At 63.2% G+C, this 56,952-nt stretch carries 55 protein-coding genes (1 of these 55 only partly in view); 35 read left to right on the top strand and 20 right to left on the bottom strand.

Going from position 1 to position 56,952, the window contains the following annotated elements; translation table 11 throughout:
- From J7I79_RS04595 to J7I79_RS04625, 7 genes are all read right to left on the bottom strand, one after another.
- Positions 1-408 (bottom strand): helix-turn-helix domain-containing protein (locus tag J7I79_RS04595; protein ID WP_285291293.1); only part of this gene is annotated, 408 nt, incomplete at its 3' end.
- Positions 409-417: 9 nt separating this feature from the next.
- A complete protein-coding gene (locus J7I79_RS04600) occupies positions 418-660 on the bottom strand; it encodes a hypothetical protein (protein ID WP_214950887.1) in 243 nt (80 codons plus the stop codon).
- A gap of 596 nt (positions 661-1,256) precedes the next feature.
- Complete coding sequence (locus tag J7I79_RS04605; protein ID WP_214950889.1) at positions 1,257-1,427, bottom strand: hypothetical protein; 171 nt, start codon at positions 1,425-1,427, stop codon at positions 1,257-1,259.
- 270 nt (positions 1,428-1,697) lie between these two features.
- Entirely contained in the window at positions 1,698-3,134 is a 1,437-nt protein-coding gene (locus tag J7I79_RS04610; protein ID WP_214950892.1) for a carboxylesterase family protein, read from the bottom strand.
- A gap of 19 nt (positions 3,135-3,153) precedes the next feature.
- On the bottom strand, positions 3,154-4,497 hold the full coding sequence (locus tag J7I79_RS04615) for a replication-associated recombination protein A (RefSeq protein ID WP_311380518.1): 1,344 nt from the start codon (positions 4,495-4,497) through the stop codon (positions 3,154-3,156).
- Complete coding sequence (locus tag J7I79_RS04620) at positions 4,494-4,853, bottom strand: MmcQ/YjbR family DNA-binding protein (protein ID WP_214950894.1); 360 nt, start codon at positions 4,851-4,853, stop codon at positions 4,494-4,496. The genes J7I79_RS04615 and J7I79_RS04620 overlap by 4 nt, the downstream gene beginning before the upstream one ends.
- Positions 4,850-5,236 (bottom strand): MmcQ/YjbR family DNA-binding protein, encoded by a 387-nt coding sequence (locus J7I79_RS04625; RefSeq protein WP_214950896.1) that lies wholly within the window; start codon positions 5,234-5,236, stop codon positions 4,850-4,852. Before J7I79_RS04625 ends, J7I79_RS04620 begins: the two co-directional genes overlap by 4 nt.
- 164 nt (positions 5,237-5,400) lie before the next feature.
- Here J7I79_RS04625 and J7I79_RS04630 point away from each other — a divergent pair, with 164 nt between their 5' ends.
- Both J7I79_RS04630 and J7I79_RS04635 read left to right on the top strand, forming a co-directional pair.
- Positions 5,401-5,904, top strand: coding sequence for a hypothetical protein (locus J7I79_RS04630; RefSeq protein WP_311380519.1), 504 nt, complete (start codon positions 5,401-5,403; stop codon positions 5,902-5,904).
- Positions 5,897-6,892 carry a zinc-binding dehydrogenase gene (locus J7I79_RS04635; protein ID WP_214950899.1) on the top strand — a complete coding sequence of 332 codons (996 nt, stop codon included), beginning with the start codon at positions 5,897-5,899 and terminating at the stop codon, positions 6,890-6,892. The genes J7I79_RS04630 and J7I79_RS04635 overlap by 8 nt, the downstream gene beginning before the upstream one ends.
- 303 nt (positions 6,893-7,195) lie before the next feature.
- Here the strand turns inward: J7I79_RS04635 and J7I79_RS04640 are convergent, their stop codons facing one another.
- The 3 genes from J7I79_RS04640 to J7I79_RS04650 form a co-directional block, all read right to left on the bottom strand.
- A complete protein-coding gene (locus J7I79_RS04640) occupies positions 7,196-7,516 on the bottom strand; it encodes a hypothetical protein (RefSeq protein WP_214950901.1) in 321 nt (106 codons plus the stop codon).
- Between the two features lie 447 nt (positions 7,517-7,963).
- The gene (locus J7I79_RS04645; RefSeq protein WP_214950903.1) at positions 7,964-8,899 is read right to left on the bottom strand and encodes an alpha/beta fold hydrolase; all 936 of its coding nucleotides are present in this window, start codon (positions 8,897-8,899) and stop codon (positions 7,964-7,966) included.
- 33 nt (positions 8,900-8,932) lie between these two features.
- On the bottom strand, positions 8,933-10,147 hold the full coding sequence (locus J7I79_RS04650; protein ID WP_214950905.1) for an MFS transporter: 1,215 nt from the start codon (positions 10,145-10,147) through the stop codon (positions 8,933-8,935).
- 102 nt (positions 10,148-10,249) lie between these two features.
- Here J7I79_RS04650 and J7I79_RS04655 point away from each other — a divergent pair, with 102 nt between their 5' ends.
- The 6 genes from J7I79_RS04655 to J7I79_RS04685 all read left to right on the top strand — a co-directional run bounded on the left by J7I79_RS04655 (position 10,250) and on the right by J7I79_RS04685 (position 17,077).
- Positions 10,250-10,828 (top strand): TetR/AcrR family transcriptional regulator, encoded by a 579-nt coding sequence (locus J7I79_RS04655; RefSeq protein WP_214950907.1) that lies wholly within the window; start codon positions 10,250-10,252, stop codon positions 10,826-10,828.
- A gap of 192 nt (positions 10,829-11,020) precedes the next feature.
- On the top strand, positions 11,021-11,182 hold the full coding sequence (locus J7I79_RS04660) for a hypothetical protein (protein ID WP_214950909.1): 162 nt from the start codon (positions 11,021-11,023) through the stop codon (positions 11,180-11,182).
- Between the two features lie 549 nt (positions 11,183-11,731).
- Entirely contained in the window at positions 11,732-12,340 is a 609-nt protein-coding gene (locus tag J7I79_RS04665; protein WP_214950911.1) for a recombinase family protein, read from the top strand.
- 1,774 nt (positions 12,341-14,114) lie between these two features.
- Positions 14,115-14,564, top strand: a complete 450-nt coding sequence (locus tag J7I79_RS04675; protein ID WP_214950913.1) for a hypothetical protein — start codon at positions 14,115-14,117, stop codon at positions 14,562-14,564.
- A 138-nt stretch (positions 14,565-14,702) separates the two neighbouring features.
- Positions 14,703-15,497, top strand: a complete 795-nt coding sequence (locus tag J7I79_RS24895; protein WP_214950915.1) for a cutinase family protein — start codon at positions 14,703-14,705, stop codon at positions 15,495-15,497.
- Positions 15,494-17,077, top strand: a complete 1,584-nt coding sequence (locus J7I79_RS04685) for a PxKF domain-containing protein (RefSeq protein ID WP_214950917.1) — start codon at positions 15,494-15,496, stop codon at positions 17,075-17,077. Before J7I79_RS24895 ends, J7I79_RS04685 begins: the two co-directional genes overlap by 4 nt.
- Positions 17,078-17,195: 118 nt before the next feature.
- Here J7I79_RS04685 and J7I79_RS04690 read toward each other — a convergent pair whose 3' ends face one another.
- Positions 17,196-17,489 (bottom strand): hypothetical protein, encoded by a 294-nt coding sequence (locus J7I79_RS04690; RefSeq protein ID WP_214950918.1) that lies wholly within the window; start codon positions 17,487-17,489, stop codon positions 17,196-17,198.
- A 556-nt stretch (positions 17,490-18,045) separates the two neighbouring features.
- Between J7I79_RS04690 and J7I79_RS04695 the strand changes: the two genes are divergently transcribed.
- The 5 genes from J7I79_RS04695 (at position 18,046) to J7I79_RS24900 (ending at position 23,565) form a co-directional block, all read left to right on the top strand.
- Positions 18,046-19,374 (top strand): 3'-5' exonuclease, encoded by a 1,329-nt coding sequence (locus tag J7I79_RS04695; protein WP_214950919.1) that lies wholly within the window; start codon positions 18,046-18,048, stop codon positions 19,372-19,374.
- Between the two features lie 1,569 nt (positions 19,375-20,943).
- A complete protein-coding gene (locus J7I79_RS04700) occupies positions 20,944-21,147 on the top strand; it encodes a hypothetical protein (RefSeq protein WP_214950920.1) in 204 nt (67 codons plus the stop codon).
- A 3-nt stretch (positions 21,148-21,150) separates the two neighbouring features.
- The gene (locus tag J7I79_RS04705) at positions 21,151-22,356 is read left to right on the top strand and encodes a cupin domain-containing protein (protein ID WP_396020164.1); all 1,206 of its coding nucleotides are present in this window, start codon (positions 21,151-21,153) and stop codon (positions 22,354-22,356) included.
- Positions 22,346-23,275 (top strand): sucrase ferredoxin, encoded by a 930-nt coding sequence (locus tag J7I79_RS04710; RefSeq protein ID WP_251042396.1) that lies wholly within the window; start codon positions 22,346-22,348, stop codon positions 23,273-23,275. The genes J7I79_RS04705 and J7I79_RS04710 overlap by 11 nt, the downstream gene beginning before the upstream one ends.
- A 107-nt stretch (positions 23,276-23,382) precedes the next feature.
- Entirely contained in the window at positions 23,383-23,565 is a 183-nt protein-coding gene (locus J7I79_RS24900; protein WP_396020165.1) for a hypothetical protein, read from the top strand.
- Positions 23,566-24,139: 574 nt separating this feature from the next.
- Here the strand turns inward: J7I79_RS24900 and J7I79_RS04720 are convergent.
- Positions 24,140-25,141: an LLM class flavin-dependent oxidoreductase gene (locus J7I79_RS04720; RefSeq protein WP_214950921.1), complete on the bottom strand. Its 1,002-nt coding sequence runs from the start codon at positions 25,139-25,141 to the stop codon at positions 24,140-24,142.
- A 198-nt stretch (positions 25,142-25,339) separates the two neighbouring features.
- On the opposite strand from J7I79_RS04720, the gene J7I79_RS04725 reads away from it, so the two are divergent.
- The 5 genes from J7I79_RS04725 to J7I79_RS24140 all read left to right on the top strand — a co-directional run bounded on the left by J7I79_RS04725 (position 25,340) and on the right by J7I79_RS24140 (position 30,283).
- Entirely contained in the window at positions 25,340-26,092 is a 753-nt protein-coding gene (locus J7I79_RS04725) for an electron transfer flavoprotein subunit beta/FixA family protein (protein ID WP_396020166.1), read from the top strand.
- A gap of 10 nt (positions 26,093-26,102) precedes the next feature.
- Positions 26,103-27,071: an electron transfer flavoprotein subunit alpha/FixB family protein gene (locus J7I79_RS04730; protein ID WP_214950923.1), complete on the top strand. Its 969-nt coding sequence runs from the start codon at positions 26,103-26,105 to the stop codon at positions 27,069-27,071.
- A 145-nt stretch (positions 27,072-27,216) separates the two neighbouring features.
- Positions 27,217-28,017, top strand: coding sequence for a FadR/GntR family transcriptional regulator (locus tag J7I79_RS04735; RefSeq protein WP_214950924.1), 801 nt, complete (start codon positions 27,217-27,219; stop codon positions 28,015-28,017).
- 212 nt (positions 28,018-28,229) lie between these two features.
- Complete coding sequence (locus tag J7I79_RS04740) at positions 28,230-29,699, top strand: NAD-dependent succinate-semialdehyde dehydrogenase (RefSeq protein ID WP_214950925.1); 1,470 nt, start codon at positions 28,230-28,232, stop codon at positions 29,697-29,699.
- Between the two features lie 290 nt (positions 29,700-29,989).
- A complete protein-coding gene (locus J7I79_RS24140) occupies positions 29,990-30,283 on the top strand; it encodes an IS3 family transposase (RefSeq protein WP_214950926.1) in 294 nt (97 codons plus the stop codon).
- Between the two features lie 72 nt (positions 30,284-30,355).
- Here J7I79_RS24140 and J7I79_RS04750 read toward each other — a convergent pair whose 3' ends face one another.
- Entirely contained in the window at positions 30,356-31,993 is a 1,638-nt protein-coding gene (locus J7I79_RS04750; protein WP_214950927.1) for an FAD-dependent oxidoreductase, read from the bottom strand.
- Between the two features lie 180 nt (positions 31,994-32,173).
- Between J7I79_RS04750 and J7I79_RS04755 the strand changes: the two genes are divergently transcribed.
- Genes J7I79_RS04755 through J7I79_RS04765 form a run of 3 tightly spaced genes read left to right on the top strand, consistent with a single transcriptional unit; the run spans position 32,174 to position 35,345 of the window.
- Entirely contained in the window at positions 32,174-33,250 is a 1,077-nt protein-coding gene (locus tag J7I79_RS04755; protein WP_214950928.1) for a cupin domain-containing protein, read from the top strand.
- Positions 33,247-34,125: a fumarylacetoacetate hydrolase family protein gene (locus tag J7I79_RS04760; protein ID WP_214950929.1), complete on the top strand. Its 879-nt coding sequence runs from the start codon at positions 33,247-33,249 to the stop codon at positions 34,123-34,125. The genes J7I79_RS04755 and J7I79_RS04760 overlap by 4 nt, the downstream gene beginning before the upstream one ends.
- A 53-nt stretch (positions 34,126-34,178) precedes the next feature.
- Positions 34,179-35,345 carry a 2-methylaconitate cis-trans isomerase PrpF family protein gene (locus J7I79_RS04765; protein WP_214950930.1) on the top strand — a complete coding sequence of 389 codons (1,167 nt, stop codon included), beginning with the start codon at positions 34,179-34,181 and terminating at the stop codon, positions 35,343-35,345.
- A 226-nt stretch (positions 35,346-35,571) separates the two neighbouring features.
- Here J7I79_RS04765 and J7I79_RS04770 read toward each other — a convergent pair whose 3' ends face one another.
- Both J7I79_RS04770 and J7I79_RS04775 read right to left on the bottom strand, forming a co-directional pair.
- Positions 35,572-36,435: an enoyl-CoA hydratase-related protein gene (locus J7I79_RS04770; RefSeq protein ID WP_214843995.1), complete on the bottom strand. Its 864-nt coding sequence runs from the start codon at positions 36,433-36,435 to the stop codon at positions 35,572-35,574.
- Between the two features lie 54 nt (positions 36,436-36,489).
- Positions 36,490-37,236 (bottom strand): dienelactone hydrolase family protein, encoded by a 747-nt coding sequence (locus J7I79_RS04775; protein WP_214950931.1) that lies wholly within the window; start codon positions 37,234-37,236, stop codon positions 36,490-36,492.
- Between the two features lie 226 nt (positions 37,237-37,462).
- On the opposite strand from J7I79_RS04775, the gene J7I79_RS04780 reads away from it, so the two are divergent.
- The 7 genes from J7I79_RS04780 to prpB are packed head-to-tail and all read left to right on the top strand — an operon-like array spanning position 37,463 to position 45,341.
- Positions 37,463-38,716 (top strand): CaiB/BaiF CoA-transferase family protein, encoded by a 1,254-nt coding sequence (locus J7I79_RS04780; RefSeq protein ID WP_214950932.1) that lies wholly within the window; start codon positions 37,463-37,465, stop codon positions 38,714-38,716.
- Positions 38,717-38,763: 47 nt separating this feature from the next.
- Positions 38,764-40,380: a class I adenylate-forming enzyme family protein gene (locus J7I79_RS04785; protein ID WP_214950934.1), complete on the top strand. Its 1,617-nt coding sequence runs from the start codon at positions 38,764-38,766 to the stop codon at positions 40,378-40,380.
- 24 nt (positions 40,381-40,404) lie between these two features.
- On the top strand, positions 40,405-41,520 hold the full coding sequence (locus J7I79_RS04790) for a CaiB/BaiF CoA-transferase family protein (protein ID WP_214950936.1): 1,116 nt from the start codon (positions 40,405-40,407) through the stop codon (positions 41,518-41,520).
- A 36-nt stretch (positions 41,521-41,556) separates the two neighbouring features.
- Positions 41,557-42,798, top strand: coding sequence for an acyl-CoA dehydrogenase family protein (locus tag J7I79_RS04795; protein WP_214950938.1), 1,242 nt, complete (start codon positions 41,557-41,559; stop codon positions 42,796-42,798).
- Between the two features lie 8 nt (positions 42,799-42,806).
- Positions 42,807-43,640, top strand: a complete 834-nt coding sequence (locus tag J7I79_RS04800; protein ID WP_214950940.1) for an alpha/beta fold hydrolase — start codon at positions 42,807-42,809, stop codon at positions 43,638-43,640.
- Positions 43,637-44,407: an SDR family NAD(P)-dependent oxidoreductase gene (locus J7I79_RS04805; RefSeq protein WP_214950942.1), complete on the top strand. Its 771-nt coding sequence runs from the start codon at positions 43,637-43,639 to the stop codon at positions 44,405-44,407. Before J7I79_RS04800 ends, J7I79_RS04805 begins: the two co-directional genes overlap by 4 nt.
- A 16-nt stretch (positions 44,408-44,423) precedes the next feature.
- Positions 44,424-45,341: a methylisocitrate lyase gene (gene prpB, locus J7I79_RS04810; RefSeq protein ID WP_214950944.1), complete on the top strand. Its 918-nt coding sequence runs from the start codon at positions 44,424-44,426 to the stop codon at positions 45,339-45,341.
- A 191-nt stretch (positions 45,342-45,532) separates the two neighbouring features.
- Here the strand turns inward: prpB and J7I79_RS04815 are convergent, their stop codons facing one another.
- Positions 45,533-46,648 (bottom strand): acyl-CoA dehydrogenase family protein, encoded by a 1,116-nt coding sequence (locus tag J7I79_RS04815; protein WP_214950946.1) that lies wholly within the window; start codon positions 46,646-46,648, stop codon positions 45,533-45,535.
- Positions 46,649-46,804: 156 nt separating this feature from the next.
- Between J7I79_RS04815 and J7I79_RS04820 the strand changes: the two genes are divergently transcribed.
- Positions 46,805-48,022 (top strand): CynX/NimT family MFS transporter, encoded by a 1,218-nt coding sequence (locus J7I79_RS04820; RefSeq protein ID WP_214950948.1) that lies wholly within the window; start codon positions 46,805-46,807, stop codon positions 48,020-48,022.
- Positions 48,023-48,087: 65 nt separating this feature from the next.
- A complete protein-coding gene (locus J7I79_RS04825; RefSeq protein ID WP_214950950.1) occupies positions 48,088-49,143 on the top strand; it encodes an MBL fold metallo-hydrolase in 1,056 nt (351 codons plus the stop codon).
- A gap of 15 nt (positions 49,144-49,158) precedes the next feature.
- Here J7I79_RS04825 and J7I79_RS04830 read toward each other — a convergent pair whose 3' ends face one another.
- The 4 genes from J7I79_RS04830 to J7I79_RS04845 all read right to left on the bottom strand — a co-directional run bounded on the left by J7I79_RS04830 (position 49,159) and on the right by J7I79_RS04845 (position 53,113).
- Complete coding sequence (locus J7I79_RS04830; protein ID WP_214950952.1) at positions 49,159-50,202, bottom strand: alcohol dehydrogenase catalytic domain-containing protein; 1,044 nt, start codon at positions 50,200-50,202, stop codon at positions 49,159-49,161.
- 94 nt (positions 50,203-50,296) lie between these two features.
- Positions 50,297-51,382: an ABC transporter substrate-binding protein gene (locus tag J7I79_RS04835; protein WP_214950954.1), complete on the bottom strand. Its 1,086-nt coding sequence runs from the start codon at positions 51,380-51,382 to the stop codon at positions 50,297-50,299.
- A 61-nt stretch (positions 51,383-51,443) separates the two neighbouring features.
- On the bottom strand, positions 51,444-52,304 hold the full coding sequence (locus J7I79_RS24145) for an ABC transporter permease (protein WP_214950956.1): 861 nt from the start codon (positions 52,302-52,304) through the stop codon (positions 51,444-51,446).
- Complete coding sequence (locus J7I79_RS04845; RefSeq protein ID WP_214950958.1) at positions 52,301-53,113, bottom strand: ABC transporter ATP-binding protein; 813 nt, start codon at positions 53,111-53,113, stop codon at positions 52,301-52,303. Before J7I79_RS04845 ends, J7I79_RS24145 begins: the two co-directional genes overlap by 4 nt.
- Before the next feature lie 242 nt (positions 53,114-53,355).
- On the opposite strand from J7I79_RS04845, the gene J7I79_RS24725 reads away from it, so the two are divergent.
- The 5 genes from J7I79_RS24725 to J7I79_RS04870 all read left to right on the top strand — a co-directional run.
- Positions 53,356-53,964: a PaaI family thioesterase gene (locus J7I79_RS24725; protein WP_214950960.1), complete on the top strand. Its 609-nt coding sequence runs from the start codon at positions 53,356-53,358 to the stop codon at positions 53,962-53,964.
- 104 nt (positions 53,965-54,068) lie between these two features.
- Positions 54,069-55,310 carry an NAD(P)/FAD-dependent oxidoreductase gene (locus J7I79_RS04855; protein WP_214950962.1) on the top strand — a complete coding sequence of 414 codons (1,242 nt, stop codon included), beginning with the start codon at positions 54,069-54,071 and terminating at the stop codon, positions 55,308-55,310.
- A gap of 22 nt (positions 55,311-55,332) precedes the next feature.
- A complete protein-coding gene (locus tag J7I79_RS04860) occupies positions 55,333-55,659 on the top strand; it encodes a 2Fe-2S iron-sulfur cluster-binding protein (RefSeq protein WP_214843963.1) in 327 nt (108 codons plus the stop codon).
- A gap of 137 nt (positions 55,660-55,796) precedes the next feature.
- Positions 55,797-56,342, top strand: a complete 546-nt coding sequence (locus tag J7I79_RS04865; RefSeq protein ID WP_214950964.1) for a MarR family winged helix-turn-helix transcriptional regulator — start codon at positions 55,797-55,799, stop codon at positions 56,340-56,342.
- 79 nt (positions 56,343-56,421) lie between these two features.
- Positions 56,422-56,952, top strand: the 5' portion of a protein-coding gene (locus J7I79_RS04870) for an SDR family NAD(P)-dependent oxidoreductase (RefSeq protein ID WP_214950966.1). 288 nt of this gene lie beyond the right edge of the window; 531 of the gene's 819 nt are visible here — the first part of the coding sequence; it begins with the start codon at positions 56,422-56,424; its stop codon lies beyond the right edge, outside the window.

Raw genomic sequence — 56,952 nt, forward strand, 5'->3', positions numbered from 1 at the left:
TCCCGGGATCCGGTTCTTGCGCTGGCCGGCCTTGCGGCAGGGCTGCCTGATAGCCCGCCCGGTGCGCAGGCACGCGGTCAGATCACGCTTCAGCGCCCCGCGGGACTGAACGTAAAGGGACTGGTAGATCGTCTCGGGTGACACCCTCATCTCCGGCTCATCAGGGAACTCAACCCGGAGTCGTCCTGCGATCTGCTCGGGTGAGTACTTCTTTGTCAGGTCCTCCTCCACCTTCGCACGCAGCACGGTGTTCGTGTGCAGTTTCGCTGGTTTCGGACGCGAGGCCCGCTCATAGGCCAGTGCGTGCGCTGAGGTCGCCCGGTAGGGAAATCCTGCCACCGAGTTGCGCCGCAACTCCCGGGAAACCGTGGAGGCCGATCTGCCGACCACGGCTCCGATCTGCCGCAGTGATTGTCCCTAGGCGCGCAGTATTGCGATCTCCTCGCGCTGGGCGAAGGTCAGGCAACGGCCCTTCAGATCACGGCCCCGCCGGGGCCTGGCGCCGCCCGCCTCAAGCAGGACCCTGCGCCCGGTACGCCGGCTCGTATTGATCGGAGCCACGGCATCAGTGATGAAATCACCCGCCTGCATCCCGGCCCAAAAAACCTGCAAGAGATCAGGCCTCAAATGAATTGAATATCCCGCCATGACAACACCCATCCGCTAAGTGTTGCAATCACCGCAAGAACCCAAGGATCTCTCAGCGTGCAGCTAGGCCAGATCATTGTGTGCGGGCCGGTGTGGCAGCATGTGGTTATGAGGGCGCAACTTGAGGTTCCGCGGCTGGAAGACCTGAGTGATTTCGGGATTGTGGTCGAGCCGTCTAGTCAGCTTGGGGTGGTCTCCCTGGTCGCGTGGGCGAATGACGGGAGTGCCGTCACGCTGACCTGGGACGAGATCGCTGGGTCAGCGAGCGTCCGATGGTCAACGGTGACGAAGTGCGGCTTGTTCTTGAGCGAGAGACCGCGGTGAAGATCTCCGTCCGAGACGAGCGCGGCGTCATTGAGTCCGCGTCTGGTCCTACTGGGAAGGAGTGGGCGACGAATTGATCGTGCAGGTCGGCGAGCACGTGGCGGTGCGAGACGCGCTTCTGCGCACATAGCGACAGCTGGTCCAGAACCTGCCGGGCAGTCATTTCTGACTGACCGTCCTTCACCGGCCGCCGTTCGGACCTCTTTAGCGTGCGTCAGAATTCCTGGCTGTGAACAGCTTCGCTTCGTGTCGTCCTACCGATGGAGGGGTGCGATTTTTGAGCGCTACTTCTTGGAAGCAGCCTTCGCCCGCTGCTTGCGAACGACGCGGCGCCCAGCCTTGTCGCTCAGCACCGGCAGCACGTGTCGGATCGTGATCGCGAGGATGTTCATCGCGAGAGCGAAGCCGACCGCGTACGCGGCGACAGCGGGAATCTCAATCGACAGCTGGGGCATGAAACCTCCACCGTTCGATCTGTCAGCATTCAGGTGACTCTCGGCACGCGCAGGGTGCGCGTGTCGAGGACTATGGGCCTCGGGCTCGAGGCGGAGCTGCCGTTTCCAGAAGCGCGCCGGAGGCGACAGGAGATCTGGGCATAAAAAAACCGACCCGAAGGCCGGCGAATTTTCGCGCTCTATGAACGCAGGTCGATCTTGGCACATGTTCCCGCTCACGGCAAGGCCTCGCCGGGGTGTGAATGAGACAATCCCACCCCGACGAAGCAGCTACGGCCGGTTGACCCCCGAGAACGTCTCGACAACTTCCTCCGCGTGGGCGGTGGCGTCGTAGGGCATGTCGCCGATCCCCTTGACGGCCGGCACCGTGGCGACGGGCTCCCACAGTGCACCGGTGTCCCCGGACGCGAGTGCGAGCAGCGCGTCACGGGCGAAGTTGTCGCGGATGATCTGCGCGTCGCTGGCGCCGGGCCGGGTCTGGCCAACGATGCCGTACATCTCGGTGCCGTGCACGGCGGGCGCCCCCTCGACGGGGCCGACCGACAGCAGGTGCGCTTTTCCGCCGGCGGCGGCGTGCGCGAGGGCGCCGCGGGTCTGCGGCAACGTGAAGGAGAAGTCGGTGAGCAGCGCACCGCGGACCTCGACGGGTGTGCGTCCGTCGACGTCGTAGACGGCGATGATCTGGCGGGCGCGGCTGCGCAGGATGCGGTTCCGGTTGGCGAACTCCGCAACAAGGGCGTCGATGCTTCCGGGGTCGAAGTCTTCGGTCCTGTGGAGGACCCAGTAGTCGGTCTCGTGGGTGGCGCTGCTGAAGAGGATGTCGACGTCCCGGTGCTGACCGGACTCGAGGACGTGCATGGGATGGTCCGTGAGGACACCATTCGGCTGGGACCGGTCATCCACGATGGCGATGACGTCGTTGTCGACCCCGTGCGCGGCACCAGGGTCTGAGGACTGCGACTTGGCCATTGCCTCGACAAGCAGGTTCGCGTCCACGGTGAGGAGCTGCTCGGGGTCGTCCTGCAGGCCGAGTGCGGTGAGGATGGTGTGGGCGCGTTCCTCTGCGCCCCACGCCGGCACCTGGCGTGATGGCATACCGGAGAACGCGGCTAGGCGATGGTAGAGGCCCTCGGCGGATGGGGCGGCGAGGAGGCTGAGGGCGGAGAACGCGCCGGCGCTGTGGCCGGTGACCGTGACGTTGTTCGGGTCGCCGCCGAATTGGGCGATGTTGTCCTGTACCCACTGCAGCGCGGCGATGATGTCCTTCAGGCCCAGGTTGGTCGCTTCTGCGAGTGCGCCGCCGTATTGGGAGAGCGACAGCCACCCGAACGGACCGAGTCGGTAGTTGAGGGAAACGCTGATCGCACGTCCGGTAGCGGCGAGACCCGATGCGTTGGAGGTGGTCTGGGTGTTCGCGCCGAGCATCCACCCACCCCCGAAGATATACACGATGACCGGGAGAGGCTTGTCGCTGGCGTCGACGGGTGCCCAGACGTTGAGGTTCAGGCAGTCCTCGCTAAAGCCATTGTCGGCCTCGAGCCAGCTGGTGTCCCCGGCCTGGAGCGGCGCAGGTCCCTTCTGGTCGTAGGGCAGGTCAGGGTCGAAGGGCCTGACCTTCGGGCTGCGGAAGCGGTCGGCAGTGGCGTACGGGATGCCGAGCCACGAGCGCACTGCTGCGCCCTGTTCGGCGATGTCGGTGTTGGTCATGCGAGAGGGTCCCTTCTGGTCAGACGTCGTCTGCGGCTGTTGAGTCGTCAGCAGTGGTCGAGTCATTGGCGGCCTCGTGGTCGGATCGCAGCTGCGCCCAGTGGCGGAGCCGCTCCGTGATCGCTCGTTCGTAGCCGCCGGTGGTGGGTTCGTAGAACGTTTCCCGGGGCATGCCTTCGGGGAAGTAGTTCGCGCCGGAGAACCCGGTGTCGGTGTCGGGGTCGTATTGGTACCCCTTGCCGTAGCCGAGGTCCTTCATCAGCTGGGTCGGAGCGTTGAGAATGTGCGCTGGCGGCATCAAGGAGCCGGTGCGTCTCGCGGCTGCGTGAGCTTTGTTGAAGCCGCGGTACACGCCGATCGATTTCGGTGCGGTCGCGAGGTAGAGCACCGCCTGCGCAATCGCCAGTTCACCCTCGGGTGAGCCGAGGCGTTCGTACACGTCCCACGCGGCGAGGGCCTGCTGCACAGCTCCTGGGTCTGCCATGCCGATGTCTTCCGTGGCGAACCGGGTGATGCGGCGGGCGATGAACAGCGGGTCCTCGCCACCGTCGAGCATGCGGGCCAACCAGTACAGGGCTGCGTCGGGGTCGGAGCCGCGCATTGACTTATGAAGGGCGGAGATGAGGTTGTAGTGACCCTCCTGTGCCTTGTCGTACAGCGGCGCCCGCTTCTGCACCGCCGCGGCGAGAGCAGCCGAGTCGACGGGCGCGGGCAATGTCTGCACCTGCTCGATCATGTTCAACAGGTACCGCCCATCCCCGTCCGCCATCGCGAGGACAGCCCGGCGGGCGTCGTCGTCAAGGGGTGATGGTGCACCCAGGAGTGTCTCGGCGCGTCCGACGAGCGTGCCGAGAGCCGCGGTGTCGAGGCGATTCAGGACGAACACCTGACAGCGGGACAGCAGGGCGCCGTTGAGCTCGAAGCTGGGATTCTCCGTAGTCGCGCCGACGAGGACGATCGTGCCGTCCTCGACGTATGGCAGGAACGAGTCCTGCTGGGCCCGGTTGAACCGATGGATCTCGTCGACGAACAGCAGCGTGCCCTGCCCGAGCTCTCGACGTCGCTGCGCTACCTGGAAGACCTTGCGGAGGTCTGCGACGCCGGAGAACGTCGCCGACAAGGGCTCGAAGGCGAGGTTGGTTTGCTCGGCGAGGAGCCTTGCGATGGTGGTCTTCCCACAGCCCGGAGGCCCCCAGAGAACCATCGAGACCAGCCGTTGCGCAGCCACCATACGCCCGATCGGAGCGTCTTCTGCGAGCAGGTGGTCTTGCCCGACGACATCAGCAAGTGTGCGGGGACGCAACCGGTCGGCCAAGGGCCGGGAAGCGTCGTCCACCTCGAACAGGGACGGCGGCTCGTTCACGAGTCCGCGTCCGGGTGGTGTCCGTCAGCGAGGTCGTAGGAGCCGTGCACCAGATCTTCGATCAGTCGCTTCGTCACCCCGGGTCCCGGACCGACGGAGATCCAGTGGCGCTTATCGAGGTAGCGACCGGGCGTGATCGAGTCGTGGTCGCGTTGGAGCGCGTCAGCGTGAAGCGGGTCCGCCTTCACGGTGATGATTTGCAGGTCCGGGTCGTCCTCGGTGACGATCAGGAACACTTTTTCCCGCACCTTCCACACCTCCAGGTGTGGCGTGAACGGCCGACTGGTGCTGACGTGCTCGAGCGCTGCGGCCTCATCCTGGGCGGTTTGCTGGATCTGCTCACCGGAGAGGATCACTGGTCGTGCCTGCCGAAAGTCGCCGGGTCCACAGGGCGCTTAGCGTGCGGCAGGCCCTCCACGACGAGGAGATAAGACTCGGTTATCAGGTCGTCGACGAGCTGCTTTCGAAGGTCCCCTCCGGGGTGCAGCGTGATCCAGTGCTGCTTGTTCATGTGATAGCCGGGGGTGATGTCCTTGTGCTGCTCTCGTAGAGCCTTCCCATCCTCCGGTGCCGCTTTGATGATGACGATGGGTTCGCCGGTGACTTCGGTCAGCAGCATGAACACCTTGTCGCGGACCTTGAACACTTCCCACTCTGGGCCGAAGGGATGCTCGAGTCCGGCACCGGGAAGCTCCTGCGCCCGTGCTCGAGCCTGCTCCTGCAGTTTGTCGTCGTTCACGCGGGTTCCTTCCCTGGACTAATCTGGATTCAGTACGTACCAGTGTACGCACTTAGTCAGACATCGGAGGAAGCATGCGCCGCGGGAAACCGAATGACCCAGGACGCCGGTCGCGAATCTTGGAGTCCACCCTCGACGTAATCAAGACCGACGGGATCAGTGCGGTGTCGTATCGGGGTGTTGCCGCGCATGCTGAGGTGCCGCTGGGGTCGATGACGTACTACTTCCCCACCCTCGAGGGCCTCATCTTGAGCGCTTTGGACTCGACCCGCAGCGAGCTCGAGCCCCGGTATGCCGCCCCGCTTCGTGATGCTCGCAGCCCCGCCGACGTCGTCGACGCTCTCGTTGACGCGACGATCGGCTCGACCAGTCCGAGCCTTGCCGACATCCGCCTCTACGAGGAGATTCGTCACTACGGCGCCCGGGACCCGAAAGTGGCTGCCGTGCTCCAGGCAGTCGAGGACGATTCCCTCGTGATGCTCCAGCCCGTCGTTCCCACCAGCATCGCCCTCGCCATCAACGCGCTGCTGTGGGGCTGGTGGAGTCACCGCCTGGCGCACCCCGACACGTCGCTCGACGAGGGAACAGTGCGCAGACCCTACGAGGCGATCGTTGGACTCGCCGCACCCGATCACCCATTCCACACGAAAGAGCAAAACCATGCCTAAGACAATGCGAGCCGTCCGGCTGACCGGTCCCGTCGCTCCCCAGGAGCTCACCGTGACGGAGGTGCCGCTTCCAGCGGTCACCGCGGGACAAGTCCGCATCCGCGTGCGAGCGTTCGGCATCAACGAGTCCGAAGTCACCAGCCGCAAGGGGGAGTCCGGCCCCGACTTCTCCTTCCCCCGCATCCTCGGCATCGAAGCCGTCGGCGTCGTTGATGCTGTCGGCGACGGCGTCAACCTGGTTCCAGGGCAGAAGGTCGCCACGATGATGGGTGGCCTCGGCCGCACCATCGACGGCAGCTACGCCGAATACACCGTCGTCGACGCGGCGAACACGATCCCCTTCGAAACCGACCTCGGGTGGGATATCGTTGGTGCGCTCCCAGAGATGCTGCAAACCGCCCACGGGTCGCTAACAGCCGGCCTCCACCTGCAAGCCGGCCAGCAGGTGCTCATTCACGGCGGCACCTCTAGCGTCGGTCTCGCCGCCATCGCGATCGCCAACCAGCTCGGTGCCTCCGTCATCGCCACCACTCGCAACGCAGCTCGAGCGGACCTGCTGCACCACGTTGGCGCCGCCCATGTCGTGACCGATGATGACACCCTCCCGGGCGCTGTTCGCGCGATCGCGACGGAAGGTCTAGACGCCGTCCTCGAGTTCGTCAGTGCGGCGGCGCTCCCGGACATGCTGACCCTGGCGCGTTCCGGCGGCGTCGTCTGCTTCGTCGGCGCTCTCAGCAGTGAATGGACCATCCCGGACTTCTCACCGTTCACGATCCCCAACGGCGTCCACCTCACCAGCTACGCAGGTGAAGCAGCCGACCTCTCCGCTGACGCTCTGAGCAGGTACGTCGGCGCCATCGAAGCCGACACCATGCGCATCATCATCTCCGACACTTACACCGGACTCGACCAAGTCGCTGCAGCCCATCAAGACTTCGACGCGACCCACCGCGTCGGCAAACGAGTCGTCGTCATCCCGGGACGGTGAACCCACCACAAGCATTCGCGAGCCGCTGTTCTCGAGCGTGGCGTGCGACGTCACGTCCTACGCGTCGGAACCAACCCGTCAGCGTCCTGACGACACGCAGCGAGGCCAAAGGCGACACCGAACGGCGCTGCTCACAGCTGGGCTGAGCTGGGCTTCCAGCCGAGCACCGGCTAACAGAACCCAATTTGGCGCCCGTTAGCCGGTCCTCCGCCGGCCAGGTCAGGCCTCCAGGGCGCCGTTGCCGTTCTAGCCTGTAATTCACCGCGGTATTTGGCGTATATTTCGCGGCGTTATTTGGCGCGGTCAGGTGCCGATGAGCAGGGTTTCCCGGGCTGCTTCGACGACTTCTTTAGTGATGCTGTTGAGTTGGTTGATGTCTCGGATTCGCACGATCTGGGCGAAGAGCCGTTGGATGAGCCGGAAGTTGCCGTTGGTGATGCGCGCGACGGCAGCGATAGCTTCAGCGTCAGTGAAGTCGTTCGGGTCAATGCTCAAGCCGAGTTCCAGCCAGCGGTTCGTCAGGACGAAGGTGAGTTCCTCGTTGCTGAGGGTCCGGTAATGGTGGGCGAAGCCGATACGGCTGTAGAGCTGTGGGTACGTCCTGCACCACGCCGGGATGACCATGCACCGGAAAGAAGATTAACTTGCCGAATCGAGCGCCAGCCGACTCCAAAGGGATCGGCTGGCGCTCGTGCATATACCCGACCGCAAATTACCAACCGTGTCGTCGCTGTTAGCCGGCCCGCCCCGGCCGCTGATCGTGCGGTCCGAAGCGTCTCGTCAGACAAGGCCGGCTGCGATACAACGCAGGGCAAAACGGCGCCAACGCTGGGCACAGGCCGCAGACCAGGTTCCGGACATGATGAACCGTGTTGAATCCATGCCATGCCCGGGATCATTCAGCTGTGGCTTTAGGTTCTAAATGGCGGCGTTCTGTCGCTGTTCAGTGGCGGGTGTCCGTTGGCGTGACCACGCCGCACACTGAACAACTCGGCAGTTTTTGGTTGAGCGGCGAGTGCGGTTTAGCGTGACGTCTGCCGCTGGCCGCTCTGGCCGGCTGCGTACTTTCCTTCAACACGGTAGGTCTTTTGACCGGAAGTTCAGGACTGCTTCGATCATCGCTTTGGGGTTTTCCTCGGCTGGGTAGTGACCTGCGTTTTCAATAATGACGGTCGTGACTTCGGTGCCAGCGAGTCGCATCGTGGTTCCCACGCCTTCGCCGAGCCCTTTCGCTCCGCCGATGGCAAGAACAGGGATCGTGATGGGAGAGAGCTGCCGTTCTTTGTTCTGCTCCATGGTCGTTTCAAGTGCCCGGTAGAACTCGAAGCTGGTGTGCAGGCCGGCGGAGTCGCGGGTGATTGCGTCGACGTATTCGCGGATCGCGTGCTCGGGCAGAGCGTCTGGGCTCGCGGATTTCGTGCGGAACTGCTCAGAGAAGAACTCGTACTCGTGCCCCCGGACGAGCAGCTCGTTCAGAGCGGGGAGCCGGTTGAAACCGAAGTGCCAGAGCTTTGAGTTAACGAGGCCGTTGCTGAAAATCGGGGCAGACGGGGTGAGACCGGGGATAGCGGCCTCAGCGACGATGATCCGCTGGAGGGCGTTGGGGTGGTCGGCGGCGAGAGCGTAGGCCGTCCACATGCCGATGTCGTGACCGACCATCGTGAATCGGTCGTGCCCAAGGGTTGCCATGAGTTCCACCATGTCGCGGGCGAGGGTGCCGGTGTCGTAGCCGTCGTCCGGCTTCTCGGAGAGCCCGACGCCGCGGGGCTCGGCGGCGATGACGGTGAAGTGCTCGGCGAGGGCAGGCATGACGTGGCGCCAGGCGTACCAGGTCTGCGGCCAACCGGCGAGAAGGAGCAGTGCCGGGCCAGTGCCGCCGGTGACGACGTGCAACCGGACTCGTCCGGTGTCGACGAGGGAACTGGTGAAGCGGTCAGTGAACCCGGCCGGGAGGCGCGGGACTGCGGTAACGCTGCCTGGGCCGCTGATGATGGTGGAGGAAGTCATGGTCATGACCTTTCGTGTGAGTCTGCGTGGGGGCTAGGAACGAGAAGTGCGTCTTGCGGTGAGGGCAGTGCTGATGATGGTGACGCCGACGATTACGCCGAAAAGGATGAGGGTTGACCCTGTGGTGCCGAGGGTTTGATTGAGGACACCGAGACCCAGGGTGGGCATTGTCGAACCGAGGTAGGCCGCGAGGAAGTACGTCGCGACCAGGTCGGCTCGGCGTTCGGGGTCTGCGAGGTGTTGCGTGATGCCGATCCCGCGGCCGAACACGAGACCAACACCCGCCCCGGCGATCACCGTGCCAAGGATGAACTCGAGCAGGGATCCGGCGAGCAGGCCCGCTTCGAAGACCACCGACCCGATGACGAGGACCGTCGGCCCGGCGAATGGCCCGTTCAGCCATTGTGGTCGCGGCATGACCTGAGCCAGGAGCGCTGCGAAAAAGACGATGCTGACCAGCGCTGACGAGGCCAGCGAGTCTTCGATGTGGAGTTGGTTTTGCACGAAGGAGGGCACGAGGGAGGAAAAGACCCCGTTGACAGTGAAGGCGGCGAGCACCAAGCCGAGCACCCCGAGGAACATCCGCCGATCGGCACCTTCCGGCAGCGACGGCCGGCGCACATCGAGGCGGAATCCAGCCTGCCGGGTCACCGTCTCCGGCACCACGACGACGGCAAGGACTGCGATTCCGAGCGCGATGAGGTACCACCAGAAGACCTCGTGCGTGGGGTCACCGAAGAACCGGGCGACGGCTCCCGCTGCGATGCTCCCGAGACCAAGCCCTCCCATGTTCGCCACCGTCGACATCACCGGAGCAGCCTGCGGCCGATCGGGACGGGCTAGCTCGGCCAGGGCTGCATTCGCGGTGGCCGTCACCACGCCCGCGGCCAGACCGAACACGAACCGCGCCACGAGAAGCCCCGTGAGCGTGCTCGCCCCTAAAAACAGCACGGTACTGATGCCAAGGACGACGAGGGCACCGATGAGCACGGGGCGGCGTCCGAGCTGGTCGGACAGCGACGCAAAGACAAGAAGCGACACCAGCACACCGAACGCGTAGACCGCGAAGATCGCCGTCGTCCCCAACGCTCCGAAGTGCATCGCCTGGGCCCAGAACCGGTAGAGCGGGATCGGTAGTGTCCCACCCATCATCACAATCCCATAGGTGCCGGCGATCAGCCAGAACCCGACGTTGGCCCGTCGGATCCTCCCGTGACTTTGTTGCGCCAGGAGTGGACTACTCGTCATGGCATCTGCCCTTCTCGACCCGAATATCATGTTGGTCCGATCAGTCCAACATAGTTGGACCGATTGGTCAAGCTTGTGTACAGTGGATTGAGGGAGGCCGTCATGGCAGGACGAAAGCAGTTCGACGTCGACAAGGCGCTGGATCAGGTGATGACCCTGTTCTGGCAGCGTGGTTATGCAGAGACCTCTCTTGACCACATCGTCTCGGCGACGGGTCTTGGCAAGGGGTCGCTCTACGGCACGTTCGGGGGCAAGCCCGAGTTGTTCCGCCGCTCCCTTGACCGGTACGCCGGCACCTACGGTCTCCAGTACGAAGCAGCGCTGAGTGGGCGCGCCACTCCGGCGCTGGCCATTCAGGCGTTCTTTGATGTCGTGCTGGCTCGTATCGCCGACCCGATACTCCCGGGCGGGTGTCTGATTGCTTTGTCGGCGATGGCTGCCCCGACTCTTGATGAAGCGAGCCGTGATCATGTGCGCAGCCTGCTCGATCGTCAACGGCAGCGTGTGCAAGCCGCGTTGGAGGGCTCCACCCCGGATGCTGCCGGGTTGGCGTTGTTCGTTGTAAGCACTAACCAGGCTCTCGCCGTCATGGACCGGGCCGGAGCACGAGCAGACGAACTGGCCGGGATCGCATCGGTGGCGGTGAGGGCTGTTAAGGCGTCGACACCCAGTACCGACTGAATTTAGGAGGCCGCCACGTGTTGTACGAATTCGTTCGTATTCGCTACACGCAATGGAGGTCCTAAGGCCGAGCCGAGCCGAGCTGACGGGTGTGAGGTGCAGCGCTTGGTGGCCGAGTTCTCGCAGCGATAAGTGGGTGATTGTCTAGGCGTCGGGCGACTTGCGAATTCGCGAAAAGAACCCTAGCTAAGCATGCTGGCCGTCTCACTCGCCCTCGGGCTGCGCCCGCTGGATGTCGGCGGCCTGAAAATGGCGCACTGGCTGGAAGGAGTGGGTGTGGTCACGGTAGGCCTCGCCGGCAACGGGGTTGGACACTGGGACTTCGCCCTCGGTGCCAACGAATTCACCGGCTGAGCCCCGGGGCCCCCGGGGCCGAGCGGCCCGCGGGCAGCGCGCCGCGCGCGGCTGTTATAGGTCCGCTGATACAGCCGCAGGCGGTCATCGCGGGTTTGCCCGTGGACGGGCGGCTGCGCATTGTCGGCCGGTCCACCGTTCTCTCCACCCGGGTAGGGCGTGAGCTGGGCCGCCAGCTCACGCCCATCGCAGGCCGGGTATCCATGGCCCGAAGAGATCAGCGAGACCTCACTGAACAGATTCAGCGAGGACAAAGGCCCCATCCATCTGACCCTGGTTGATCCGCTCGTGATCGAAGCGGCGGCCGACGTAGCCTGGTCCGGTGAGTCCTTCCGCCTGGACGGGGCGACAGGTTCATCTTTCATGATTGCTTCAGTCCACTCTGGAGCGTGTCTTGGAAATCTACAGCTTTTCAAGACACACCTCCGGAGCTCGGATGAGCTGGTCGAGTGGGTGGGAAGTCCGGGCTCCTGTTGTCTCGGAAACGCGTCTCACCATGCATCGTCTCGCCGGGGGTGCCTCCTGAACTTTTCGAGTCAGAATGGCCTGGTGAAACAACTGGGTTACACATGCGTCAGTACTTCCAGCCAGGATGCCCAGCTGCAACTGGACGCGCTGGTTGCCGCCGGCGTGCAGAAACGCGACGTCTTCGCCGACGTGACGTCGGGAAGCAAGACGGCCATGGAGCGGCCTGGAATGAAAAGGCTTCTCGAGTACGCCGAAGATGGCGACACGGTTGTTGTGTGGCATGTAGACCGGTTAAGCCGGTCCCAGATCGGCGTGTTCAACACCTTGACCCTGCTGCGCGACCGCGGCGTCCATGTCCGATCTATCTCGGATGGCATCGATCCGGCGACCTCGACGGGACGGCTGATGCTGAATATGCTCGCCACCCTCGCCGAGTATGAGCGTGAGCTGATCGTCGAGCGGGTCAACGCCGGCATCGCGGCCGCCAGGCAGAATGGCACACGCTTCGGTCGGCCTGTGTCCGCTCCGACCGTCATCGCGGACAAACTGGCGATTGCCGAAGACGCCCGCGCGAAGGGTCGCACCGCGGAAGGCGCCGCCCGCCTGGTCGGCTGGACCCAGCGCAGCGCGGACGCTGCACAACAGATTTCCTTTTTGCAGAGGGGTACAAGAAAGAGCTGGCGCGCTTGAACCGCACCCCCGAAAACTAGACTCTAGATTTCAAGTTCAACTTTCGGGGGTGCGGTTCTATCGCACGTACGTCGTGGAACTGCCGCGCCAGGCGGGGTCGCAGCAGTCGTGTTGGAGCGGCAGGGAACTGGGCAAAAGGAGGGTGTGCACAATGTGACACCCTGGGTGTCGGATCGGGCCGTACATTGGCCGGACTGGGCCGGATTGGAGATGTTTTCTAGAGTTCCCAGTGTTTGCAGGGGCTGGAGTCCGGTTCGAGTCCCACCTCGGGCACGCATGACCCCTCGTCAGAGGTAATTTTGCTTTGACGTGTTGACAAAGCTTGCGGTCGCGCCATCTGACGGGTTGGGTCGCGGGCTGTAGCCTGGCCGCCCGGTGGCCTATTCAGGTGTATGGGTAGCGCATCAAGACCCTGGCTGGTGGGCCCCCGCCTGCTCTGTACTGGGGTTATGCGGTTCCTCGTTCCGGATCTGTCGGTTGGGCGTGTTTGTCCAACACCAGTTCATGGTCCGGGGAAACGGGCACAACATGACCTTGGAGAAGTTCGCTGTCGGAGGTTCTGGGAAGCGATCGCAAGACCGCCCCGAAAGCCCTAAGCCGGTGTTTGTCCTGCCAAACAGCGTGTGGACAGTGTCACAGTTGCCTCTACTTTGTTGAAGGCTAAGGGCGACGTCCACCGTCACGTTTGCATCAAGCTTCCTAATGATGGCGTCAGAAGACGAGAATCGGAGCCCAACCGGACAATATCTGAACCACGGTCTGACGTTTAGGTTTTGGTGTACTCATAACTCGCTCACCAGAGAGCGCCCCCGGGGGTCGCCAGCTTGACGTAGCGGTCAGACGGCCGCCTATTATTTGATCTGCGTGTGTGCCGCAATGAATCCTTGAGCATCCACTTGAGCAAGCGACTTTGTCGATCGTCGATGTCCCGGCCAACGATTTTCTTAGGCTAGGCGGCAGCAAATCTTTGCTGGTATCCATTGGATGTCTCATTTGTGGCGGGTGTCGTGATCTGCACTGCCGTGACCGGGTCATCGGTAATTGTCAGGGTTACGTCTTGGTGGGAGGGAGTGGAGCCGTACCAACCTCTCGCCGAGTACTCTCCGTCCCTGTAGCCGAGGCTAGTTTCGGCTGCTGGGGTTGGTGTCATCGGTGTCTGCTGGTCAGACGTTGCTACGTCCGTTTCGGTGACGGGAGTCGTTCGCTGTGTCGAATGGCAGGCGGCAATGCTGAGAGCGAGCAGGACGGTTCCGCCAAGGCGATGCCCATCGCTGACATGCCTTTGGGCCACCCCGCGTAAAGGGTGACGTGGGTGAGGGCCTCGATGAGCTCCCCCGGGTCAACCCGTTGTCGAGTCCCCGGCCAAGGTGTGAGCTCAATTGCTCGGTGTTTCCGCCGGCGGTGAGCACGGCCACGGTGATGAGGCTGCGGTCTCGGGCTTTCTAGTCTTCTTCAACGAAGTCCAGGATCACGAATTTAGGGAGCGAACGGGCCGCTACTGGGATTGAAGGCACCCGCTGTCAGGGCTCCATAGCTCCAAGCTGACCAGGGCAGGCACATACGACTTGCCAACTCGCCGGCGGCAAATAGTTCGAAAACGAATATGCACCGTTGCCAGTAAAGAGGTTGATAGTCCACGAAGTCATTTTTCTGCGAATTTACCGGTCTTCATTTGGGCGCTGACACGGCGGGCCCATGCAGGTACGATGCGATTCAGCACTGAGGGTTACCGCCCGGAGATCGGTGCACACACTGATCGTGTTGGGGGAACACAGTGAAGCGAATTATCGGAATTATCCTCGCAGCGGTTCTTGTCGTGGGACTTGGCGCGTTCTTTGTGGTCCGGTCCGCGGAGGACAAGGTGACTGCGGACATGCTTTCCCGCGCCGGGCGGTTCGCCATTCCGGCTAACTGGAAGCTGACCGACGAAATCGTCCGCCCCGAGCAGTTCCTCTGCATCAGTACGAACCCGTGCCCCAGCCTCTACCGGCAATGGGACACAGGGAAAGAGCTGACCGAAAACGATGTCACAGCCGTCGTCTCGGGAGTCGGCTTCGAGATGAAGACCGACCGTCCATGCCAGCGGCAATCGAACGCCATCGGCGTCGCCACTATCTGCAGCTCCTCCGGTACCGACGGCGACTACAACTACATGCTCAACGTAGCCAGCCCTGACCCGAATGAACCTCAGACCGTCACCCTTATCGTCAGACCAGTCGACTAAACCTTGGGAAATCTTGAGGATAATTTCTCTGGCGACTGGATAAACACGCCGGTACTCTAAGACCATTCAGGCCGCGTCCGCTGCCTTGAGCCGCAGAACAAGGCGGCAATTCCGTTCAGTAACCGTGGGGGTAATGCTGTGCGCGCAAAATCACCGTTCCAACTAACTGCCATAGGCCTGGCAACTATCCTGGCCACCTGCGCTCTAACAATCCCGCCCGCAGCCGCAGCCGACTCTGTCGCCGCTGCCTGCGCAACCGTAGAAAGCATCTTCGCCAGGGGCTCGGGGCAAGGGCCACGCGACAGCGAAGCGGAACGCTTCGAAAGCCAAATCCGAAACCGGCTCACCAGCCCGTCGACCCTCCATCATTACAATCTCGGCTCAGAGACGGTCGACGGGTACTCCTACCCTGCTGTTCCTGTCGGCATGCAAACCGGATTGGAGTCATTGTGGAACACCGTCCAGGCGGGGATTAGCGGTGGCGAAGGTTACACCTATGGCACCAGCGTCAACGAAGGTGTTGACGAGCTGAATGCCTACCTGACCAAGCGCGCTGCCGCCTGCCCGGAAGCCCTCTTCGTGCTCGGCGGATACTCCCAGGGCGCCCAAGTCGTGGGCGAAGCGTACAACGACAAGCTCAGCGACAGCCTGCGCCGCCGGGTCGTCTACCAAGCACTTTTGGCGACCCCAAGCTCTTTCTCCCCGAGGGTAACAGCTATCTACCTGGCGCAGCCCCACTTGCCTGCCTTGATGAGGCGTCAAACTCTGAGTGGCGCTTCGACGTTCCGAACTGCGAGGTCTTCCAGGGCTCCCTCGGCTCTCGGATCCCGTATCTTCCCGAAGGCTTCACTTCAACCACGGGACTGTCCTGCGCATTGCAGGACTTCGTATGCGGATCGAGCCGAGTGTTCTGGGACAACAAGGGCCATATGAACTACTGGGGCGACAATCAGAGCATCGATAAAGCTGCGGTCCAGATCGCAAAGCGGATCAAGCCGCTTCTACCCGCCAGCCAGGTCAACGACACCGTCACACTGCCGGCTTCAGGAGCCACCGGCCTGGACGTAGTCTTCCTGATTGACTCTACAGGCTCGATGTGGGGACAGATTGACGCCACCAAGGCCTTCGCCGCCGACATGGCCAATACCATCAAGGCAAACCGTGGCCGCGTTGCCCTGGTCGAATATAAGGATGCAGGGGACGAATTTTCTGCCCGGATCCTCAGCGAGTTCCAGGAAGATACCCAGGAGTTCTCCACCCAGCTTTCCACGATCTATGCGTCCGGAGGAGGTGACCGTCCGGAAGCTGCACTCCACGCCCTGATGACCGCCTTCAACGGACTGGAATGGAGGGACGGTGCGACCAAGGCCGCCATCGTTCTGACGGACGCCGACTATCACGACCCCGACCTCGTTGACGGCAGCACCCTCGATGCAGTGGTCAAGCGGTCGCTGGAGATTGACCCTGTCAACGTGTACCCGGTTGTTCCCTCCTACTTCAGCAACTTTTACTCCGCCCTGGCAGGGCGGACCACCGGACAGGTCATTGTCGATGGCGGGGACACGAAGGCGGCGCTCACCACGGCGCTCACCAGGATTCAGGACCGGCCGGTGCCACTGTTGGCCCACCCCGAGTACTACGCCATCCCCGGTCAGGAAGTGTCGTTCGACGCCTCGTCCTCGTACTCTCTGTCCTCCAGCATCGTGAAGTACGACTGGGACTACGACGGCGACGGCACCTTTGAGGAGACCACCACCGCACCTGTCGGCCGGCATATCTACACCTCAGCAATGGAAGGCATCATGCAGGTCAGACTCACCGATGCCAACGGCCTGGTTGCCAACGCTTCGGCGCTTCTTCACATCGGCAAGTCTCCCCTTGATGGTTACCCCACCGCTCCCGTGAACGTCACTGCCATGCCGGTCTCTGACGCTGGCGACGTCAGCAGCGTCCAAGTGACGTGGCAATCCTCCGACCCGCTGGTGTACCGGTGGGCCCTCACCGTCGATGGCATCCCTGCGGGGCTGGTAGACGCGGGGACCCGCACGGCAACCATGACGGATGTGCACCGGGGCAAGGATGTCGAGATCGGAGTCGTCGGATTCACCGAGGGCGGCGGCATGGGATTGCCGGCGAGGGTGACTCTTCCCGCCAGGAGCGGATTTGCCTTCAGCGGGTTCATGGCACCGGTCGACCCCGCACCGGCACTGAATGTCATGACGGCCGGGCGGTCGGTGCCGATGAAGTTCAGCCTGGGCGGAGATTTTGGGCTGAACATCCTTCAGGCAGGCTCCCCGACCTCCGTTCCGATCACCTGTGACACGGGGGCGCCGCTTGCGGAGGTTGAAACGACCACGACGGCCGGTTCGAGCAGTCTGTCCTACGATGCGGCAAGCGGGACGTACACCTACGTCTGGAAAACAGATAAGGCGTGGGTTAACTCCTGCCGAATGTTCCAGATGACGCTGACGGATGGGTCAAAGCACACGGCTGTCTTCAAATACCGCAGCTGAACCCTAGCGAATAGGCGCCCTGTGCCTTTCTGGTGCGGGGCGCCTTTGGGCCCAATTCCCTGCCCGGAAAGAGCCCCCGCGTCGCCGCTTCAGACCAGACCTTCCAGGCTTGCCGGGGTCAGCCCGCGACTTCTGCCAGCAGCGCCGCAGCCACCTGCGGGGCGACGACGTTGGCGGCCTGCAGGAACTGGCGGGAGCGGCTGCCGGTCCACGGGAAGTCGTCCGGGAAGCCGTTGAGGACGCCGGCCTGGGAGCTGGCCAGGCGGGCGCCGTCGGACTCCCGGGTCCAGGTGCGGGCCTTCTCTGTCAGGCACCAGGCAGGGTTGTCGGTGCTGAACAGGTTGCCGCCGCCCGGCTTGCGGTTGGCCCGGGTGTTGGCGCCGATCCACACGTCGTTGCCGATGACGACCACCAGGCTTTCCCTTGGCCAGAAGCCAAGGGTGTGCCCGATGAAGCTGAGGACATCCGGTGGGGTTTTGATGGTGAGCTTTTCCAGGATCCAGCTTCCTGCACCCTTGCGTTGCGTGGTTCTTCTGCGGTTGTTGCTGGTGGGCGTCGTTCTGGTAGGGGACCACCCGCTGGGATGAGGGGCCGGAGTGCAACTTGGGGGACCGGCAACGGGGCCGAAAACTTCATCCGCCGGCACTGCTTCTACTGCGGGTGTGGAGAAGTTTTCGGTTCGGGGGCCGGCGCGGTAGCGCCCTGGTTGCGCGGAGGACCCGCCCAGCGATGATGGGACATATCAGAATGACAAGCAGCGATACAGCTTCCATCTGTTCATGGGAGGAAGCAGATCAAGCAGCATGACTCCTGCATGAGAGTCAGGCTGCAATTAGTGGGCCCTGCGCGTCAGTCTGCAAAAGGGGATGGAGTTACCCTGTGCGCCTTTACATTCCAACACCTTCTGGGGCGCATCCGCTCGGATTTGGGGTGATAACATCGGGCTCTTGTCGTGATGAAGGATGCCCATGGAAGCCGTATTTGGTTTTTTGTTAGTAGTCGTCTTTTTGTGGTGGTTGGCACGTAGAAAGAAGCAGCGAGCACTAAAGGTATTGGCCTCTTTGCAGAAGAAGGCTCAGAAACCGGAAGTGCGTGAACCGCTGACCTATACGAGGCCCCGCTCGGTTCCAGAGCCTGCCCCGGCAGAGCGTGTGTCCATGCGGTTCGCTGAGCCTGGCCGTGTTGGTGAGCTGTTCAGCTACGGCGGGCCCTCATCGGGAAAGGGCTACATTCATGATGGTTCTTTTGCAGTGATCGATGTCGAAACTACCGGGTTTTCACCAGGAAAAGGCGATCGTGTTATCGAATTGGCCATTGCCCGAGTCGACAAGAACGGCCGCATCGAAGACGAATATGCAACACTGCTGAACCCGGAAGGACGCGACACAGGTGCCGTATTTGTTCACGGCATCAGCAACGACGCAGTGCGGAATGCCCCATTATTTTCCGACGTTGTCGCGGACGTCTTGGCGCGGTTGGACGGCGCAGTCGTTGTGGCGCACAACGCAAGATTCGAAGAACGCTTCATGGCGGCGGAGTTTGCACGGGCTGGCGTGAGGACGCCGCCAATGCCAGCGCTTTGTTCTCTTTGGCTGGGGCAGCAAACGTTCGACACACCAAATCACAAGCTCGGCACGCTCGCGCAACATGCAGGAATACCCCTCGTGGACGCTCATGCCGCCCTGGGTGATGTTAGGGCGACAGCGGCATTGCTTCCCTTGATGCTCGACAGATACCGGCCAGGGATTGAGTTCGGACACGACCCAGCACGCGGTCTTTTTGATCCATACCGCTTGGGCTCAGTGAGCCCGATGACGCGGGCCAGTTCATTGCGGAAGGGTGCGGATGGTTGGATGCACTCCCTGCTGTCCCGTCTGCCGATCAGTACAGGCGACGTTAGCGACGCCGCCGCCTCAGAGTATCTTGAAGCCCTTGCCGTCGCGTTGGAAGACGGCAAGATCATTGGGGATGAAGCCAAAGCTCTGGCCAAAGTCGCCGGTAGAGGAGGCATGGGAGCTGAACAAGTTCGCGGCCTCAATGAACGGTTCTTGGAACTGATACGCGAAGCCGCATTCGCAGACGATGTCTTGACTGCAGAGGAGCTCACCGACTTGAAGCGCGCCGCAGACGCCCTGGCAGCTCCCGGTTATTTCGACGATCTGCAGGCGACCGTCACGGATGCCAGCGGGCAGGCGAGGGAAAAACTGAACCCCTCACCAACAGCACCTAAACCCCGGAAATGCGGTCACTGCCGGACGCCTGGCCACTACCGTTCGAAGTGCCCCGAACTGAACTAGAAGGGGTGTGGACAATGTCCACACGTGCCGCCTCGGACCGGGCCGTACAGCCTTCCGACTCGACCGGATTCCGCATGATTCCGCGGATTCCCAACGTTTGCAAGGGTCAGAATGTAGTTCGAGTCCCACCTTGGGCACAGCATGACCCCTCGTCAGAGGGGTTTTTGCTTTAATGTGTGGACATTCACCCTCGAGGGTCCCTCTGACGCTTTCCGCGGTCTGTGCCTGGCGCCGCGGTGGCCTGTGAAGTTATGTGGGTAGCGGGGTCATGGCCGTGGCCTGTAGGCCTCCAGCCTGCCGGAATCCAGGGCAATGCGCCGTCCTTTCTTGCTGTTTCCGGTAGCCAGTTGTGGCCGTCACTCATTCATGGGCAGGAGTTGTGGTGACGACATGACCAAGCCGAATTTTCTTCGAGGATCGTCCTCGGGTAGCTGCTTTCTGCGAACCCGGCAGAGTGCGCTCATCGCGTGTTTGTCCGGCCAAAGGGGTGTACGCATTGTGCACACTTTTGTGCACGGGCGGCTTTTGGACCTTCATTTTGGTCCCTATCCTCCTGGTTCCTCCGTTACCACTTCATGAAGTTCTCTGTTTCAGGCGACGTGATTTTGCGCCTGGATCGTCGGCGTCGTTGGACGTTCCTGTCAGCGGGAACCTCTATCCGTGGCCGGCATGCGAGCCGTCGACAGCGTGAAGGTATGTGGGATCCGGCCTCTTCTTCCGGGGGGAGGTCCTGGTTTGGTTGAGTCGTAAGACCTGTCCATAGTTGGATGCGCGTCTATCGTTTTCCTCCCATGCATAGGGTCAGTGCCGTCCCCGCTAAGAAAGGCGTCCCGAGCAGACTTGCGGTAGACGAGGCGGCTGTCGCGCCTCTCAGAGTGACGGGCCCGTCACTGACGGTCATTCCGCTGAACACAGCGACGATCACGTTGGCGGCACTGGCGTCGTGGACGAGGTAGTCGGCCGCTGGCGGAACCTGTGTCTGTCAGATTTCGGCGTCGTTCTGATAGCGGAGTCACCGCTAGGTTCGAGGGTCCGGAGTGCAACTTTGGATCGTGAGCGGCGCATGGCGCCCTGGTTGCGCGAAGGACCCGCCCAGCGATGATGGGGATTAGAATGACAAACAGCGAAGTTGCTTCTAGTTGTTCGTGGAAAGCAAAGTCCGTTGGCATCTGAATCAAAGACTTCTGCCCGTTCCGGTCCAACAAATGAAGGTTCTAGGGTTGTGACTCCAAATTTGACGTCGTTACCGCATACCTGGGACAAGAACGTGTATAACCACCGGCTCCCCTCAGCACAGTTCGCTTGTTTGCACCAGCCTTTCAACGGCCGACGTGACGACGTTTTAGCTGATGCCGATGGCAAGGGTGGACCGACCTTTGACTCCGCGCCGGCCGGCCGAATAGGACTGTCCCAGTTCTGAATCTACCTGAGTTGTAGAAAAGGGTTGTTCCCAGAGCTGGCCCGTGCCGTTAAGGTGATCACGGGCGGTGCCGATGAAGGACCGCCCGGTTGCGTGATCAGGTGCCAGTAATGGAGCTGATCCTAGCGATTCGATTCTCGGGAGGAAGCATGACCAATCCAGAGCAGGATCCAAGCCAGCAGGAAGGCCCCGCGGACGGTGGCGCGGCCGGCGTCCCCGGCATGCATGATGGGGGTGCCGACGGGGGAGCTGACAGCGGTGCCGACGGGGGAGCTGACAGCGGTGCCGACAGCGGTGCCGACAGCGGTGCCGATGGAGGAGCTGACGGAGGAGCCGCAGAACGGGGCATCTAAATTTTGAGCACCACCCGCACGGACTTTCAGGACCCCGACGCCTTGGAAAGCGGCGGGGTCCTGGAGACACGCCTGATTAAGATTGGCCGTGAGAGGTTCGCCGACGACGTCTGGGGGCGCACGGCGCTGCTCACGCGTGGCGCAAGCGACTTCTCCGATCTGTTCTCCGCCGAGGCCGTCGACGAACTGATCTCGCGCCGTGGACTGCGCACACCTTTTCTCCGCGTTGCCAAGGGCGGCTCTACATTTCCCGACTCGTCATTCACCTCTCCCGCCGGCGTCGGCGCCACCATCTCTGACCAGCTCGACGACACAGCGCTTTGGCGCAAATTCGCGGACGGTGCCACGCTCGTGCTGCAGGCACTGCACCGCACATGGGAGCCTGTCACGGACTTCAGCAGCAGGCTAAGCACCGAGCTCGGACATCCGGTGCAGGCCAATGCCTACATCACGCCGCCTCAGAACCGTGGGTTCGACGATCACTACGACGTGCACGACGTCTTCGTCCTGCAGATCGAGGGGACAAAGCGCTGGATCATCCATGAGCCGGTTCACACGGACCCGTTGCGTGATCAACCCTGGACCGATCGCCGCTCCACCGTGGCCGAGGCCGCGAAAGGCGAGGCCCACATCAACACGGTGCTCGAGCCAGGGGATGTCCTTTACCTGCCGCGTGGCTGGTTGCATGCCGCCCAGGCGCAGGGCGAGGTCTCCATCCACCTCACGCTTGGAATCCACAGTTGGACCCGCTACGCATTGGCCGAACAGCTCGCCCAGGCCGCGCTCGCAGCGCTGTGCGACGATCCCGAGATGCGCCATACATTGCCATTGGGCGTCGACGGACCAAACGGGGAGATCGACGTCGTCCGTGAGCGCCTCGCCGCTGCTGTCGTTGAGGCTGAAACCAGTTCTTTGTTCCACCGCACCCGGCGAGGACAGGGCCGCCCGGCACCGCTGGGACCGCTGGCCCAGCTCGCGGCTGTCGACGGCCTAAGCCCCGAGTCTGTGGTCCGGCTTCGCGATGCACTGGAAGCACGGCTAGAGGGATTGCGCCTTACCACGCGCGTGGGTTGGCTCGACTTCCCAGCGACCGACCTGCCTTCTGTCACGCGCCTGCTCGACGGGGAGATTCACACCGCGAGTGATCTCGGCGTCGAACTCGTTGAAAGACTGTTGCGCGCGGGGGTCCTCGTTCCCGTTGAACAGTGATCTAGGCAGTGACTTCGCCACAGTGGCGGCCACGGAGCGCTTCTTCTGCTCTGAAGGCGCCCGGTTGCGCGGCGACCCGATTGCAGGCACAGCGTCGCACGGCGTCGTCTGGGTCCTCATCGAGTACCGGGGCGGGTGGCCTCTCAATGGCTTCGAAGGGCTTGGTCTCGAGCCTGAGACCAAAGCACTCGTGCTCTCCGCCGCGAAGGCGGCGCGGGCGCGGGTGCTGCTGGTGAGACGGCCCGGCCCCCGCCGCCGTGAGGGTCAGAGCCATTGGGCAGTACTGCACCATGAGGATACGGGCGCCTATCGTCAGCAATGGGGAACGTGGGGCAAGGATGAGGATCTGGCGGAGATTGCCAGAGCCCTCAGCCTCCCCGGAACGCTCGGCTATCCACCCGTCATCCTGGTATGCACTCACAGTCGACATGACCAATGCTGTGCCGTGTGGGGACGGCCCGTGGGACGTGCGCTGAGTGAGCGGTGGTCGGAGCTGGTGTGGGAATGTTCGCATGTAGGCGGTGACAGGTTCGCAGCCAACGTCGTGGTTGCACCCGACGGCGTCTATTACGGGAATCTGGACGTGGAGTCGTCCGTCGCCACGATCAAAGAGCACCTCGCCGACCGTATCCACGCGGAATATTTGCGCGGATACACGGATCTCTTCCCAGCACAGCAGACCGCTGTCGCGGCCACGCTCAGACGTTTCGGCCCGGCCGGCCGGAATGACTACAGGGTGGTCGAGACCTCCCGCGACGGCGATTACTGGCGGATCCGCCTCACCGGCCGCCCGCCTCACCCGGCGCGTGTCGACGTCGAACTGCAGGCCCGGCGCGCTACGCCATGCCAACTGACCTGCCGCGGGCCGGCGATGAGCTCCGCCCTGGTCTACGAGCTCATTTCGATCCGCGCAGCCTAAAGGACGGGTTTACCGAAGGCAGTACCTTTGTCGGTGAGCCGACGAAGGTTCCAATCGACCCGGCGACCCAGGCCTCGAGCACCGCAGATTTTGAATCCGCCGACACGGTGCGCCGCCAGCACACCATCGGCATCCGCTTCGGCCAGGCAGGAATCGGAACACTCTCCGCCAGCCGCTACTCCACTTGGCACAAGGCTGAGACGTCTGAGCGTGGCACTGCGGACCCGCAGCGGCTGGCAGCGCTGACCGAAAGCGCGTTCGGCACAACAGAGAACTGCCGCGCCCCCTAAACGGAGGGCACGGCAGTCGCTTGGAGTCGCTCCAAATTCTGTCAGAAAGGCGGTGTGGACAATGTCCACACTTTTGGCTTCGGACTGGGCCGTACATCGCCCGGACTGGCTCGGATTGCTTATGTTTTCTGGGCTTCCCAACGTTTGCTAGGGTCAGAATGTAGTTCGAGTCCCACCTCGGGCACATGTTTTCCCTGTTCAGGGGCTTGTGGGCCGCTGACTGTGGACAAAACTGCTTTTGATGGGCCCTTCGGGGCCTATTTTGTTGGTGGCCGGTTGTGTGGCCGGGTGGCTCTCCTCATGTTCGGGGAAGGGTCTGGCTTGTACTCCTTCATGGTCATTCAGGGGCTGGGCAGCATGACCTGATTGGGCTGGGGGAGAAGGACTGGCTCCGGCCCATTTCCTGTCGCCTACTTTGTGGACTTCAGGGTGTGGTTGGGGGTCTGCTGCCAGTCACCGCGTAAGGGGTTTTGATGGTGAGCGGCAGCGCACGCTATCCCCGACAAGGTGAGCGTGGCGGCCCGGACGGAGCCGTATGAGAGGTTGCCGTCCAGTCAGGCGGCAAGCGCCGCTCTCAGAACCAGTTTTCGGCCAGCAGTTGCATTGAACGAGACTTGCCGGCGGGGTCGTGGGCGTATGTCATGGTGATCAGTTCATCAGCGTGGGTCGCCTCGGCGAAGGCCTCCAGCGCTTTGCAAGCAGCGGCTGGGGAGCCCACTGCCTTGATTCCTAGCATCGATTCGGCGTACGCCCTCTCGGCAACTGTTCCCATGATGCCGGGGGCAACCGGCGGCTGGAGTTTGCGCCGGTTGCCGCTACGAACATCGAGGATCATTCGCTGCGCAGTCGTCCACATCCGCTGCGCTTCCTCATCCGTGGGCGCGATGGCAACGTTGATGGCCGCCATGACGTATGGCCGGTCAACCTGTGCCGTCGGCGCCTGAGGACTAAATGTCTGTCGGTAAACCTGCAGTGCTGAAAACGTCTCAGCCGGGGAGAAGTGAGACGCAACGCAGAATGGCAACCCCAGGTAACCGGCAGCTGCGGCGCCACTACTACTGGAACCCAGAACCCAGATGGGAACTTTCGTCCCGGTGGCCACGCCGCCGGTAATTGGCAGGCTTTCGGCCATTCCCTCGTCACTGAACCAGCCATTGAGGTCCCGGATATTGCCGCCGAGCGAGATCAGATCCGCCCCGGTTCTGCGCAGAGCCTGCGCTGCCACCGGATCTGTTCCAGGTGCCCGCCCGACGCCGAGGTCGATTCTGCCTGGAAAGAGCTGGGAGAGGGTTCCGAAGTCCTCTGCAACCCTCAAGGGTGCGTGGTTGGGCAGCATGACGCCCCCGGAACCGACGCGGATCCTTTTGGTAAGGGAGGCCGCGCGGCCAATCAGTACCGATGTCGCACTGGCGCCGAGGAACGGTGTGTTGTGATGCTCCGCAAACCAGAGCCTGCTGTACCCGAGCTCGTCCGCCAACTGCGCACCGGCCATTGAGTGGGCGATGGCCTCCGCCATCGTGCCGCCCTCTGTGACGTGCACAAGATCAAGGATGCTCAGGGGTACGCGTGCTGACATGCCGGGTTGTCCTATCGTAAATGGTCAATCCATTGAATCACAGTGACGCGTGCAAATATCTACCACCGATCCCTAGCCGAATACGTCCACATCGACTTATAGTTGAATGGTTCGACCAATAGCCTATTTTCTATTTCCGGAACTGGAGACTACAGAGTCCCGATCCGGCGGAGGGTAAAAGATATGAGATCCGTCGTCATGATTAAGCAGGTGCCGGACACCTACGGACCCGTAGAGCTCGACTCCCTGACCGGCCTTCTTGACCGATCTTCCGGGGAGCAGGTTTCCGACGAAACAACTGAGCGCGCCCTTGAAGTTGCGCTGCAGCAAAAGGAAATTCATGGCGGCGAAGTTGTGGTTCTAACCATGGGTCCCGCCCAGGCAATCGACGCGCTCCGCAAGGCGCTTGCCATGGGGGCGGATAGTGGCGTGCACATTCTCGACGACGACCTGGCCGGGTCCGACGCCGCCCGCACGTCGGAGATTCTCGCTGCTGCCCTGCGCCGGATCGGCTTCGATTTGGCCTTGGCAGGCGACCGATCCACTGATGGGCAGGGTGGAGTGATTCCCGCCATGGTCGCGGAGCGCCTTGGTGTCGCCCAGGCGACTTACCTCGCCTCGCTGAGCATTGACGGCCTGTCCCTGACCGGGGAACGAGTCACTGAATCCGGCGTTCAAACGCTCCGTGCGGCATTGCCGTCGGTGGTTTCCGTGACGGAGAAGATTGCCGAACCCCGGTACCCCAACTTCCGCGGCATCATGAAGGCGAAGAAGAAACCCGTTGACGTATGGAGTGTTGCGGACCTGGGCGTGCAGGGCGTCGCCCCGGCGGGTTCCAGAATCGGAAGCGTCGCGGAACGCCCTGCCCGGCAGGCGGGCGTCCGCATCGTTGATGACGGCACCGCAGGCCGCCAATTGGCACAGTTCTTGTCCACGTCCGGGCTTGTCTAGAGGAGGCACCATGGCTGCAGTACTGGTTTATGTAGAGATGAATGAACACGGCCCGGCGAAGTCCGCCCGAGATCTGCTGGCATTCGGTGCCGGGCTGGGCGAGCCGGTGGCCGTGGTGGTTGCCGCCGACAGTCCTTCGCCCGAGTCCGTGGCGGAACTCGGGTCCTGGGGAGCCGGGCGGGTCATGCTAACCACGACGCCGGACGCGGGCCGGGTCCTGGTGACGCCGGCGGTGGACGCACTCGAGGCGGCCTGCGCGTCCGCGGCTGATGTAGCTGCTGTCCTGACTGCGGACACCGCTGACGGCCGCGAAGTGGCCGCCAGGCTGGCGGTCAGATGCGGCCTCCCGTATCTCGGTGACGTCGTCAATGCCGAGTTGCGTGGTGGGGACCTATTCGTGGAGAAGTCGGTTTTTGGCGGAAATTACGCGGTGCAGTCTGTCGTTTCGGGGGTGGCTGTATTGGCCGTCCGGGCAGGCGTCAACTGCGGCAGTCCGGCTCCGCGGGAGGCCTCCGTTGATCCGCTCGATGTGGGACCATCCGTTGCTGAGCGGACGGCGATACTGGATTCGCGGCCGCCGACCGGGACCGGCGGCCGGCCCGGCCTGTCCGAGGCCGAGGTTGTAGTCTCCGGCGGCCGAGGTTTGGGTTCCCGCGAGCAGTTCGCGCTCGTCGAAGCCCTGGCTGATGCATTTGGCGGTGCTGTGGGCGCCTCGCGCGCCGCTGTTGACGCCGACTACTGCGATCCCTTACTCCAAGTGGGGCAGACTGGAGCTACGGTCTCGCCCATGCTGTACATTGCGCTCGGCATCTCCGGGGCAACGCAGCATAAGGCGGGCATGCAGGCAGCCAAGACCATCGTGGCTATAAACCAAGATGCGGAAGCGCCAATTTTCGACATAGCGGACTTCGGTGTGGTGGGGGACGTTCTGGAAGTTGTGCCCCAGCTGCTGAATGAACTGGCAGCCGTAAGGCGCTGACGGTAGGGTCACCAAGCGGTGGCGGCGTGGTCAAAACTTTATGGTCAAACGGTTGGACCGTCCGCCGCAGAAGCGGGTAACATAGGCATGCTTGGCAATACAACCAGCCGAGCCCCGGAGCCGTAACAATCAGGAGGAATCACCGATGGCTGAAGTCGACTTGATCCCCGCCCCGGATGGTGCGGGGCCGTTCGCTGCCAAGGAGACGGTGGGGGAGCAGCCCATGTTCACAAAAGTACGGCCCCGGAGAGGGTTTGAGTACGTTTCTGAGCAGATCCGCGATGCATTGGCGGATGGGCGGCTCAAGCCCGGCGGCCGCCTTCCGGCGGAGCGTGAGATGGCGCTCATCTTCGGCGTGAGCCGGCAGGGCGTGCGGGAGGCCTTGCGCGGACTTGAGATGAGCGGGCTCGTGGAATCCAAGCCCGGCGTCAACGGCGGCGTGTTCATCCTGCCCGGAGACCCGGGTGTGGTGACCCGGGCAGTCAGCGACCTTGCCTCCCTTGGCGCACTTTCACCTGAAAGTCTGCTCGAGGCGCGCATCCTGCTGACCTCGGACGTTATTCGTCTGGCGTGTGAGCGGGCAACCGCGGAGGATTTCCAGCGGCTGGACGACGACATCACGAAGGTGGAGCAGTTCGAGGACTCCATTGATGAAGTCGGGGCCGTCCGCACGATTCGGGTGACTCACTTCTACACCCTGCTGGCTGAGGCAACACACAATGAAGTCCTGGTGATGCTGATGAACTCCCTGACGGACGTTGTGCAGATGCGGTTGAACCGGGTCGGCCCGCGACCGCTGACCGACGTCGGCGCGGTGCGGAGAAAGTTGCTTAAGCACCTTCGCAAGGGTGAGGCCGACGCTGCGGTTGCGGAGCTGACCGCTCACCTCAAGCGTCTGGAGGGCCGGCTTGAGGAGCGCGAGAACCAGATGTCCTCCGCAAGCTAGCACTCCGACGCATTGAAGGGGCTGGAACCGGTACACCACCGGAGCCGGCCCCTTCGGCATTTCCGCAGATATGGACGGATCCCCCCAAAATGATTGCTTCTTCACCGTCGGGCGACTAAATTAAACCTATAGGTCCGACCATTGGCATATTTGCTGATGAGGCTGAGGCAACCGCCTGAACGGACGAAGCACAAGACAAAGGATGTCAGCAGATGACTGTGGCCATGCACAACGATGTGAAAGCACTGGCAGCCGTACCCAAGGAACTCCTGATCGGCGGCGAGTGGCGACCAGCCGCTGACGGATCATCTTTCGATGTGGTGGATCCCGCCACCGGTGAACCGCTGTGCCAGGTGGCCGACGCCTCGGTGGCGGACGGGCTGGCTGCCATAGAGGCAGCAGTGGCTGCGCAGGCGTCTTTCGCTGCCACCACGCCCCGGCAGCGGGCGCAGATGCTGCGCCGCACCTGGGAGCTGCTGGGGGAACGCAAGGAGGATCTGGCCGTCCTGATGACGCTCGAGGCAGGGAAGCCAGTAGATGAGTCGCGAATGGAAATCGAGCTGGCCCGCGAATTTGTTCTGCATTTCGCCGAGGAAGCCGTAAGGATCTCCGGAAACTATCAGGAGAACCCCAACGGGGGCGGCCGAATGCTGGTGACGCGCCAGCCGGTCGGCCCGACCATTCTCATCACGCCGTGGAATTTCCCGATGTCCATGGGGTGCCGGAAGGTGGCGCCGGCCATTGCGGCGGGGTGCACCGTCGTCGTAAAGCCGGCAAAGGAAACCCCCCTGACAATGCTCGCCCTCGCGGAGATCTTCCGGGAGGCAGGCGTTCCCGCCGGGGCCGTTAACGTGGTGACCACAAGTTCGTCGTCGGCTGTCATTGAACCCATGATCGCCTCCGGCAAGGCACGCAAACTCTCTTTCACCGGCTCCACCGGCGTGGGGAAAAAGCTCATGGTTCAGGCTGCCGAGCAGGTCATGAAGACGTCCATGGAGCTGGGCGGCAATGCGCCGTTCATCGTATTCGAGGACGCGGACCTGGAGAACGCGCTCAACGGTCTGATGCTGACGAAAATGCGCAATGCCGGCGAGACGTGCACGGCCGCGAACCGCGTGTTTGTGCACAGTTCCCGCATCGACGACTTTTCAGCACGCCTTGCGGAGCGGATGGCTGGCTTCACCATGGGGCATGGCCTTGACGACGGCGTCACTCTGGGCCCGCTGATCAACGCCCGCCAGCAGCAGTCGGTGGACTCCCTGGTTCAGGACGCGGTGGAGAGGGGAGCAGAGGTAGTGGTGGGAGGCCACAAGGTTGACCGGCCAGGCTTCTTCTTCGAACCAACGGTCCTTAAGAACGTCCCGGCCGGTGCCCGCATCCTCAAGGAGGAGATCTTCGGTCCGGTGGCGCCTCTCGTTCCGTTCGACACTGAGGATGAAGTGGTGGCCCTGGCCAATGACACGGAGTACGGACTGGTTTCCTACATCTTCACCGAGAACCTGCGCCGTGCCATCCGAGTGGCCGAGGCCATGGAATCAGGCATGGTGGGCCTCAACCAAGGCAGCGTCTCGAACGCGGCGGCTCCCTTCGGCGGCACCAAGCATTCGGGCCTGGGACGCGAAGGCGGCCCGCAGGGCATTGACGAGTTCCTTGAGACAAAGTTCATTGCGATGCAGCTTTAGATCGGCAACTGCAGGATCACAAGCACATAGGAGGGGCGGAAACCACTGAACTGCTCCCCGGAAGTTGGACTGAGAATTCAGTTCTGACTTTCGGGGAGCAGTTCATTTATGCGGGCAGTTTGTTGTCGGAGGAACAACGCGAGGCTGCGGTAGCGTTGTTTTATGCCGGTTGGGCCGCTGCGGCCGTAGCGACGAGGCTCGGAGTGCGCACGAATGCGATCGGCAGGTTATACGATCGGTGGCGAGTGCGCGAGGCCTTGACGACGCTCGAGGGCGGGCAGAACCCGCCCGTGCATTCGGATCAGGGCTTCCAGTACCAGCACGCGTCGTGGCGGCTTCTCCTGAAGAGCGGCGGCGCGGTTCAACGGATGTCCCGCAAGGGCAACCGTGATGACCGCGCGGTGATGGAAAACTTCTTTGGCGACCTCAAGGAGGAGCTCTTCCGCCACGTCCGGTTCCTCAGCACCGACGCCCTGGCTGCGCAGCTGACGGAATGCATCCACTGGTACAACACTGAGAGGATCTCGACAAAGCTCGAGGGTCTGAGCCCGGTGCAATACCGTGCTCCGACCCTCGCGGCCTAGACCCTTACTTGGCCAGGCCAACTTCCGCGGAGCAGTTCACTGGTTCCGCCCCCTTTGTTCTTGTGATGTCGGTCAGCCCACCGGAGCGGCGGCGAGCATACCTGTAACGCGACGGATAAGCGTTGAAGGGTTACCAGCGGGCTCGTCGCCGCGCCAGACCACCTGACCATCGGGCCGCACCAGCACAAGCTTGGCCCCGTAGAGCTCGTGGGCTTCGGCGTTATCTACGTCCACCACGCGCAGGGGAACCCGGCACTCCTGGGCGGCTGCAACCAGGGCCTCCGCATCCAGCCGCGGGTCGAACCGCACCAGGACGAAGTCACTGCCGAACTCATCCAGGATGGAGCGGTCCGTGTCCAGCCACACGTGCGGTGCACGGGAGCCGGGGCGGGCGTTGGGGGCGTAGCTGGAGACGGTAAGCGGCGGAAGCGCCGTGCCGTCCGGGGAGACGACCGGAGACCCTTCGTAGACATATCCGAGGTGGATGCCGATACTGAACCATTCGCGTTTCATGGCCTCAGTGTAGGCATCGCCGTATTCACGCCTCGCAGCATCGGATTCCGGGCTGCCGTCATGGAACACCTCTGCCCGTGGCTGGGCCACGCGCGGGCCCAGCATGCGCTTGAGGTTATCGCCGGCCTCCGTAACGTTGCGGATGGCAACGGGCCGCTGTTCAAACTCGTAGCTGTCCAGAAGCGTTTCACCGCCCCAGCCTTCGAGGCTTGCCGCGAGCTTCCAGGAAAGGTTCACCGCGTCCAGGACGCCGGTGTTCATGCCGAATCCACCGGTGGGGGACGTGAGGTGGGCAGCATCGCCTGCCAGGAACACGCGACCCTGCCGGTATTTGTCGGCAACCAGCTGCCGGCGGACCCAGGGCAGCATCGAGAGGATCTCGAAATCGAAGTCTCGTCCGACAGCGCGAAGAATTGCCGCCCGCATCTCCTCCGCGGTGACCTCGTGCTGCGTCTCGTCGCCAATGAGCGAGAAGCGCCACTGGTCGCGGCCGTTGATGGCCACCAGGGTGGCCCAGGTGCCCTCGGGCCCGATGAAGATGTACCGATACGCGGGAGCGGTGGTGTGCAGCTCTTCCAGGCTGTCACAGCGGAAGATCGCATTCGAGGTATACGTGAGGGCTCCTTCGCCGCTCATGTCAACGTCCAGAATCTCCCGTACCTTGCTCTGGCCACCATCGGAACCTACGAGGAAGTCAGCCTCCACCTGGTACTCCGTGCCGTCCTCCTTGTTGCGGAGCGTGGCAGTGACGTAGTCGCCATGGTCAACGAACGAGGCAAGTTCGGTGAAGTAGCGGACCTCGGATTTTCCAGTGGATGCCGCGAACTTGGTCAATACAGGATCGAAGAAGTTCTGCGGGCAGCGCTCGCGGTGCTGCGGACTTTGGGGCGGGGTCTTTTCGTCCTGCGGCGGTGCGAACTTTTCCCTGCCGAACTCGTAGCCCGTCAGCGTGGTAACCCAGGCGCAGTCCTGGATGTAGCCCCGGTTGTAGCCGGCTGCCTCGACATCCGCCGTGATGCCCCACCGGCGGCAGAATTCCATGGTGCGGATGCCCACCATGTCCATCTTCGGTTGGGAGACTCGTCCGCTGCGCGCTTCAACAAGCAGGGACTGGACACCCCTCCAGCCGAGGTCGCCGGCCAGCGCCAGTCCCACGGGACCTCCACCGACGATGAGTACGGGAACTCTTTCCACCATGGTCTTCACCTTTCCTTTAGGATTCCATTCATCTTATGGTCAAACCATTAGACCTTGTCAATAGATCCCCGAAGCCTGCGGGGATTTTAGGCCTTGCTCTTGACCGCCGGAAACCATCAGACTAGTCTCATTCTAAATGGTTCGACCATTGAATCGATCACCCAAGGAGAGGAGCAGACAATGTCTGAGATCACTATGGAGAGCGACGTCGAGACCCGCCGGGAGTTGCGGGAACGGCTGGGCAGGGACGGGCTGAAGATCGCACAGCCGGACGAACCGCCGCTGTTCACGCGTTCTCCCGAGTCCCCGATGGTCCCCATGCACTGGCGCTGGGCTGACCTGCACGCCTACCTCGAGGAACTGGGACGGGTTCTCAACCTGGAGCCCGGCGGGGACCGCCGCACGCTGCGTCTGGCCAATCCCGGACTGGAGTACGGCACCACGCCGACGTTCTGGGCCTCGATCCAGTACATCAACCCGGGTGAGGTTGCGACCGCCCACCGCCACACGCCCGACGCCTTCCGGTTCATCATGCACGGCAACGGCTGCACCACCAATGTCGAAGGCGAGAAGTACGACATGAACGAGGGAGACCTCGTCCTGACCCCCAACTGGATGTGGCACGACCACGTCCACGAGGGCGCCGAGCCGATGATCTGGCTGGACGTGCTGGACGTGTCCGTCATGAAGAAGCTTCACAACATTTACTTCGATCCGTACGAAAAGGGGACGCAGCCGGTCAACGAGTACCCGGAAACCTCCTACCGCGAGTTTGGGTCGGGCCTGATGCGCCCGGTAGGTCCCGCGCCCCGCCAGGATCGCAACCCGCTGCTGGTCTACACAAAGGCACAAAGCGACGCCGCCATGGAACTGGCGAAAGGGCTCCGCCCCGACCCGCTCGACGACGTCATCCTTGAGTACCAGAACCCAGCCGGCGGTGGTTCCGCGTTGCCCTCGATGTCGATGAAGATGCAAATCATCCGGCCCGGTTTCCAGGGCAAGGCTCATCGCCACAGTGGCAGCAAGGTCTACCATGTCCTCGAGGGATCAGGCACCACGATCGTGAACGGCCGCCGCTTCGAATGGAACAAAGGCGATTTCATGTCCATCCCGCCATGGGCCACACACCGCCACCTTAATGAAGGCGCCTCCGAGGCCCGCCTGTTCCGGGTGGATGACAGCCCCATCCTCAGGTACCTGAACGCCTATCACGAGGAAGTTTTGGAAGACGCGAGCGAAGCCGAGATGCTGCGATGAGGCTCGCTGTTTTTGATGACTTCCGCATCGGCGTCGTCGAGGGGGAAACCGTGCGGGATGTCACCGACGTGGTCCCCGCCGAGTTCAACGATTGGCCGGAGCAACGCGTCAACTGGATCATTCGCCACTGGGCGACGGTCAGGGGGCAGCTTGCCTCGGCCGGTGGAACAGTCAGGCCGTTGGCCGAGGTCTCGCTTCGGGCAGTCAACCCTGCGCCGCCCCAGGTATTCGCTATCCCGGCCAACTACCGTGCCCATCTGGGCGAAATAGGAGCCCGGTCGATCACCAAGGGGGGCCGGACAGCCCGCGAAGTGGGCTTCTTCCTCAAAGCAGCCGGCTCGGTTTCCGGACCGGCCGACGGCATTGAGCTGCCCGCAGGTTCAACACGCCGCTTCGACCATGAGTGCGAACTCGCTGTTGTTATGGGTTCCGGCGGCCGCAACATCAGCCGCGAAGATGCCATGGAGCATGTCTTCGGCTATTCCTGCCTGGTTGACCTCACGATGCGGATCGAACCGGGGGAGCATGAGGAGGACCGGTCACTGCGGAAGTCCTTCGCCACGTTTACCCCGGTCGGCCCCTGGCTCGTGACCGCTGACGAAATCGGAGACGTTGACGCACTCCAGTCCCGTCTTTCGGTCAACGGCGAGGTACGGCAGAAGGCCGTCATCGCGGACATGATCGTGGGAATAGCCGAGGCTATTGAGCTAATCTCATCGGTGGTCGAGATTAAGCCCGGTGACGTGATTGCGTCCGGCACACCGAAGGGCGTGGGACCCGTGGTCCCCGGCGACGTGCTGGAGATCGAAATCGACGGCATCGGTGCCATGAAATTGGAGATCAAGGAAGCAACCCCCGCGCCGCGGCCCTTCTAGCCGGAGCTACCAATACCGCCAGGTCGGGCTCCGCAAACTCACTAAGGACAGTAATGGGTCAAAAAATCAGGGCAGCGTTTATTCGGGGCGGAACCAGCAAGGCGCTCGTTTTTCACTGTACTGACCTGCCGGATGACCGCACCTCCTGGGACGATATCTTCCTCCAGGCCATGGGCAGCCCCGATCCCTATGGGCGCCAGCTCAATGGCATGGGCGGTGGTATCTCCTCCCTCTCCAAGGTTTGCGTGGTGGGTCCACCGACGCATCCTGAGGCGGACGTCGACTATCTCTTCGCCCAGGTCCAAGTGGACCGTGCTTCCGTCGACTATGGGGGCAACTGCGGAAACATGTCCGCTGCCATAGGGCCCTTTGCCGTCGACGAAGGTTTGGTGGCAGTGCCGGATGGTGCTGCGCGCGTGCGGATTCACAACGTCAACACGGGCAAGATCATCGCTGCCACGTTCGAGGTCCAGGGGGGGCGCAGCGTCGAGAAGGGTGACTACGTCATCAAGGGGGTGGCCGGGACCGGCGCCCCCGTCCGCCTCGACTTCCTGGATCCCGGCGGAGCCGTCACGGGGACGTTGCTGCCCACCGGCGCCGTCATGGACAAAATTGAGGGCGGAATCGCGGACGGAGGGGAACCCAAACCGGCCCTCCGCGTATCCATGGTGGACGCTGCGAACCCCTGTGCCTTCTTCCTCGCGGAGGATTTCGGGCTCACAGGCGCTGAGCTCCCCGAGGCGCTGGAGGCCGATCTGGGCCTCCTTCTTCGCCTGGAAGACGCCCGCCGTCAGGCGTCCGTGGCCATGGGGATCACGGGCTCGGTGGAAGACGCGGGGGAGAACCGCCTGGTGCCATTTATTGCCCTGGTGGGGCGCCCGGCGCCGTACCTTACGCTTTCCGGTGAGCGGGTAGAGGCGGACGACGTCGATATCCTCGTGCGCTTTCTGTCCAGCGGACGGCCGCACCGCGCGGTCCCTGTTACAGGCGGCCTCTGCACGGCGATCGCTGCACGGATGGTAGGAACCACCGTCCATTCCATAGCCAGGCACGGGGAGGCAGATCAGCCTGTCCGTCTCGGCACGCCGTCGGGCGTCCTGGACGCCAACGCATCGGTAAATCCGACGGCGGACAGCGCCAATAGCGGCTATGTTGCCGAGTATGCCTCGACGTACCGCACCACGCGCAGGCTCTTCGACGGATACGCCTACCTCCCGTAGGCGTCCTCGCCGTGGCTTCGACGGCGCTTAGGCGCGGCCGGCGGCGTATTTGAACTGCACCTCCGAAAGCTGGACTTCCACTTGAGAGTCTGGCCTTCAGGGGTGCAGTTCTTTTGCCCGTTCGAACAGCAAGGAAGGCTCCGTCCGAACCGGACGAAGCCTTCCCGAAGGATGCCGTGCTAACGAACCAGCCGTGGCTATAAGCGCCGGTTCAGTGTGATCCGGCTCAGGCGAGTGCGGTCGCCGGCCGGGCGATGACCGGATCGGCGAACTTCGGCTGGCGGCGTTCGTTGTAGGCAGCTATCCCTTCCTGGAAATCGGGCTCACGCATGAACTTGCCGATGATTTCTTTCGAGGCGTCAACCGCCCGCCCGGGGTGCATGTCGAGCAATTCGCCGTACATCTGGCGCTTGGCGGAAGTGACGGAGGCGGGGGAGACCTGCGTGGCGATCATACGGGCCACTTTGTAGACCTCGTCCATGAACGTCTCCCGCGGGAACAGGCCGTTGAGGTAACCCATGCCCTTCAGCTCCTCGGAATACACAATGCGGCCGGTGAACAGGATGTCCGCGGCATGGGTGGTGCCGACGATGCGCGGGAGGATCCAGGACAGGCCGTATTCAGCCGGCAGGCCCAGCCGCGGCGTGGAGGTGGTGAATTTGATGCCCTCCGCTGCATAACGCAGGTCGCAGAAGCTCGCAATGGCGGCGGCGATTCCCGCGCAGGCGCCATTGATCGCCGCAATAACGGGAACGCGAAGGCCCCAGTGCCAGACGATGTCGGTTTCGAACTCGGGGTTCACGCCTGTGCCGGGCTGGGCGGCTGCGCTGGCGTCCACTGTGTCCGCATAGTTCTCGTCAGTCTTGGTGTAGAAGTTCAGTGCCTTTGTATCCGCGCCGACGCAGAACTGGTTGCCTGTTCCGGTGAGCACCACTACGCGGACTTTGGGATCGTTGTCCAAGGTGTCCATGATCCAGCGGTATTCAGTGTTCATCAGGTTGGTCCAGGAATTGCCGCGGCCGGGGCGGTGGAACCAGACTGTTGCGACGCCGTCGTCGTCAATTTCGTACTTGGTGACTTTCAGTTCCATTGGGATTTCCTCCGGATCGGGCCCGCCATCAGGGGCAGGTATGTTGGAGCGCCTTTAGGGCGCTGTGGTGGCTGAAGCTGTTGTTGCGGAGATGAAGGCCAGCGCCTGGGGCCAGGAGAGCTGGAACGCAGTGGCGTTCACTTCCTCGTTGTGACGCCTCTTGTCGCTGAAGCCATGCTTGGCCTGCGGGTAGAGATGGATGATGCTGGGCGCGTCGGCCCGGTTCTGCAGAGCCTCCTGCAGCCGCAGGAAGTTCTCGCGCGGAACGATTGAATCCTTGCCCGGGTAGGCCATGAAAGCCGGCGCCTTCATGGCAGCGGCAAGATCCACCACATCGTAGGTGTGCGTCGGCGCGGGTTCGCCGGGAACTGTGGGGTGGAATCCGAGGACGTTGACGAGGTCGTGATCCAGCCCGCCCAGGATGAAAGCAAAGCGGCCGCCAAGGCACCAGCCGATAACGCCGATCCGCTCAAGGCCCAAGTCCTCGCGCATGTGGGTGAGCAGCGTCTGCTGTTCGGCGATGGCAATTTCGTCCTTGAGCTCGTCAAGCAGGCCGTGGAGGACGTCGAAGTCAGCGTCGTCTGAACTCACGCCGTGCCACGGATCCCAGCTCAAGGCAACGGCGCCTGTCTGGGCGGCTATCGTGTCCGCAAACTCCCGGACCTGGGCGCCTATGCCCGTAATCATTGGCAGCAGGAGCATTCCTGTCTTTTGCGCGTTGCCGTCTTCAGGCCTGGGCGTGGCGACGTAGGCCCGCAAGCCTTCAATCGTGACGTACTCGGAGTCGGTGGCATATGGCACTGGTGGGGCTCCTTATCTTCTCGGCCGAAGGATTGTCGGTTGGGGCAGGCACGATCTGCGCCGTGCTGCGTGGTAGGTCTCACAGTAAGCCAATCTTTGAGAATTTGGAAGGTCAAACCATTTGAAAATTTGTGATTGCAGCTCCGGCGACCATTGACAACGGGGTCTACCCCATAGTCAAATGGTTAGACCGATAGCAATGAAGCAGGTATGTAGAGGGGTTGGCATGACAACGACAGCAGGTTCCAGCGAGACGTCCGCAGGCGAGATCCTCCCGCTCAGCGGGGTCAAAATCGTTGACCTATCCCAGATTGGTGCCGGCCCGTACGGCACGTCCATGTTGGGCGATCTTGGCGCTGACGTCATCAAGGTGGAGCCTCTACAGGGAGACAGCTTCCGTTACGTGGACAATGCCTACGCGCCGGGCGAGAGCGCGTACTTCTACGGTGTCAACCGCAGCAAGCGCTCCATAGCCTTGAATCTCAAGGACCCGGCAGGCTACGAGGTGTTGATGCGCCTGATCAGGGAAGCGGACGTTTTCGTCGTCGCCTTCCGGCCGGACGCCGTGGAGCGGATGGGGATAGATTACGCGACGCTCTGCAAGGTAAACCCCCGCATGGTCTACGCCTCGATCACCGCATTCGGTGAAGAGGGCCCACGTTCGCATCAGCCCGGCATGGACATCCTTGCCCAGGCCTTGAGCGGAATGATGGGCGTGACCGGCGAAGTGGGTGGCGGCCCTGTCAAGGTCGGTGTACCAATTGCTGACTTCGTGGGGTCGTTCTTCCTCGGCTTCGGCGTCTGCGCAGCATTGCGCCAGCGGGACCAGACCGGCCAGGGCGACAAGATCAGCATCAACCTCCTGGACGGCCAAGTGGCCGCTTTCGCCAACTACATCACCGCCTACGACAAGACACGCGTGGCCTTCCGCCCCCAGGGCGGCGGACACCCGCAGCTGGTGCCGTACCAGCCCTTCCTGGGGTCGGATGACAAGTACTTCATCCTGGCCTGCCTCAATGACCGGTTCTGGATTGAGCTTGTGCCGTTCCTCGCCGAGTTCGATGACTTCAGCGATCCCCGGTTCGCCACCAATACGGACCGCATCGCCCACCGCGAGGAGCTCTGCGGCAGGCTGCAGGATCTTTTCTCGACACAGCCTGCCGACTTCTGGCTTCAGAAACTGGAACAGGCCGGGATCCCCTGCAGTCCCATCCACCGCATGGAGGAAGCACTCGAAGACCCGCAGGTTGTACACAACCAGTCCGTGGTGGAACTGGAGCACCCGCGTTTCGGCGCCTACAAGGTGCCCAACAACCCGATCCGCTTCCAGAAGGCAGGCACCGGTCCTCGCGGCTACGCGCCCGGCCTCGGCGAGCACACCGAAGAAATTTTGTCCGAAGCGGGGCTGAATCCTGAGGAGATCCAAAGCCTGAGGGCCGCAGGGATCATCAACAGTACATTCACCCGCCAAACTGCCTAGCTGCGGAGATGCAGCAACTACAGCCAGAAAGCAAGAAGGAGCCCGAATTGACCACGAGCGCAGAGCTGACTACTGAGCAGCCCACCCCGGTCCGCTGGGGCCGGGACATTATCGAGGCAACCGTCAACGGCTACCCTGTCCGCGTGTACAAGGACCGGCCACGCTCCGTTGGTGAACTGCTGTTGGACGCCCGCCGCTGGGGTGAGCGGGAATTCCTCGTTCAGGGGGACCGCCGCCTCAGTTACAAGGACCACGAACAGGCAGTAGCGGCGGTTTCGAACCGCCTGGCTGCCTACGGGATTGCACCGGGAGATCGTGTCCTCCTCCTGGGATTTAACAGCATCGAATGGTTCGTGAGCTTCTGGGCAATCCAAAGCCTTGGGGGAGTGGCAGTTTTGGGCAACCCCTGGTGGGGTGCCCACGAACTCGAGGTGATCCTGGGCAGGGTGCAGCCGAAACTCGCGATATCCGATGTTGAAATGCGTCAGGTCTCACGCGTGTCTGTCGCCGAAATCCGGCAGATAGTGGATGCCGGCGAGCCTGCCGTTCTCCGACTCGCCGACGTGGACGAAGACGACCCTGCACTGATCATGTTCAGCTCCGGCACGTCCGGAATCCCCAAGGGAATCCTCGTTTCCCAGCGTTCGGTGTGCGGCAACCTGCAGAATCTGCTGAGCATGACCAGGCGCCTTCCCACCGAGCTGGACGATTCCCGCCCCGGGACGGCCAGCCTGCAGACCGTGCCGCTGTTCCATCTCGCCGGGGTCCAGGTGAGCTGCGGAACCATCCTGCAGGGCGGAAAGCTCGTCATGTTGAACGGAAAGTTCGATCCGGCCGAGGTCTTGCGGCTCATCGAAGCGGAGAAAGTGACATCCTGGGGTGCCATCCCCACCATGGTCTCCCGTGTCCTTGACCATCCGGACCTTGCATCACGCGATGTATCCACTCTTGGTTCCATTCCACTGGGGGGTGCAGCCGTCCCCGATGAGTTGCGCGCCCGCATCGCGGCCACCTTCCCGAAGGTGAGTAAACGCGTGGGCAGCCTCTACGGCCTCACCGAAACCGGGGGCCTGCTGGCCGCAGCCGCCGGCAAGGAGATCAATGGCCATCCTGGCCGCGTGGGCAAACCCCTCCCCGTCGTCGACATCAAAATCGTGGGTGCCGGTACCGACGGCATCGGCGAAATCCACGGGCGCACCCCCAACGTCCCCTTGGAAATTGTCGGAGAGGGTCCCGTTGCCGACGCTGAAGGATGGGTAGCCACCGGAGACCTGGGCCGGATCGATGATGAGGGCTACCTGTATGTCACCGGCCGGGCCAAGGAGATCATCATCCGCGGCGGTGAAAACATCGCTGCTGCCCACATCGAAAACACCCTGCAGCGTCACCCCGACCTGGCAGACGCCGGAGTGATCGCCCTGCCTGACGCGGATCTGGGCGAGATCGTCGGCGCCGTCATCGTGCTCGCTCCGGGAGCCGTTTTCAACCACGACAGCCTACTGGCGCTCTGCCACGAGTACCTCGGGAGATTTGAGATCCCCGAACGCTGGTGGGTCCGCAGCGACAAGCTCCCCATGACCGCGATCGGAAAACTGGACAAGAAGCTCCTCAAAGCGGAGTGGCTTGAGCGCGGGGCCGGGGACCTCGACGACACCGCGCCCTAGGGCGCGGCGAACGGGACGGAACTGATGACTGGAGTACTTGAAGGACTGAAGATCGTGGAAGTCGCCGGGCTGGGCCCGGCGCCCTTCTGCTGCATGCTGCTTGCGGACATGGGTGCGGAAGTGATTCGGATCGAAAGGCCTCAGCCGACTGAATACCTCGAGCAGGCCGCTGCCCGTGACACGTTCGGCCGGGGCCGGACCTCGGTAGTCGCCGACCTGAAGGACGAGGAGGGCAAACGGCTTGCCGCTGCCATTGCCCGTCAGGCAGACGTCCTGGTGGAGAGCTTCCGCCCCGGCGTCATGGAGCGGCTCGGCCTAGGGCCCGAGGATCTGATGACGGAGAACCCCGGCCTGGTTTATGCGCGAATGACCGGTTGGGGCCAGGAGGGCCCGCTGTCCGCGGCTGCCGGCCACGACATCAATTACATCGCCCAGGCAGGCGCGCTCGAACCAATTGGCAGGGCGGGACAGCCACCCGTAGTCCCACTTACCCTGGTGGGCGACTTCGGCGGCGGCAGCATGTTCTTGGCGGTGGGCATCCTGTCAGCACTCTTTGAACGCTCCCGCTCCGGCCAGGGACAGGTGGTGGACGCTTCCTGCGTGGACGGCGCGTCCATGCTCATGTCAGTGGTCCATCACATGAAGTCCCTGGGGCAATGGAAGGACGAACGCGCGTCCAACCTCTTCGACACGGGGGCACCCTATTATGACGTCTACGAAACGGCTGACGGGCGCTTCATTTCGTTCGGTGCGATCGAACGGAAATTCTACGAGGCGCTGGTCAGCACACTGGAGCTGGATCCCCAGGACATGAATCCGCAAAACGACCGGAATGCCTGGCCCCGGCGCCATGACCTGATCGCCGCGAAGGTCCGCACGCGGACCCGTGCGGAATGGGAAGACGTCTTCGACGGCGTGGAGGCCTGCTTCGCACCGGTCCTCTCACCGGCCGAAGCGCCGGACGCCGCATTGCACCGCGCCCGGGATGCCTTCATTACCGTCGATGGTTTTCCGGAACCGGCCCCCACCCCGCGATTTAGCCGCACGCCGTCGTCCGCGAAGCCGCGGCCCCGGCCGGGAGAACATACGGCCCAAATTCTTGATCGGCTCGGCCTGGCCGAGCCGCTTACCCGCAACTGATACCCAGGAGGGATGAACATGGTGGAGACTGCCTACATGAGCGAGACCACAAAGCCCCAGGCCGGCGAGAGCCCGGAGAGTCTCGAGGAGTTCGTGGCCCGGGCAACCGCATTCTTGGATGCCAACGCCGAGCCAAGTCCTGCCCGCACTGCATTCCAGTGGGGTGTCGGCGAGGACGCCGGCGTCAAGCTGTGGGAGGAACCGGACTCGGCAGAGGAACGAGTACGCCTCACTGAAGCACGCGTATGGCGTCACAAGCGCTTCGATGCCGGCTTCGGCTGGCTGGACGGACCCACGGAGTCCGGTGGCCGCAGCCTGCCGCGCGCCTACGTCCGCGCGTACCAGCGGCTGGAAGCGAAGTACCAGACGCCCAGCGAAACATACTTCAAGCTCGATCACGTCCTGGGCCCCGTACTGCTCAGCCGAGGAACAACGGAAGTCAAGGAAAGCATCCCCAGGGCCCTCCAGCGAGGCGAGTTGGTGGCCTGCGAACTGTTCAGCGAACCAGACGCGGGATCCGACCTGTTCTCCGTCCGAACCCGCGCCACACGGACCGAAGGCGGCTGGCTCTTGAGCGGGCAAAAGGTGTGGACCTCAGATGCCCACCTCGCCGACATTGGCGTCATCTTCTGCCGCACCTCTAACGAGCCCGGAAAACGGGCCTTCTCCGCCTTTGTCCTGGACATGCACCAGCAAGGTGTCAAGGTTGTACCGCTCCGCCAGATGACCGGGGGAGCGGCGTTCAACGAGGTCTACCTCGACGACGCCTATGTGCCGGATTCCTATCTGCTCGGCGAAGTCGGCCAGGGCTGGGACGTGACCGGCGAGATCCTGGCCCGGGAACGCGCCGGAATCGGCGCCGGCCTGAGCCGCTCCGGCTCCGGCCTGGCCAACGGCAGCCGCCTCATCGCCCTGGTCCGGGCGATGGACCAAGCCGAGGATCCGCTGGTGCGCCAGGCCCTGGTCAAAACCATAACGGGCTTCTGGGCCACCAAGCAGCTCACCCGGAACGGCACCGACCGCGCCGGAGCAACCGGCTACAAGTCCGATCCGACACCGCTGGTGAGCAAGCTCGCCCTGAGCTTCAACCTTCGCCGCGCCTCGCAGCTCGCAGGTCAGGTCCTGGGCCCCAGGCTCACAGCGGACGGCGGCGAATGGGGAACCTTCTCCTGGAACTCCCTGGTCCTCGGCGAACCGGGGGTGCATATCTTCGCAGGTACGGACGAGATCGTCCGGAACTCACTCGCGGAGAAGGTCCTCGGACTTCCGCGGGATTAGGCGAGCGCATGAACACGACCAGTGCCGACATGTCCGGCCTCGCTGTCCGCGAAATACGCGGACCAAAGAATACCCCTGATACCCCGCGGGTCGTCCTGGTCCACGGCGCCATGGATACGGGAGCCAGTTTTTCACGGCTGATCGGGCACCTGGGGGGACTCGACGTGGTCTCGTACGACCGCCGGGGGTACGGTGAATCGCGTCTCGCTGAGCAGCCGCCGGCACGCCTTGCCGACCATGTCGGCGACCTGCTGGCACTGCTGGACGGCCACCGCTCCATGGTGCTGGCGCACAGCCTGGGTGGGGTGATCGCCTTGGCAGCGGCCGAAAGGGCACCGCACCTGGTGCAGGGCATCCTCGTTTACGAGGCGCCGATGCCATGGGAATCATGGTGGCCGCCGCTCGTGCTTCCCGAAAACGCCTCCCATGACGCCGAGGTCCGTGCTGCCGCTGAGCAGTTCCTGAGGCGGCACCTCGGAGACGCACGATGGGAAGCGCTCGACGACGACAGGCGCGAGGGTTTTCTGCGGCACGGTCCGGCGTGGGCCGCAGAGCTTGTGGACGCGCGCGACGGCGGCCCCGCCTATCTGCCGGAGGCGATCGAAGTTCCCGTTTTGGCCGTCTATGGAACCGCCACGGACAGCAGGCACGAGCGGGCAACGCAGGAACTTGCCCGGCGTGCCCCGCAGGGAAGGCTGGCGACGATCGGCGGCGCGAATCACCTCGGCCACCGGACGGAACCTGGCCGCCTCGCTGAACTGCTGATCGGCCATATGGCCGCCACGGAAGGAACCTCATGCCCGACACCAGATCCCACGCTGACCAGAAACACGGACGTATGAGAGGGACCGGCGGCGGGCAGCTGCAGGGAAAACGCATCATTGTGACCGGAGGCGCCCAGGGAATGGGCGCCTCCAGTGTCCGGGCGTTTGCCCGGGAAGGCGCGACAGTCGTTGCCATGGACCTTCAGGCGCAGCAGGGGACAGCAGCCGCGGAGCGAATCGCCAAGGAGACCGGCGGCGACGTCGCCTTCCTGGCCGCCGATGTCTCCGACAGGGCACAGGTCTTTGACGCCGTGTCCGAGGCCGCGCAGCGCATGGGCGGCCTCGATGTCCTGGTGAATGTGGCCGGGGTGCAGCGCGCCAAGCCGGCGGAGGACCTGACCGAAGAAGACTTCGATTTCCTCCTGAACATCAACCTCCGCGGGACGTTCTATACGAATCAGGCGGCCTTTGTGGCCATGAAGCCGGCCGGCTCCGGTGCCATAATCAACTTCGGTTCCGACTCCGGCATGACCGCGATCCGTGGCCTGGGCGGATACTCGGCAACCAAAGGCGGCGTCCACGCCTGGACCCGGACCGTGGCCCTCGAATTCGCCGCCCACGGCGTCCGGGTGAACACCGTTGTCCCGGCCATGAAAACACCGATGACCGAGTCCGGTCAGGCGGACGGACGCGGCAACGTGTACGCGAAGACGCCGCTCGGCGGTGCCCTCGGCGACCCCGACCGGGACCTTGCCCCGGTAATGGTCTTCCTCGCCGGGGACGGCTCCCGGTTCATCACGGGACAAACAATTTCAGTCAATGGCGGGCTAGGAATGGTGCGCTAGCCCCGAAAGGAAACTCATGCTCTACTCGAAAGTTACCCCGGAACAGAAGCGAATCCGCCTCCGCGAACTCCTGACAGACGGGTCAATTCATCAGTTCCCCGGAACATTCAACCCGCTCTCGGCCCGCCTTATCGAGGAGAAGGGCTTCTCCGGCGTTTACATTTCCGGAGCGGTGCTGGCCAACGACCTTGGTTTGCCGGACATCGGCCTGACCACTCTGACCGAAGTAGCAACCCGCGCCGGGCAGATCGCACGCATGACAGACCTGCCGGCACTTGTTGATGCGGACACCGGTTTCGGCGAACCGATGAACGCTGCCCGTACAGTCCAGGAACTCGAAAATGCGGGGCTGGCAGGGTGCCACATCGAGGATCAAATCAATCCAAAGCGGTGCGGCCACCTGGACGGTAAAGGCGTGGTGGACGTGGACGTTGCCACCCGTCGGATCCGTGCGGCAGCTGATGCACGCCGAGACCCGAACTTCCTCATCATGGCACGGACTGATGTCCGCGCCGCAGATGGCATCCGTGCCGCACAGGACCGGGCACGGGCACTCGTTGACGCGGGGGCCGACGCGATCTTCCCGGAGGCCATGAAGGACCTGGCAGAGTTCGCCGCCATTCGGGAAGCCGTTGACGTTCCGATCCTGGCCAACATGACCGAGTTCGGAAAATCCAGGCTGTTCACGGTCCGCGAGCTGGAGAGCGTCGGCGTCAATATGGTCATTTACCCGGTGACCCTCCTGCGCATGGCCATGGGCGCGGCGGAACGCGCCCTGGAGACAATCCGGGAATCGGGCACCCAGGAGGCAAGTGTTCCCGCGATGCTGACACGAGCACGCCTCTATGAACTGGTCGACTATGAGGGCTACAACCAGTTCGACACCGGAGTCTTCAACTTCTCAGTCCCGACCGTGTTCAGCCAGCCTGTCTAACGGATGACAGGCTGGCCGGCGGCCTAACGTCGGTGGGGCACCGGGCAGTCACACGGACTGCCACCAATCGCAACGAAACGGTGCCTCACCGCGACACTGCATTACCCACATCGGCCTCACAAGTTAGCCGGCACCCAGATGACGAAGAAGGCGCCCCGTTCCCGGGGCGCCTTCCTTCGTATGTTTCTGACCTAGATACCGAGGTGCTGGGCCGCAAGCTCGCGATGGTGGTCGGGGGTGCCGAACAGCAGTTCATTGCTCTTGGCCCGGCGGAAGTAGAGGTGGGCCGGATGTTCCCACGTGAACCCGATGCCGCCGTGAACCTGGATGGCATCGTAGCCAGCCTTGACGAAGGTCTCAGCTGTCAGGGCATGAGCCATCGCAGCTTCGGCAGGAAGCGCAGGGTCCTCTTCCGACGCCGCCCGAGCCACGCGGTGAGCAGCCGCACGGGCGAGCTCCACATCCATCAGTACGTCCGCCAGCTTCTGCTTGATCGCCTGGTAGCCGCCGATCACTTTGCCGAACTGCTCGCGGGTGCGTGCGTACTCAGCCGCCAGTTCGAGGAGCTTCAGCGCTCCACCGGCGTTCTCCGAGGCAAGCGCCACTGAGGCGGCCCGGAGCATCTGCGCCACCGCCGCCCAGCCAGTGCCCTCGGTACCGACCAGTTCGGCGGGCGCCTTGTCCAACACCACGATCGCCTGGCGGCGGGTCAGGTCCAGCGTGTCGACGCCATCGGCGCGAACCCCTGTGCCGTGGGCGTCCACGCGGAACACGGAGACTCCCAGCGGCGTGCGTGCCAGAACCAGCAGGAGGTCGGCCGTTTGGCCGTCAATCACGTTGGTCTTGATCCCGCTCAATGCCCAACCGTCGCCGGAACGATCAGCGCTGCACTGAATGCCTTCTTCGTCCCAGCGCTGCGATGGTTCGAGGAAGGCTACGGCCGCGCGAGTTTCTCCGGCGGAGATGCCCTCGAGGATTTCCTCCTTGGCGGCCGCATCGTCAGTGGCCAGCATCAGGTTGCCCGCAAGCACTACCGTCGAAAGGAACGGCGTCGGTGCCAGTGACCGGCCCAGTTCTTCCATCACGATGGCTTGCTCTGCCAGTGAGAATCCAGCGCCGCCGAATTCCTCCGGGATGGCCAGGGACTGCAGCCCGAGTTGCTGGGCCATCTGTTGCCACACGGCGGGGTCGAAGCCCAGCTCCGAATCGACAAGACGCCGAACGGCTGGTTCGGGGAACTTCTCCTCGCAGAATCGCCGCACCGTCTGGCGCAGCTCGGTTTGTTCCTCAGTGAATACCGGTGCCATGCCGCTCCCTTGCGTCTGCTAAACCTAAATGTCTATTGGTATGACCGTACTATCCTACGGAGCCAGCCGTGGAGCCGTCAAGACCCTTGACGTTCTAAAATAGGCAGATATACATTGGTCAAACCAATTGGCACAATATAGGACCGGAGATTGTCAATGAAGACAAGCAGCCGGCTCCGGTCATTGCCCGGCGCCACGGCGGTTGTAAAGACCGTTGCCCTGACTTCCGTGACCGTGTCGCCGACCTTTCTCATGGGCTCGCTGGTGGTACAAATGCGGCATGACATAGCGCTGGCGCCTGCGGCCATAGGGCTCGGGGCCGCAATCATGTTCGGAACCGGTGGAGTCTTGGCGCCCTTGTGCGGCCGTCTTGTCCAGCGGATCGGTCCCAAGCGCGGAATGCTCTTTGCTGCCTCGACCTCAGCATTTGCCCTCGCCGGGATAGCGGCGGCGCCGAATTTCCTCTGGCTGGCACTGTGCCTCGTGGTGGCGGGAACCGGCAACGCTCTGGGGCAACCTGCCTCCAACATGGCCCTGTCCGAATCCGTCCCCTTTCGGCGCTTGGGCGTCGCCATGGGGGTGAAACAGGCCTCCATCCCCACGGCCTCCCTCCTCGGAGGCCTGGCTGTGCCGGCCGTGGCCCTGGTGTTTGGCTGGAGATGGGCATTCGTCCTGGCGGCGGTATTAGCCCTGCTCGTTGCGGCCTGGGGAGTTGGCGACAGAATCCAACAGCCGACCGGTCCCCGCACGCCCGCCGCCATTGATCCGCCTTCCTCACGGAGGGCAATGGCCCTACTCACTGCTGGTGGCGCCGTGGCGGCGGCTTCCGCCACCAGCCTGGGGATCTTCCTTGTGGATTCTGCAGTCAGCTCCGGAATCAGCCCGAGCCATGCCGGAGTTCTCTTCGCCGGAGCTGCCCTCATGGGGCTGGTATCCCGGATTGGAGCGGGCTTCTTCCTCGATCGCCGGCCGTACTACAGCCCCTATTCCCTGGCTTGCCAGTTTCTCCTGGTCGGATCGGTCGGATTCCTGGTGCTCGCCGTAGGTCAGCCCTGGGCAGTGATGGCCGGTGCGGTGTTTGCATACGGTGCGGGCTGGGCCTGGCCGGGGGTGTTGACCTACGGAGTGATGCGGGATCGCCTGAGCTCCGTGGGGACCTCGACCGGCACCTTGCAAGTAGGTCTTTCTCTTGGCGCCGCGGCGGGACCGCTGGCGTTTGGAATCCTGGCGCAGGTTTCGTCGTACCGAATTTCGTGGCTTGTTGCCGGACTGGGACTGGCCGCATCGGCCGCCATCATCAGTCGGGGTCACGCGGCGGAGAGCAGGATCAGAAAACGTCGGCCCGTGGCTGACCTGGACTCAATATCTGAATGAACGCGGGCACCGCCATCCCATCGGCCGCGTCCCGGCCTAGAGCAAGCACAACGAAAGGACAGCCAGTGAGTGGTTCCTCGATTACAGTGACCGGCCATGACCAGAAGGCGGCCTGGCGGGACAAAGTCCTGCCGGCCGTGGAGCAGATACGTGAAGGTGTCTGGTCCATCCCGGTCCCTTTCCCAAACCATCCGATGCGGTACACCCTCAGCTACCTGCTGCTTGGGGCGAACGATGCCGTGCTCGTCGACCCGGGCTGGGCCAGCGACGTGGGCTGGCGGCACCTCGCGGCCGGCCTGGCCCGGGCAGACGTGGGCTTTGCGGAACTGACCGGCGTCGTCGTCACTCACCGGCATGCCGACCATTTGGGCCTGGCAGCCCGGGTACGGGACGCCTCGGGCGCGTGGGTGGCACTGGGCGAACATGAAACACTCGGTGTGCCCACCGGCGGCGACGATGACGCGTGGATTGCTGCTGACCGCAGCCTGCTCAGGCTCTGGGGCGTGCCCGCGGACCGGCTCGACGAAGTTGTCGTGGACCGGAAGCGCCTGACTGCACGGGGGCTGGCAGAGCCGGATCTCAGGTTCGCCGGCGGCACTCTCGTGCCCGCCGCGGGACTGCGCCTGCGCGTTGTCGCCACACCCGGCCACACACCCGGCCACATCTGCCTCGTGGACGAGGCACGGGGCCTGATCTTCAGCGGCGACCACGTCCTGCCCCGCATTACCCCGAACATTCCCTTCGAGATCCCGGGGCCCGTCAATCCGCTGGAGGACTACTACGAGTCGCTCGACCTGATCGGGTTCGAGGACGAGATGGAAGTTTGCCCTGCCCACGAGTACAGGTTCAGCGGGATGCGCCGCCGGGTCGACGAGCTGCAGGCAGACAACCGTGCCCGTTCGGCGGAGGTGGTCAAAATCCTCGCTGGCGGCAGCGCACATTCGATCTGGGAGATCGCGCGGTTGCTCACCTGGTCCCGCGGCTGGCATTCGCTCCAAGGACCGGTGCTCCGGCTGGCCCTGGGGGAGACTGCCAGCCACGTAGTGTATCTGGCGTCACAAGGACATCACGTACAGGTCCCGGTCCGGGACGCGATGCCGGCCGGGGACGCTTCCTGGTAGAGCCGTCCGGGCGGCCTACTCCATCACCACCACGGCGCGTCCGGTGATGCGGCCCGCCTCGAGGTCGTCAAATGCGTCCAGCGCATTTTCGAACGGATACGTCTTCAGATCGATGCCGATCCTGCCTGCTTGGGCGAGAGCGACGACGTCGTACAGCTCACTGCGGGTGCCGCTGTACGGGCGGTTGATGGTCACCCCGCGGGGAATCGACGTCGTGGTGCGCCTCGTCTCGAACTGCAGGACGCCGTCGCTCTGACCGGGTACACGAATTGCCCCGTACGGGGCAACCACCGATGTCGCCAGCTGCAGTGTCGCGCTGCTGCCCACGAGGTCCAGAACGAAGTCCGGGCCAAACCCCCCTGCGGCGTCGAGCACTTGCCGGGCTGCGTCGGGAGCGGAAGCATCGATGGCAAAGTCCACGCTTGAGCGGACGGCGTCCAGGGCGGCCTGCCGCACGTCCAAAGCGATGAGCCGGGCGGGCGTGATGGCTCCCAGGATGGAGACGGCGAACTGGCCCAGGCCGCCGAGGCCGATCACCGCTGCCGAGGAACCCGGCCCGAGCAGCGCGAGGCAGTCCTTGATGGAATGGTAGGGAACGAGGGCGGCGTCCGGAAGCACCGCCGCGAGTTCAGGTGCGAGCCCGGGGGCCGGAATTACGGCACTTGCCGGGGCCGTCACGTAAGTGGCCAGCCCGCCGTCGTGCTTTGTACCGGGACCCTGAGGAGGCTGCATCCGACCGCCGGTGCCCAGGCACGCGTTCTCGCGCCCGGAACCGCACTGGCGGCAGACTCCGCACGACCAGACGGTGTGGACCACGGCGAAGGTCCCCGGCTCCAGGCCGGACACGCCAGGGCCGACGTCGCTGACGACGCCCGCGATTTCATGTCCAAGGGTCAGCCCGGGCGGGATGGCCAGGCCGGGATGGGCGCGGAAAGCCACGTCCGTATGACAGATGCCGCCGGCGGAGACTTTGAGAAGGACCTGGCCGGGACCGGCTGTGGGCTTCTCTGCTTCAGCCCAGGCCACATAGCCGGTGCCGAGATATTTCAGTGCTCGCATTGTGAACTCACGCTTTCGTGAACTGCGCCGCGGCCGGAGGCGGTTGTCGCCTTCGACCGCGGCGCGGATCGAACAGGTGCAGTTGCTGCTCTTGCTACTTTGCGGCCATCTCCGCGGCTGCCTTCTCGCTGAAGGACGTGTCCATGATGTCCTCGACCTTCAGATCGGCCTTTTCGATCAGCCCTTGGGCCCGGTAGGTCTCGAGGTCTTCCGCCACGCCCGTCAGGTTCATTTCACCCGTGGGGCTGATCTCCGGAGAATAGGCTTTGGCCACGAGCTTAGGATCCAGTTCCGTGTATTTGGCAATGATGTCGATGACTTCTGGCGCGTTGGTGCCCGCGAGCTGTCCGTCGACCAATGCGGCGTTGTAGTCCTTGACGCTGCGGAGCCAGCCCTTCATGAAGCTGAGGGCCGCCTCGGGGTTCTTTTCCGTGAAGGCCGTGCCGTACATCATGGCGCCGAGTTGGAGGCCCGGGTAGAAGTCGGCTCCGACGGCGAACCGCACGGCTGACCCGTTCTCGATGGCCTTGGTGGCGAAGGGTTCAGCCGTGGTTGCGGCATCGATGGAACCGTTCTCCAGTGCCACGGCCTGGTCCGGGCCGCTGAGGAAGTTGGCCTGGATATCGGCGCGAGCCAGGCCGCCTTCCTTGAGGGCGCGGTCGAACCACAGTGTTGTGGAGGTCCCGTCCGCGTACAGGCCCAGGCGCTTGCCCTTGAGGTCCTTGACCGACGTGAACTCCTTACTGTCCACCAGCGACTTGCGGATCAGGAGGGACGAGTACTTGCTGCCGGGGACGAGCTTGCCGGTATCGGCCACCAGCCGCACACCCAGGCCGCGGCCGACGGCGTTGAAGATCCCGGCCCCCGGCGCAGCCGTGCCGGCGTCGAGGGCGCCGGAAGCCAGGGGCGCGACCATGTCCCCGCCTGACTTGAAGGCAACCAATTTAACGTTCAGGCCTTCTTCCTTGAAGTAGCCCTTTTCGATGCCGATATAGAGCGGAGCGTTGGAGATTCCCGCAGCGTGGCCCACTGAGACCTCGGCAGTTCCATTGGAGGTGCTGGCGCTGCTGTTGCCGCCGCAGGCGGCGACGCCGAGCAGTGCGGTGATGCCCATGACGGCGCCTGCTGTCCGGACAAGGAACCGGTTGCGGGCCGGCAGAATACGGGTGTTTTTGAACATGGGATGTCCTTTCGGCGGCTTCATTGCCGCGGAAGGTGGGATGAGCGGGATTGGGGCAGTGCTAGGAGTTCTTGCGGTTCCACGGTGTGAGCAGCCGTTCGACTTCCGTGAGCAGAAGGGTCATGGCGACGCCCAGGACGGAGATCAGGATGAGGGCGACGTACATCGTCTCGACTCGGAACGTGGACCATGAGTTCCAGATCATGAAGCCGAGGCCGCTTGTTCCGCCGAGCATTTCCGCGACGACGATGAGCATGAGCGCCATGCCGACGCCCAGCTTCATGCCGGCGATGATCAGGGGCGTGGCGGCGGGGACGGCGATGGTCCTGAAAACCTGCAGCCGGCTCGCCTTGAAGTTTTTGCCCACGTCGTGGTGGATCTGGTTGATGCCCATCACGCCTGCCGCGGTGTTGACCACGACCGGGAAGAAGACCCCGATGGCGACGACGGCGATCTTGCTGGATTCGCCCAGGCCGAAGATGATCAGCAGCAGCGGGAAGATGGCGGTCTTGGGAATCGGATAGGTTGCGGCAATGAGGGGTTCTGCGATTGTGCGGACCCAGCGGCTGAGTCCCATGATGATGCCGATAACAACGGCCGGGACGGCGCCGATAATGAAGCCGATTGAGAGCCTGCCCATGCTGATCATGGTGGTGTCGAGCAGTTGACCGGAACCGATCAGGCGACCGAATTCCTGCGCGATGGTGGTTGGGGCGGGGAAGAACTGGACATTCAGCAGCCCTGCCCTCGTTGCGATCTCCCACAGGACCAGCAGACCCAACGGGGCGAGGACGGCAGCGAAGCGCTCGGCGCCAATGCGCTTGACGAGGCTGCGCCGCCGGACGGGCTGCAGCGGGGGAGCAGGCGTGGTCTTGGCTGTGGCGGAACGTGCAGGGTCCGCAAGCGGCGTCTTGAGGCTCACAGGGCCGCTCCCACAACTTCGTCCTTCAGCGATGCCCAGATGTCGTAGACAATCTCGCCGTATTCAGGCTGCCGGCGCAGTTCGAGGACGCTGCGGGGCCTTTCGAAGGGAACTTCAATGACCTTCTTTACGCGGCCCGGACGGGCCGTCATGATCATGACCTCGTCACCGAGGATGACGGCCTCATCCACGCTGTGCGTAATGAAGACGACCGTTTTCCTGCTTTCTTCCCAGGTGCGGAGCAGTTCTTCCTGCAGGATGGTTTTGTTCTGTTCGTCCAGTGCTGAAAACGGCTCGTCCATGTAGAACACGTCCGGATCGTTAGCGAAGGCCCGCGCGATGGAAACACGCTGGCGCATGCCGCCGGAAAGCTGGTGCGGATAGGCCTTGGCAAACTTGGTCAGGCCGGTTTTGTTCAAGTAGTGCCCCACCTGTTCCCGGATTGTTGCCTTCGCTGCATTGCGCATCTTGAGCCCGTAGGCGGCATTTTCCCAGACGTTCATCCATGGGAAAAGTGAGTCCCCCTGGAACACCATGGAGTTTGTCACCGGCTTGTCCGATCCGGTGCTGACGTTGATTGTTCCGGACGTTGGCGTTTCGAGTCCGGCGAGCATGCGGAGAATCGTTGTCTTTCCGCAGCCGCTGGGCCCGACGATCGTGAAGAACGATCCTTCCGGAACATGCAGGCTGACGTTGTCGACAGCGGTGACCAGCCCACCGTCTGTGTTGAAAGTCTTGGTCAGGTTCGTGACTGTGATTCCAGTTGCTTGGGCTGTGTCGGACAACGGTGTCGTCGCAGGTCGCTGCATTGGATCCCCTCCCTGGGGTGGCGTTTGCGTGGGTGGCCCCGAAGGTCAGCACCGGCTACGACGGGCATTTCGCTGAGGCCTGCTCGATAGCGTGGCAGCCTTCTCCCATAAGGTCAATAGTTTTTGTGGTCTTACCTTTAAATATGCCGTCCAAAGGGTGGTATTCACTGATCTAACGATATACATTGGTCAAACCATTTGTATCTAGAAGGGTGTTGAGTAGAATGCTGCAAACCGAGACGGTGACTAGTCCCGAAACGGCTCAGGAGAGCTCCCTGGCCGAATACGCGGCGGAGTCCTGCCGCCGACTGGCGGCCGGGCTCTTGGGGAACACCGGGGAGGAGCTCCGGACGTTCCTGGCGTCGGAGGTCCGGAGGCTTCAGGACGTACTTGCAAACCCGTCCCTGCTCGAAGGCGCGGAACCTCAAACCCCGCCCCGCTTTGACCGCAAAGGCAGAGTGCAGATCACCACCAACCCGGTGGTCAGCCACCGCAATCCACTCGCGCCCCCGCTCATGCACCATCATGACGGCAACGAGAGCGAGTTCCGCGTCACCCTGCCACTGCAGTACCAGGGGCCCCGGAACCACCTGCATGGCGGCTACTGCGCCGTTCTCCTCGATGACGTGCTGTGGCACTCAGTGCGTTACGCGGCACCGGGGATCAGTTTTACCCGCGAGCTCACCATCACCTACGAGCGGCCCGTGCCGCTGTTCGAGGAGCTGAGGATTGTGGGGCGGGTCAGCGGGATAGAAGGCCGCAAGACGTTCGCCGAAGGTGAAATCATCGCCGGCGACGTTGTGTGCGCCCGCGCAACCGGTCTCTGGATTTCGCCGAAACCCAGCGAATAGACCGCCAAACTTTCACTGAGTGAAAGTCGCGGATGTGGCCCACATCATAACTGCAAGCATGGCAACAAGACCGAAATCAAGGGCAGTCACAAGGAAGTGAAGAGATGTCTGAAGAAGCGATCGTCATCATCGGAGCCGGCCACGCGGGAGTACAGGCGGCAGTCCGATTGGCCGAACTTGAATGGGCCGGACGCATTATCGTCGTTGAGGAGCAGGACGGTCCCACGTACGAACGGCCGCCGCTTTCAAAGGAATTCCTCAAGCCCGGAGCCTCCGACGAGATCGCAGCGCTCCGCAAGGAATCGTACTTTGAAGACAAGCGGATTGAACGGATCACCGGGGCAACCGTCACCGGGATCGATGCGGGTGCCAGGTCGGTCACGCTCTCCGATGGCACGAGCCTCGGCTACTTCCGACTGATCATCGCCACGGGCTCACAGGCCAGAGCCCTCACAGTCCCCGGCTCCGAGCTTCCCGGCATTCATCTCCTCAAGACCCGTGACGACGCCCAGGCCCTCCGTCGGGCAATGCGCTTCGGAGCCCATGTGGTGATCATCGGCGCCGGTTACATCGGACTGGAGGTAGCAGCCGCGGCAGCCAAGCTCGGGTGCACCACAACAGTCCTCGAGTTCCAGGACCGCGTCATGAGCCGGGTCACCTCAGCCCCGGTTTCGCGGCACTTTGAACAACTGCACCAGGAACAGGGCACCCGCTTCGTGTTCGGCGCCGCAGTGACGGAAGTCCGCGGCAATGGCAAGGTCCAGGAGGTCGTGACTGCAGACGGGTCCGCGTACGCCGCTGACGTAGTCGTGGCCGGCATCGGCGTGCTGCCCCGCCAGGCGCTCGCGGAGGCGGCGGGCATCGGTGTGAAGGACGGCATCCTCGTCGACGCCGACAGCCGGACTTCAGACCCCAACGTTTACGCCATCGGGGACGTCACCCGACTGATCATTGAGGATCAGGGGATCAACCGGCGGCTGGAGAGCATCCAGAGTGCACTCGCCCAGGCGGTTAATGCGGCCAACAGCATCATGGGCCTCACGAACACCAAACATGAGGTTCCGTGGTTCTGGACCGTCCAGCACGGTGTGCGTCTCCAGACTGCCGGGCTGCGGCTTCCGGAAGACGACATCATTGTCCGCGGCAACCCCAAGGACGGGCGCTTTTCGGTCCTCTACCTCCGGGACGGACGCCTCGCCGCAATCGATACCATCGCGGCGCTCTCCGACTTCACCGTAGGAAAGAAGCTGGTGGCCTCCGGGGCGGAAATCGACCCTGAGATTGCCGCCGACCCGGCAAACAAGCTGACAACCGCTGTACGCGAACTCGTCGACGAGACCCGCTGAGAACAGGAAAGGATCAACAGCCATGAGCAAGACCCTGATCAATGTCATCGACCGCGAGGGTGCAACCCGGGAAGTGGAATGGGAACCGGAACAGTCGCTGATGGAGACCCTCCGCGACAACGACTTCCCCGTCCTGGCATCGTGCGGCGGGACGGTCTCCTGCGCCACCTGCCACGTCTTCCTGGAAAAGCCCGTGCTCGAATCCCTTGCTGACCGCAGCGAGGACGAACTGGAACTGCTCGAGGATGCGGAGCACTACAACCCGGAGGCCTCGCGCCTGTCCTGCCAGGTCCAGCAGTGCGACAGCCTCGGTGGCATCAACGTCATCATCGCCCCGGAAGAGGACTAGTAAGGCGGCGGTGCCGCGGAAACGGCACCGCCCACCCCGGCAGGCAAGACTGGGCAGCCCGTGCCCCAAATCTGGTTCGGGGCACGAACCAAGGCAAGAACAAACACAACGAAGTCAGGCAAGAAGGGGTCAGCGGCATGAGGCAGAATCCGGCAGGAACTATCGGGGAGGTATCCGGGGAGGCAGGAAGCACGGCCGACCTGGCCAGCTTCCTGCGCGTTCCCCTGACAATCCTCGGTGACGTGGTGCGCCGCGCAGGAAAAGGCCGGGCACTGCCGACATCACAGGCTCAGGTACTTAGCCAGCTCTCCGCCGAGGAATCCCTCAGCGTCTCCGAACTGGCCCGGGCCCAGGAGCTGGCCGTGTCCTCCATGACCGAAGTCCTCCAGCGGCTCCAGGCCCGTGGACTCATCACGAAGACCGGCACCGAGCAGGACCGGCGGCAGGTGCGGGTTGCCATTACCGCCGACGGCCGGCACCGGCTCAACGAAACAGCAGCAGCCCGGGACGAAATGCTGGGAATGCGCCTGGCCAGTCTCCCGGAGGACGAGCTGAAGCGGCTCGAAGCGGCCGTGCCCGCACTGTGGCGGCTTGCCCGACTTGATGCGGAGATCTGGCCCCGGATCCCCGCCCGGCCGCACCGCCCGCGTTCCAGAGAAACCCGGCCGCACATCGGCCGCTAAGACCCAACCATCGCAGAAGTGCTCGGGATAGCCAGGGCACCTTAACCAACACACGTGTACAGACAGAGGAGAACAGAACATGGGCGTTCTAGACGGAAGAGTTGCTTTGATAACGGGGGCAAGCCGTGGCATTGGCGCCGCCATCGCGGAGGAATTCGCGAAACAGGGCGCCTCAGTGATCCTGACGGCGCGCTCCAGCAATGAGGAGCCGGGCAAGCTTCCAGGCACACTTGAGGAAACTGCTGCCACCGTTGAGGCTGCGGGCGGGCAGGCATTGAGCATCGTCGCGGACCTGACCAGCGACGAGGACCGTCAACGGATCGTACGTGAAGGCATTGAGCATTTCGGCCGGATCGACATCCTGGTCAACAATGCCGCCGTCACCTTCTTCCAGCCTGCAGCCGAACTGAAACTCAGCCGGTCACAGCTCATGTTCGACATCCAGGTCCAGGCCCCACTGCACCTGAGCCAGTTGGTCTTTCCCGGCATGCGCGAACGCGGCGAGGGCTGGATTCTGAACATCACGTCCGGAGAATCACGTCATCCGGGCATCCCGCCAACCCGTTTCAGCGCCAAGGGCACCACCACCATCTACGGCGTGATCAAAGCG

This window comes from Arthrobacter sp. ISL-69, assembly GCF_018613775.1.
Classification (GTDB): Bacteria; Actinomycetota; Actinomycetes; order Actinomycetales; family Micrococcaceae; genus Arthrobacter.

What these genes read in the sequence shown, in the direction of transcription:
- J7I79_RS04765 (WP_214950930.1), top strand. Translation starts at nt 34,179, where the DNA reads ATGGGTCAAAAAATCAGGGCAGCGTTTATTCGGGGCGGAACCAGCAAG.
- J7I79_RS04855 (WP_214950962.1), top strand. Translation starts at nt 54,069, where the DNA reads ATGTCTGAAGAAGCGATCGTCATCATCGGAGCCGGCCACGCGGGAGTA.
- J7I79_RS04685 (WP_214950917.1), top strand. Translation starts at nt 15,494, where the DNA reads ATGAACTACTGGGGCGACAATCAGAGCATCGATAAAGCTGCGGTCCAG.
- J7I79_RS04660 (WP_214950909.1), top strand. Translation starts at nt 11,021, where the DNA reads ATGCTGGCCGTCTCACTCGCCCTCGGGCTGCGCCCGCTGGATGTCGGC.
- J7I79_RS04760 (WP_214950929.1), top strand. Translation starts at nt 33,247, where the DNA reads ATGAGGCTCGCTGTTTTTGATGACTTCCGCATCGGCGTCGTCGAGGGG.
- J7I79_RS04600 (WP_214950887.1), bottom strand. Translation starts at nt 660, where the DNA reads ATGGGTGTTGTCATGGCGGGATATTCAATTCATTTGAGGCCTGATCTC.
- J7I79_RS04645 (WP_214950903.1), bottom strand. Translation starts at nt 8,899, where the DNA reads ATGACTTCCTCCACCATCATCAGCGGCCCAGGCAGCGTTACCGCAGTC.
- J7I79_RS04750 (WP_214950927.1), bottom strand. Translation starts at nt 31,993, where the DNA reads ATGGTGGAAAGAGTTCCCGTACTCATCGTCGGTGGAGGTCCCGTGGGA.
- J7I79_RS04605 (WP_214950889.1), bottom strand. Translation starts at nt 1,427, where the DNA reads ATGCCCCAGCTGTCGATTGAGATTCCCGCTGTCGCCGCGTACGCGGTC.
- J7I79_RS04640 (WP_214950901.1), bottom strand. Translation starts at nt 7,516, where the DNA reads ATGGTCATCCCGGCGTGGTGCAGGACGTACCCACAGCTCTACAGCCGT.
- J7I79_RS04800 (WP_214950940.1), top strand. Translation starts at nt 42,807, where the DNA reads ATGAACACGACCAGTGCCGACATGTCCGGCCTCGCTGTCCGCGAAATA.
- J7I79_RS04755 (WP_214950928.1), top strand. Translation starts at nt 32,174, where the DNA reads ATGTCTGAGATCACTATGGAGAGCGACGTCGAGACCCGCCGGGAGTTG.
- J7I79_RS04735 (WP_214950924.1), top strand. Translation starts at nt 27,217, where the DNA reads ATGGCTGAAGTCGACTTGATCCCCGCCCCGGATGGTGCGGGGCCGTTC.
- J7I79_RS04740 (WP_214950925.1), top strand. Translation starts at nt 28,230, where the DNA reads ATGACTGTGGCCATGCACAACGATGTGAAAGCACTGGCAGCCGTACCC.
- J7I79_RS04790 (WP_214950936.1), top strand. Translation starts at nt 40,405, where the DNA reads ATGACTGGAGTACTTGAAGGACTGAAGATCGTGGAAGTCGCCGGGCTG.
- J7I79_RS04610 (WP_214950892.1), bottom strand. Translation starts at nt 3,134, where the DNA reads ATGACCAACACCGACATCGCCGAACAGGGCGCAGCAGTGCGCTCGTGG.
- J7I79_RS04650 (WP_214950905.1), bottom strand. Translation starts at nt 10,147, where the DNA reads ATGACGAGTAGTCCACTCCTGGCGCAACAAAGTCACGGGAGGATCCGA.
- J7I79_RS04805 (WP_214950942.1), top strand. Translation starts at nt 43,637, where the DNA reads ATGAGAGGGACCGGCGGCGGGCAGCTGCAGGGAAAACGCATCATTGTG.
- prpB (WP_214950944.1), top strand. Translation starts at nt 44,424, where the DNA reads ATGCTCTACTCGAAAGTTACCCCGGAACAGAAGCGAATCCGCCTCCGC.
- J7I79_RS04795 (WP_214950938.1), top strand. Translation starts at nt 41,557, where the DNA reads ATGAGCGAGACCACAAAGCCCCAGGCCGGCGAGAGCCCGGAGAGTCTC.
- J7I79_RS04700 (WP_214950920.1), top strand. Translation starts at nt 20,944, where the DNA reads ATGACCAATCCAGAGCAGGATCCAAGCCAGCAGGAAGGCCCCGCGGAC.
- J7I79_RS04835 (WP_214950954.1), bottom strand. Translation starts at nt 51,382, where the DNA reads ATGTTCAAAAACACCCGTATTCTGCCGGCCCGCAACCGGTTCCTTGTC.
- J7I79_RS04655 (WP_214950907.1), top strand. Translation starts at nt 10,250, where the DNA reads ATGGCAGGACGAAAGCAGTTCGACGTCGACAAGGCGCTGGATCAGGTG.
- J7I79_RS04695 (WP_214950919.1), top strand. Translation starts at nt 18,046, where the DNA reads ATGGAAGCCGTATTTGGTTTTTTGTTAGTAGTCGTCTTTTTGTGGTGG.
- J7I79_RS04820 (WP_214950948.1), top strand. Translation starts at nt 46,805, where the DNA reads ATGAAGACAAGCAGCCGGCTCCGGTCATTGCCCGGCGCCACGGCGGTT.
- J7I79_RS04780 (WP_214950932.1), top strand. Translation starts at nt 37,463, where the DNA reads ATGACAACGACAGCAGGTTCCAGCGAGACGTCCGCAGGCGAGATCCTC.
- J7I79_RS04845 (WP_214950958.1), bottom strand. Translation starts at nt 53,113, where the DNA reads ATGCAGCGACCTGCGACGACACCGTTGTCCGACACAGCCCAAGCAACT.
- J7I79_RS04720 (WP_214950921.1), bottom strand. Translation starts at nt 25,141, where the DNA reads ATGTCAGCACGCGTACCCCTGAGCATCCTTGATCTTGTGCACGTCACA.
- J7I79_RS04860 (WP_214843963.1), top strand. Translation starts at nt 55,333, where the DNA reads ATGAGCAAGACCCTGATCAATGTCATCGACCGCGAGGGTGCAACCCGG.
- J7I79_RS04725 (WP_396020166.1), top strand. Translation starts at nt 25,340, where the DNA reads ATGATTAAGCAGGTGCCGGACACCTACGGACCCGTAGAGCTCGACTCC.
- J7I79_RS04865 (WP_214950964.1), top strand. Translation starts at nt 55,797, where the DNA reads ATGAGGCAGAATCCGGCAGGAACTATCGGGGAGGTATCCGGGGAGGCA.
- J7I79_RS04815 (WP_214950946.1), bottom strand. Translation starts at nt 46,648, where the DNA reads ATGGCACCGGTATTCACTGAGGAACAAACCGAGCTGCGCCAGACGGTG.
- J7I79_RS04830 (WP_214950952.1), bottom strand. Translation starts at nt 50,202, where the DNA reads ATGCGAGCACTGAAATATCTCGGCACCGGCTATGTGGCCTGGGCTGAA.
- J7I79_RS04770 (WP_214843995.1), bottom strand. Translation starts at nt 36,435, where the DNA reads ATGGAACTGAAAGTCACCAAGTACGAAATTGACGACGACGGCGTCGCA.
- J7I79_RS04635 (WP_214950899.1), top strand. Translation starts at nt 5,897, where the DNA reads ATGCCTAAGACAATGCGAGCCGTCCGGCTGACCGGTCCCGTCGCTCCC.
- J7I79_RS04730 (WP_214950923.1), top strand. Translation starts at nt 26,103, where the DNA reads ATGGCTGCAGTACTGGTTTATGTAGAGATGAATGAACACGGCCCGGCG.